The organism is Pseudomonas sp. LPH60, assembly GCF_030718165.1.
GTDB lineage: Bacteria > Pseudomonadota > Gammaproteobacteria > Pseudomonadales > Pseudomonadaceae > Aquipseudomonas > Aquipseudomonas danubii.
Window position 1 is genome coordinate 110,167 of record NZ_JAVAJH010000002.1, and the last position, 55,210, is coordinate 165,376.

Annotated in this window: 54 protein-coding genes, 1 other RNA gene, 1 pseudogene and 1 riboswitch (2 of these 57 running past the window's edge); of the genes and pseudogenes, 37 read left to right on the plus strand and 19 right to left on the minus strand. The window is 59.9% G+C overall.

Annotated features, from left to right (window positions below):
* Window positions 1-1,157: the 5' portion of a malate dehydrogenase (quinone) gene (gene mqo / locus Q8O96_RS06050; RefSeq protein WP_102860278.1), read on the minus strand. 355 nt of this gene lie to the left of the window's left edge; 1,157 of the gene's 1,512 nt are visible here — the first part of the coding sequence; the start codon lies at window positions 1,155-1,157; the stop codon falls past the left edge of the window.
* 736 nt (window positions 1,158-1,893) lie between these two features.
* Window positions 1,894-2,127, minus strand: a complete 234-nt coding sequence (locus Q8O96_RS06055) for a hypothetical protein (protein ID WP_102860279.1) — start codon at window positions 2,125-2,127, stop codon at window positions 1,894-1,896.
* A gap of 208 nt (window positions 2,128-2,335) precedes the next feature.
* Here Q8O96_RS06055 and Q8O96_RS06060 point away from each other — a divergent pair, with 208 nt between their 5' ends.
* Window positions 2,336-2,920, plus strand: coding sequence for a YajG family lipoprotein (locus Q8O96_RS06060; protein WP_102860280.1), 585 nt, complete (start codon window positions 2,336-2,338; stop codon window positions 2,918-2,920).
* Window positions 2,921-3,010: 90 nt separating this feature from the next.
* On the opposite strand, the gene Q8O96_RS06065 is transcribed toward Q8O96_RS06060, so the two are convergent.
* Window positions 3,011-3,217: a hypothetical protein gene (locus Q8O96_RS06065; protein WP_011063378.1), complete on the minus strand. Its 207-nt coding sequence runs from the start codon at window positions 3,215-3,217 to the stop codon at window positions 3,011-3,013.
* A gap of 189 nt (window positions 3,218-3,406) precedes the next feature.
* Here Q8O96_RS06065 and Q8O96_RS06070 point away from each other — a divergent pair, with 189 nt between their 5' ends.
* On the plus strand, window positions 3,407-3,688 hold the full coding sequence (locus tag Q8O96_RS06070) for a hypothetical protein (RefSeq protein ID WP_162884090.1): 282 nt from the start codon (window positions 3,407-3,409) through the stop codon (window positions 3,686-3,688).
* A gap of 66 nt (window positions 3,689-3,754) precedes the next feature.
* On the opposite strand, the gene Q8O96_RS06075 is transcribed toward Q8O96_RS06070, so the two are convergent.
* Window positions 3,755-4,921: a 1-acyl-sn-glycerol-3-phosphate acyltransferase gene (locus Q8O96_RS06075; RefSeq protein WP_102860282.1), complete on the minus strand. Its 1,167-nt coding sequence runs from the start codon at window positions 4,919-4,921 to the stop codon at window positions 3,755-3,757.
* A gap of 139 nt (window positions 4,922-5,060) precedes the next feature.
* Between Q8O96_RS06075 and Q8O96_RS06080 the strand changes: the two genes are divergently transcribed.
* From Q8O96_RS06080 to Q8O96_RS06090, 3 genes are read left to right on the plus strand one after another with little or no spacing between them, the layout of a single operon-like run.
* Window positions 5,061-5,243, plus strand: a complete 183-nt coding sequence (locus Q8O96_RS06080) for a CPXCG motif-containing cysteine-rich protein (protein WP_016967048.1) — start codon at window positions 5,061-5,063, stop codon at window positions 5,241-5,243.
* Between the two features lie 16 nt (window positions 5,244-5,259).
* Window positions 5,260-5,520: a putative signal transducing protein gene (locus Q8O96_RS06085; protein WP_102860283.1), complete on the plus strand. Its 261-nt coding sequence runs from the start codon at window positions 5,260-5,262 to the stop codon at window positions 5,518-5,520.
* 35 nt (window positions 5,521-5,555) lie between these two features.
* Window positions 5,556-6,176 carry an SOS response-associated peptidase gene (locus Q8O96_RS06090; RefSeq protein ID WP_102860284.1) on the plus strand — a complete coding sequence of 207 codons (621 nt, stop codon included), beginning with the start codon at window positions 5,556-5,558 and terminating at the stop codon, window positions 6,174-6,176.
* A gap of 101 nt (window positions 6,177-6,277) precedes the next feature.
* Here the strand turns inward: Q8O96_RS06090 and Q8O96_RS31185 are convergent, their stop codons facing one another.
* Window positions 6,278-7,120 (minus strand): methyl-accepting chemotaxis protein, encoded by an 843-nt coding sequence (locus tag Q8O96_RS31185; RefSeq protein WP_371826167.1) that lies wholly within the window; start codon window positions 7,118-7,120, stop codon window positions 6,278-6,280.
* Window positions 7,121-7,132: 12 nt separating this feature from the next.
* Window positions 7,133-8,419: pseudogene (locus Q8O96_RS31190) on the minus strand (HAMP domain-containing protein); the annotation flags it as partial.
* A 274-nt stretch (window positions 8,420-8,693) separates the two neighbouring features.
* Between Q8O96_RS31190 and Q8O96_RS06100 the strand changes: the two are divergent.
* A complete protein-coding gene (locus Q8O96_RS06100) occupies window positions 8,694-9,512 on the plus strand; it encodes a M48 family metallopeptidase (RefSeq protein ID WP_102860286.1) in 819 nt (272 codons plus the stop codon).
* Between the two features lie 84 nt (window positions 9,513-9,596).
* On the opposite strand, the gene Q8O96_RS06105 is transcribed toward Q8O96_RS06100, so the two are convergent.
* The 3 genes from Q8O96_RS06105 to Q8O96_RS06115 all read right to left on the minus strand — a co-directional run bounded on the left by Q8O96_RS06105 (window position 9,597) and on the right by Q8O96_RS06115 (window position 12,442).
* A complete protein-coding gene (locus Q8O96_RS06105) occupies window positions 9,597-10,181 on the minus strand; it encodes a TMEM165/GDT1 family protein (protein WP_102860988.1) in 585 nt (194 codons plus the stop codon).
* 92 nt (window positions 10,182-10,273) lie between these two features.
* Window positions 10,274-10,395: riboswitch (yybP-ykoY riboswitch) on the minus strand.
* Window positions 10,396-10,446: 51 nt separating this feature from the next.
* A complete protein-coding gene (locus tag Q8O96_RS06110; protein ID WP_305948553.1) occupies window positions 10,447-11,445 on the minus strand; it encodes a class I SAM-dependent methyltransferase in 999 nt (332 codons plus the stop codon).
* Window positions 11,446-11,476: 31 nt separating this feature from the next.
* Window positions 11,477-12,442: a 2-hydroxyacid dehydrogenase gene (locus Q8O96_RS06115; RefSeq protein WP_102860288.1), complete on the minus strand. Its 966-nt coding sequence runs from the start codon at window positions 12,440-12,442 to the stop codon at window positions 11,477-11,479.
* Between the two features lie 84 nt (window positions 12,443-12,526).
* Here Q8O96_RS06115 and Q8O96_RS06120 point away from each other — a divergent pair, with 84 nt between their 5' ends.
* The 5 genes from Q8O96_RS06120 to Q8O96_RS06140 all read left to right on the plus strand — a co-directional run bounded on the left by Q8O96_RS06120 (window position 12,527) and on the right by Q8O96_RS06140 (window position 21,676).
* Window positions 12,527-13,156, plus strand: coding sequence for a LysE family translocator (locus Q8O96_RS06120; RefSeq protein ID WP_102860289.1), 630 nt, complete (start codon window positions 12,527-12,529; stop codon window positions 13,154-13,156).
* Between the two features lie 171 nt (window positions 13,157-13,327).
* On the plus strand, window positions 13,328-15,010 hold the full coding sequence (locus Q8O96_RS06125) for a fatty acid--CoA ligase (RefSeq protein ID WP_305948554.1): 1,683 nt from the start codon (window positions 13,328-13,330) through the stop codon (window positions 15,008-15,010).
* A 337-nt stretch (window positions 15,011-15,347) separates the two neighbouring features.
* Window positions 15,348-17,240 (plus strand): DUF1302 domain-containing protein, encoded by a 1,893-nt coding sequence (locus tag Q8O96_RS06130; RefSeq protein WP_102860291.1) that lies wholly within the window; start codon window positions 15,348-15,350, stop codon window positions 17,238-17,240.
* 30 nt (window positions 17,241-17,270) lie between these two features.
* Window positions 17,271-18,635, plus strand: coding sequence for a DUF1329 domain-containing protein (locus tag Q8O96_RS06135; RefSeq protein WP_102860292.1), 1,365 nt, complete (start codon window positions 17,271-17,273; stop codon window positions 18,633-18,635).
* Window positions 18,636-18,943: 308 nt separating this feature from the next.
* Complete coding sequence (locus Q8O96_RS06140) at window positions 18,944-21,676, plus strand: LuxR C-terminal-related transcriptional regulator (protein WP_102860293.1); 2,733 nt, start codon at window positions 18,944-18,946, stop codon at window positions 21,674-21,676.
* 90 nt (window positions 21,677-21,766) lie between these two features.
* Here Q8O96_RS06140 and Q8O96_RS06145 read toward each other — a convergent pair whose 3' ends face one another.
* The 3 genes from Q8O96_RS06145 to Q8O96_RS06155 form a co-directional block, all read right to left on the minus strand.
* Complete coding sequence (locus Q8O96_RS06145; protein ID WP_102860294.1) at window positions 21,767-22,669, minus strand: LysR family transcriptional regulator; 903 nt, start codon at window positions 22,667-22,669, stop codon at window positions 21,767-21,769.
* A 224-nt stretch (window positions 22,670-22,893) separates the two neighbouring features.
* Window positions 22,894-24,225, minus strand: coding sequence for a HAMP domain-containing sensor histidine kinase (locus Q8O96_RS06150; RefSeq protein WP_102860295.1), 1,332 nt, complete (start codon window positions 24,223-24,225; stop codon window positions 22,894-22,896).
* Window positions 24,218-24,892 (minus strand): response regulator transcription factor, encoded by a 675-nt coding sequence (locus Q8O96_RS06155; protein ID WP_102860296.1) that lies wholly within the window; start codon window positions 24,890-24,892, stop codon window positions 24,218-24,220. Before Q8O96_RS06155 ends, Q8O96_RS06150 begins: the two co-directional genes overlap by 8 nt.
* Before the next feature lie 302 nt (window positions 24,893-25,194).
* On the opposite strand from Q8O96_RS06155, the gene Q8O96_RS06160 reads away from it, so the two are divergent.
* The 4 genes from Q8O96_RS06160 to Q8O96_RS06175 all read left to right on the plus strand — a co-directional run bounded on the left by Q8O96_RS06160 (window position 25,195) and on the right by Q8O96_RS06175 (window position 27,664).
* On the plus strand, window positions 25,195-25,449 hold the full coding sequence (locus Q8O96_RS06160; RefSeq protein WP_102860298.1) for a hypothetical protein: 255 nt from the start codon (window positions 25,195-25,197) through the stop codon (window positions 25,447-25,449).
* Window positions 25,450-25,614: 165 nt separating this feature from the next.
* Window positions 25,615-26,115 (plus strand): methylated-DNA--[protein]-cysteine S-methyltransferase, encoded by a 501-nt coding sequence (locus Q8O96_RS06165; RefSeq protein WP_102860299.1) that lies wholly within the window; start codon window positions 25,615-25,617, stop codon window positions 26,113-26,115.
* A 58-nt stretch (window positions 26,116-26,173) separates the two neighbouring features.
* Window positions 26,174-26,818 (plus strand): MBL fold metallo-hydrolase, encoded by a 645-nt coding sequence (locus tag Q8O96_RS06170; RefSeq protein ID WP_015636939.1) that lies wholly within the window; start codon window positions 26,174-26,176, stop codon window positions 26,816-26,818.
* Window positions 26,819-26,929: 111 nt separating this feature from the next.
* On the plus strand, window positions 26,930-27,664 hold the full coding sequence (locus Q8O96_RS06175) for an OmpA family protein (protein WP_102860300.1): 735 nt from the start codon (window positions 26,930-26,932) through the stop codon (window positions 27,662-27,664).
* Between the two features lie 76 nt (window positions 27,665-27,740).
* On the opposite strand, the gene Q8O96_RS06180 is transcribed toward Q8O96_RS06175, so the two are convergent.
* Complete coding sequence (locus Q8O96_RS06180) at window positions 27,741-28,175, minus strand: YhcB family protein (protein ID WP_102860301.1); 435 nt, start codon at window positions 28,173-28,175, stop codon at window positions 27,741-27,743.
* A 144-nt stretch (window positions 28,176-28,319) separates the two neighbouring features.
* Between Q8O96_RS06180 and Q8O96_RS06185 the strand changes: the two genes are divergently transcribed.
* From Q8O96_RS06185 to zapE, 3 genes are all read left to right on the plus strand, one after another.
* A complete protein-coding gene (locus tag Q8O96_RS06185; protein ID WP_102860302.1) occupies window positions 28,320-28,949 on the plus strand; it encodes an alpha/beta hydrolase in 630 nt (209 codons plus the stop codon).
* A 24-nt stretch (window positions 28,950-28,973) separates the two neighbouring features.
* Entirely contained in the window at window positions 28,974-30,329 is a 1,356-nt protein-coding gene (locus Q8O96_RS06190) for a tryptophan--tRNA ligase (protein ID WP_102860303.1), read from the plus strand.
* A gap of 88 nt (window positions 30,330-30,417) precedes the next feature.
* On the plus strand, window positions 30,418-31,512 hold the full coding sequence (gene zapE / locus Q8O96_RS06195) for a cell division protein ZapE (RefSeq protein ID WP_102860304.1): 1,095 nt from the start codon (window positions 30,418-30,420) through the stop codon (window positions 31,510-31,512).
* 42 nt (window positions 31,513-31,554) lie between these two features.
* Here the strand turns inward: zapE and Q8O96_RS06200 are convergent, their stop codons facing one another.
* Window positions 31,555-32,454, minus strand: coding sequence for a GlxA family transcriptional regulator (locus Q8O96_RS06200; protein WP_170001537.1), 900 nt, complete (start codon window positions 32,452-32,454; stop codon window positions 31,555-31,557).
* A gap of 244 nt (window positions 32,455-32,698) precedes the next feature.
* Between Q8O96_RS06200 and Q8O96_RS06205 the strand changes: the two genes are divergently transcribed.
* A complete protein-coding gene (locus tag Q8O96_RS06205; protein ID WP_305948555.1) occupies window positions 32,699-33,835 on the plus strand; it encodes an acyl-CoA dehydrogenase family protein in 1,137 nt (378 codons plus the stop codon).
* Between the two features lie 65 nt (window positions 33,836-33,900).
* Here the strand turns inward: Q8O96_RS06205 and Q8O96_RS06210 are convergent, their stop codons facing one another.
* Window positions 33,901-34,941 (minus strand): NADP(H)-dependent aldo-keto reductase, encoded by a 1,041-nt coding sequence (locus Q8O96_RS06210; protein ID WP_102860307.1) that lies wholly within the window; start codon window positions 34,939-34,941, stop codon window positions 33,901-33,903.
* 247 nt (window positions 34,942-35,188) lie between these two features.
* On the opposite strand from Q8O96_RS06210, the gene rplM reads away from it, so the two are divergent.
* The 7 genes from rplM to Q8O96_RS06245 all read left to right on the plus strand — a co-directional run bounded on the left by rplM (window position 35,189) and on the right by Q8O96_RS06245 (window position 40,061).
* The gene (gene rplM / locus Q8O96_RS06215; protein WP_007928449.1) at window positions 35,189-35,617 is read left to right on the plus strand and encodes a 50S ribosomal protein L13; all 429 of its coding nucleotides are present in this window, start codon (window positions 35,189-35,191) and stop codon (window positions 35,615-35,617) included.
* Between the two features lie 14 nt (window positions 35,618-35,631).
* Window positions 35,632-36,024, plus strand: a complete 393-nt coding sequence (rpsI, locus tag Q8O96_RS06220; RefSeq protein WP_003228056.1) for a 30S ribosomal protein S9 — start codon at window positions 35,632-35,634, stop codon at window positions 36,022-36,024.
* Window positions 36,025-36,277: 253 nt separating this feature from the next.
* Entirely contained in the window at window positions 36,278-36,871 is a 594-nt protein-coding gene (gene petA / locus Q8O96_RS06225; RefSeq protein WP_102860308.1) for a ubiquinol-cytochrome c reductase iron-sulfur subunit, read from the plus strand.
* A complete protein-coding gene (locus tag Q8O96_RS06230; RefSeq protein WP_102860309.1) occupies window positions 36,871-38,082 on the plus strand; it encodes a cytochrome bc complex cytochrome b subunit in 1,212 nt (403 codons plus the stop codon). The genes petA and Q8O96_RS06230 overlap by 1 nt, the downstream gene beginning before the upstream one ends.
* The gene (locus Q8O96_RS06235; RefSeq protein WP_115580890.1) at window positions 38,082-38,861 is read left to right on the plus strand and encodes a cytochrome c1; all 780 of its coding nucleotides are present in this window, start codon (window positions 38,082-38,084) and stop codon (window positions 38,859-38,861) included. Before Q8O96_RS06230 ends, Q8O96_RS06235 begins: the two co-directional genes overlap by 1 nt.
* 152 nt (window positions 38,862-39,013) lie before the next feature.
* Window positions 39,014-39,631, plus strand: a complete 618-nt coding sequence (locus Q8O96_RS06240; RefSeq protein ID WP_102860311.1) for a glutathione S-transferase N-terminal domain-containing protein — start codon at window positions 39,014-39,016, stop codon at window positions 39,629-39,631.
* 16 nt (window positions 39,632-39,647) lie between these two features.
* Window positions 39,648-40,061 carry a ClpXP protease specificity-enhancing factor gene (locus Q8O96_RS06245; RefSeq protein ID WP_102860312.1) on the plus strand — a complete coding sequence of 138 codons (414 nt, stop codon included), beginning with the start codon at window positions 39,648-39,650 and terminating at the stop codon, window positions 40,059-40,061.
* 53 nt (window positions 40,062-40,114) lie between these two features.
* Here the strand turns inward: Q8O96_RS06245 and Q8O96_RS06250 are convergent, their stop codons facing one another.
* From Q8O96_RS06250 to Q8O96_RS06265, 4 genes are all read right to left on the minus strand, one after another.
* On the minus strand, window positions 40,115-40,693 hold the full coding sequence (locus Q8O96_RS06250) for a BON domain-containing protein (protein WP_102860313.1): 579 nt from the start codon (window positions 40,691-40,693) through the stop codon (window positions 40,115-40,117).
* Window positions 40,690-41,283, minus strand: coding sequence for a phosphoheptose isomerase (locus Q8O96_RS06255; protein ID WP_305948556.1), 594 nt, complete (start codon window positions 41,281-41,283; stop codon window positions 40,690-40,692). The genes Q8O96_RS06250 and Q8O96_RS06255 overlap by 4 nt, the downstream gene beginning before the upstream one ends.
* A 104-nt stretch (window positions 41,284-41,387) precedes the next feature.
* Window positions 41,388-41,759: a YraN family protein gene (locus Q8O96_RS06260; RefSeq protein ID WP_115580888.1), complete on the minus strand. Its 372-nt coding sequence runs from the start codon at window positions 41,757-41,759 to the stop codon at window positions 41,388-41,390.
* Entirely contained in the window at window positions 41,759-43,570 is a 1,812-nt protein-coding gene (locus Q8O96_RS06265) for a penicillin-binding protein activator (RefSeq protein WP_115580887.1), read from the minus strand. The genes Q8O96_RS06260 and Q8O96_RS06265 overlap by 1 nt, the downstream gene beginning before the upstream one ends.
* A 237-nt stretch (window positions 43,571-43,807) precedes the next feature.
* Here Q8O96_RS06265 and rsmI point away from each other — a divergent pair, with 237 nt between their 5' ends.
* From rsmI to ftsW, 11 genes are all read left to right on the plus strand, one after another.
* A complete protein-coding gene (rsmI, locus tag Q8O96_RS06270) occupies window positions 43,808-44,662 on the plus strand; it encodes a 16S rRNA (cytidine(1402)-2'-O)-methyltransferase (RefSeq protein WP_180988441.1) in 855 nt (284 codons plus the stop codon).
* Between the two features lie 72 nt (window positions 44,663-44,734).
* An RNA gene (rnpB, locus tag Q8O96_RS06275) (RNase P RNA component class A) lies at window positions 44,735-45,088 on the plus strand.
* A 308-nt stretch (window positions 45,089-45,396) separates the two neighbouring features.
* The gene (mraZ, locus tag Q8O96_RS06280) at window positions 45,397-45,852 is read left to right on the plus strand and encodes a division/cell wall cluster transcriptional repressor MraZ (RefSeq protein ID WP_019693566.1); all 456 of its coding nucleotides are present in this window, start codon (window positions 45,397-45,399) and stop codon (window positions 45,850-45,852) included.
* On the plus strand, window positions 45,849-46,796 hold the full coding sequence (gene rsmH / locus Q8O96_RS06285; RefSeq protein WP_162884089.1) for a 16S rRNA (cytosine(1402)-N(4))-methyltransferase RsmH: 948 nt from the start codon (window positions 45,849-45,851) through the stop codon (window positions 46,794-46,796). Before mraZ ends, rsmH begins: the two co-directional genes overlap by 4 nt.
* On the plus strand, window positions 46,793-47,086 hold the full coding sequence (ftsL, locus tag Q8O96_RS06290) for a cell division protein FtsL (protein WP_102860317.1): 294 nt from the start codon (window positions 46,793-46,795) through the stop codon (window positions 47,084-47,086). Before rsmH ends, ftsL begins: the two co-directional genes overlap by 4 nt.
* Window positions 47,083-48,822 (plus strand): penicillin-binding protein 2, encoded by a 1,740-nt coding sequence (locus Q8O96_RS06295; RefSeq protein WP_102860318.1) that lies wholly within the window; start codon window positions 47,083-47,085, stop codon window positions 48,820-48,822. The genes ftsL and Q8O96_RS06295 overlap by 4 nt, the downstream gene beginning before the upstream one ends.
* On the plus strand, window positions 48,822-50,285 hold the full coding sequence (locus Q8O96_RS06300) for a UDP-N-acetylmuramoyl-L-alanyl-D-glutamate--2,6-diaminopimelate ligase (RefSeq protein WP_115580886.1): 1,464 nt from the start codon (window positions 48,822-48,824) through the stop codon (window positions 50,283-50,285). The genes Q8O96_RS06295 and Q8O96_RS06300 overlap by 1 nt, the downstream gene beginning before the upstream one ends.
* Window positions 50,278-51,645, plus strand: a complete 1,368-nt coding sequence (murF, locus tag Q8O96_RS06305; protein ID WP_305948557.1) for a UDP-N-acetylmuramoyl-tripeptide--D-alanyl-D-alanine ligase — start codon at window positions 50,278-50,280, stop codon at window positions 51,643-51,645. Before Q8O96_RS06300 ends, murF begins: the two co-directional genes overlap by 8 nt.
* A complete protein-coding gene (gene mraY / locus Q8O96_RS06310) occupies window positions 51,645-52,727 on the plus strand; it encodes a phospho-N-acetylmuramoyl-pentapeptide-transferase (protein WP_102860321.1) in 1,083 nt (360 codons plus the stop codon). The genes murF and mraY overlap by 1 nt, the downstream gene beginning before the upstream one ends.
* A gap of 5 nt (window positions 52,728-52,732) precedes the next feature.
* Window positions 52,733-54,079: a UDP-N-acetylmuramoyl-L-alanine--D-glutamate ligase gene (gene murD / locus Q8O96_RS06315; protein ID WP_305948558.1), complete on the plus strand. Its 1,347-nt coding sequence runs from the start codon at window positions 52,733-52,735 to the stop codon at window positions 54,077-54,079.
* Window positions 54,076-55,210, plus strand: partial view of a putative lipid II flippase FtsW gene (gene ftsW / locus Q8O96_RS06320; RefSeq protein WP_102860323.1) — the 5' portion only. Its footprint extends 83 nt past the window's final position; the window shows 1,135 of its 1,218 coding nt (coding positions 1-1,135); it begins with the start codon at window positions 54,076-54,078; its stop codon lies off the right edge, out of view. The genes murD and ftsW overlap by 4 nt, the downstream gene beginning before the upstream one ends.

Genomic DNA, 55,210 nt, shown 5'->3' on the forward strand with positions numbered 1-55,210 from the left:
TCCGCCTTGGCTTGTGGATAGAAGCGGCGCAGGGACTCCAGGCGCTGCTCCATGGACTGCATGACTTCGCTGACCAGGTATTTGGTCAGGTCCATGTTGTCCCGGGCTACGGCCAGCATTGGACCGATGTTGCCGGCGCGAACCGACATTGGCAGGTCGAGGAACGAGCCGTGCTTGAGGAACTTGGTGGTGAAGCCGGCATAAGGTCCGAACAGCAGGGATTTCTTGCCGTCGACCACGCGGGTGTCCAGGTGCGGCACCGACATCGGTGGCGAACCCACGGCGGCCTGGCTGTAGACCTTGGCCTGGTGCTGCTTGACCACTTCCGGGTTGTCGCAACGCAGCCATTGGCCGCTCACCGGGAAGCCGCCAAAGCCTTTGCTTTCTTCAATGCCGGAAGCCTGCAGCAGCGGCAGGGCCGCGCCACCGGCGCCGAGGAACACGAACTTGGCGTCGACTTCGCGGCTGTTGCCGCTGTTGACGTCCTTGATGCTCACGGTCCAGCCGTTGTCCTTGTTGCGCTTGAGACCGGTCACGCGCTTGCAGTACTTGACCTGGGCATCGGGTGCGCTGGTCAGGTGCTTGAGCAACTGGTTGGTCAGGGCGCCGAAGTTGACGTCGGTGCCGTTGATCACTCGGGTCGCGGCGATGGTTTCATCTGCCGGACGGCCCGGCATCATCAGCGGCATCCACTCGGCCATCTTGGCCTTGTCTTCGGTGTATTCCATGTCCGCGAAGGCATGGTGCTGGCTCAGCACTTCAAAACGCTTCTTGAGGAAGGACACACCCTTGTCGCCCTGCACGAAGCTCAGGTGCGGCACTGGGCTGATGAAGGACTTGGACGAGCCGAACGTGCCTTTCTTGGTCAGGTAGGACCAGAACTGTTTCGACACTTCGAACTGGGTATTGATGTGTACGGCTTTCTTGATGTCGATGCTGCCATCGGCGGCCTGTGGCGTGTAGTTCAGCTCACAGAGGCCAGCGTGGCCGGTACCGGCGTTGTTCCACGGGTTGGAACTCTCCGCGGCACCCGAATCCATCAGCTCGACGACTTCCAGCTTGATTGCGGGGTCGAGCTCCTTGAGCAGTACAGCGAGGGTGGCACTCATGATGCCGGCCCCAACCAATACGACGTCTACTGCTTCGTTATGCGCCATTAACGCGTCTCCAAAATCTGCAGCACCAAATTGACGGCATGGCTGCCAGGAGTGACGGGGCGGTTCACGTAATGCCCCAGGTTACCCATGGCCAGGATCGCCATGTCCGAATCTTCGCAATTCTTTGCAACTACTGCGGACGCTGCCAACCGGGCCTCAAGGTGCATATGAACGCATCTCGGGGCGCCTCAGGCAATTCGACTTATGGTCGATACATCCGCTCGTGCAACCAAATCCGTCAGCGGACAGGCTTCAAGCACCAGTTCTTGAGGAGTGCTCGGTCCTGTGTAATCGGGCTGTTGTAGAGGCCAATGGTGCCAGTTCAGACGCAAAACTATTCATTTGCTCGCCACACTCTTGTGAAGTTGTGAAAACCCGTTTTTTCACGCTCTTTTGAAGACGTGAACCTCAAAAAAGGGCTGCCTCGGCCTGGCACCTGGCCCGAGCGGTGTTGCCGGCATGCAAGGCACGCGGGCACAACGGGCAAAATTCAGTGGCCGAGCAATGGCAGCTCTGCAGATTCGCGAAAAGTGGAGGTTTGCAAGGTGGTACAGCAAGCACGCCAGCTTCACTCGATCTGTGTGGGCGGCTCTCTGTGGGCGGTGCGGGGTGCCAATGCAGTGGCGTTGGCGGTACTGCGAGGCCCGATCAGGAGACGTCCTTATAATCGGGGGGAGATTGTAACGAAGAAATGCGCAGAAATGATCCTGTTTCGTGACTTTTATTAGGCTGTTGGTCAGGTGGCCAGTATCGGTCGCACCAAGGAGCTGGCGCAGCGTGGGCTGATCCGGGCGCTGGCGGGTAATACCTGGTGCAACCAGTTCAGGCGAATCTCCTGGATTTCCACCCAACCGTCACCCACGGGAGCCGCCGGGCAGTGTTTGAAGGCGCGGCAACGGCCTTGGCCATCGAGCAGGGCAAAGCTGCGGAACTGCTGACGCGGGGCGAACAGGGAGCGAAGGAAGTTCATAACCGAACACCTGTGAGTGGGTCATTGACGATAAGAGTGCCCTTGAGCCGTTACATCATGATGTATTGCGAGTGAACGGCAGGTTACAGGAACCTGGTTGTACGGCACCTGTCTGAGACTTGACTAACTCTTGCCTGACGCTGGTTCGTCGCGGTTATGCACCGCTATACTGCGGCCCTGTTTGTGCCTGATTCCTGGAGAGATGAGCATGTTGCAACGCCTGTTGTTCGGTTTGATCACTGTGACCAGCCTGTCGCTGGTGGGTTGCGCCCACAGCCCGCAACAACTGAGCCCGGAGCCGAAGCTCACGACCCAGTTGGCCCCCGTCGGCCATGGCCAGCCGGTGGTGGTGAAAGTGGTTGATGGACGTCCATCGCCGACCCTGGGTACCCGTGGCGGTCTGTACCCGGAAACCAGCGCCATTACTGTGCAGAGCGCGCAGATCCTGCCGAAACTGCAGGCCCAGGCCGAAGCCGCGGTACGTCTGTTGGGCTTCACCCCGACCGCTGGCGGCAGCAATGCTCCGCAGTTGACCGTGACCCTGGCCGAGCTCAAGTACCAGTCGCCCAAAGAGGGCCTGTACGTGACCGAGGCCACCATTGGCGCCACTTTCCGTTCCGATGTGCAGAACGCCAACCGTCGCTACAGCGGTCGCTATGGCGCCTCCCTTGACCAGCGTTTCGGCATGGCGCCGAACCAGGACACCAATACCAAGCTGGTGAGCGACGTACTGAGCGATGCGCTGACCCGTCTGTTCAAGGACCCGACCGTCGGCCAGATCCTCGGCGAGTAAGGCGCCGCTGCGGCTTCATGCCCGCTACTGGCTCCGTCACTAAAAAGCCCGGCTGCCCATCAGGCAGCCGGGCTTTTTGCTGTTCGCGTGTCAGGCCGCCTCGACGTAGAAGTCCAGCATGCTGACGCCGGTCAGCAGATCGGTTTCCGGCAAGTCCGCATGCTGATGTCCGCCCAGGGCGCAATACACCAGCCAATGCCGGTCCTGAACGTTGAAGGCCAGGGCGCCCACTAGCGCTTGCTGTTCTTCACTGGGGGCTATCAGGTAAAGGCGATCCTGGTTTTCTGCGTGCAGCATGACAAGCTCCGTGGGGCATCGAGGGGCAACAGACTGGCTTGTTTAGATGACGAAAAGATGACGTTTCAAATTAATGGGTCGACACCTCGTTACTGGTCGGAAAGCCCCCGCGTTTATCCGGGGATTGAGTAGAATCCGCGCCGCGGGTGCACTCGACGACCCGAATACAGGTTTCATTCGAGGTTCATGATGTCGCTGCAACTGATCTGGTCGATGTTCAACGCCCACCCTGCCAAATTGATCAACCTGCTGGCCCTGCTGTTTGCTTGCCCGGGCAGTTGGCTGCTGCACGCCACTCGTTGCCGTGAACGGCGGGCCCTGGCCAACCTGGCCGTCCAGAGTGAAGACCGGGGGCTGGGTCAACCCATGCTGGACCCCGCTACTTTACGAATGAACCGATTCTTCTACCGCTTCGGTTTCGCTTGCCTGGGGCTGGCATTGCTGGTGTCCTGGATCAGTACGCGTTTCTGACCGATCCTTGAACCGCAGACATGACAACGGCGCCCGCGGGCGCCGTTGTGCGTTGCAGTGCCGCGATTACAGCGCCAGGCCTGCCTTGACCCGGTACTGATTGCGCACCGGATTGGCATATTGCAGCACCAGGTAAGGGCGGTGCTCCGGTGGGCAGGCGTCCAGCCGGCGCTGCCATTCTTCCTCGGCCTTGGCCAGTTCCTGTGGCGCGAAGACCTCGGCGGCGCTCGGTACCTGCAGTTGCGGGTCGGCATCGCTCCACTGGGCATACGCCAGGTAATGCACCGGGAACAGGCGGTAGCCGCCGAGAATCTGCCGGTCCATTTCCATGGCCAATTGCTTGGTGTCTTCGAACAGTTCGCTGATGGGGGCGGCGAAGTTCACGTGGACCCGGCCCTTATAGCCAGTGATGCCTTTGGCGATGCTCACGTCATCCTCCCCTGGCGCTTTGGTGTAGCTGCCGGTGGTGGCGCGGATGTACAGCTCCCGGGCCTTGGCCTGGTCGCAGGGGTCATATTCGTAGCTGATGGACACCGGGGTCAGGTTCAGCGATTGGATGACCTCGCCAAACGGCTCGTCCTTGCGGCTCATGTGGAACATCTTGAGGATCGCTGACTCGGTGCGGTCGTCGCCATCCTTGGCCCGGCCTTCGGCCTGGGCGATCCAGATCGACTGGACGTCGTTGCGGATCGAATGGTTGATATAGGCCGAGAGCAGTTGATAGGCCGCGAGTTTTTCCCGGCGCCCGCTGATGGAGCGATGGACGATGAAACTCTTGTTCAGGCGCATCAGGTCGCTGACGAACGGCTTCTGCAGCAGGTTGTCGCCAATGGCGATGCGCGGTGTCGGCAGTCCGGCGTGATACACCGCGTAATTGACGAAGGCCGGGTCCATGACGATGTCGCGATGGTTGGCCAGGAAGACATAGGCGGTGCCGGATTTGAACTGCTCGACGCCGGTATAGGTCACGCCGTCGGTGGCACGTTCAATGGTGTGGTCGACGTAGAACTCGACCTTGTCCTGCAGGGTCGCCACCGAAGTGACCCCGGCGAATTCGCGGCGCAGGCGATGGGCAATCAGGGGTTTGAGCAGCCAGCCGAACGTATTGGCAAAACGCGGGAAGCGGAAGTGGGTGAGGATATCTAGAAACGCCTTGTCGCTGAGCAGCCGGGCCAGCACCGCTGGTACTTCGCTGTCGTGGTAAGGTCGGATGGCATCGAATTCGCCCATCATGCTCTCTTGTTAGAAACGGCTAGGGTAAGAAAAGGTCTGTATCGAAAAAAGCCGGGCATGGTCTGAAAGTTCAGCTCAAACAAAAAAAGCCCTGCAAATAGACCGGCGATTATACGCATAAGTCACTCTGGAGACGGCGATGCTGGAAACCGACCATTATCAATGCCCTTACTGTGGCGAACAGGCAGAAGCTGTATTGGACCTGTCCGCCGGCGACCAGACCTATATCGAAGACTGCCCGGTGTGCTGCCGGCCCATTGTCTTCACGCTGCAAACCGATGGTCGGGAGTGGATGCTCGATGTCCACAGTGAAAATGACTGAGTGGGGCGTGGTTCTTATGCAGCGCATCTATGAGCCGGAAAATCTGATGGAAGGCGAGTTGCTCCAGTGCATGCTGGCGAGCGAGGGTATCGAGGCACACCTGCAAGGGCGCGATTTGTTGGGCGGGGCGGGGGAATTACCGCTGTTCGGACTGCTGGGGCTGACGGTGGAGAATGATCAGGCGCAGCAGGCGCTGGAACTGATCGCTGCGTACAATGCGGCCCAGCCATTGCCCTTTGAAGAGCCGGATAGTTTTACCGGGGTGCTGGTCTGTTAGGCTGAGCGCCGATTTGCCGAGAGTTGTATTGCCCCATGTGTGGACGTTATGCCCTGTTTCGTTGGAACCCCGCTTTTGCCGCCTTGCCGGGATTTCCCGAGGATCAGCGCGCGCAGTGGAATATATCGCCCAATGATTCGGTGCTGATCCAGCGGGTCGAAAACGGCCAGCGCATGCTGGCCCGGGCCCGTTGGGGGCTGACCCCGCCCTGGCTGACGGACCTGTCGCGTACCCCGGCTCATGCCCGGGCGGAAACCCTGGCGGAGCAGCCGATGTTTCGTCAGGCGTTCCGTGAACGCCGCTGTCTGTTACCGGCCAACGGCTTCTATGAATGGCGCGGCGGAAGTCGTAAACGGCCTTATTGGCTGACGCCGGGTGAGGGTTCGTCGATATTCTTTGCCGCGATCTGGGAGGCCTATCCGGTACAGGAACAGGTCTGGTTGAGTACTGCGGTGGTGACTCAGGCGGCTGCCAATCTGCGTCGTCCGTTGATCCTGGATGCCGCTGCCCAGGAAGTCTGGCTCGATCCCGAGACGCCGCTACCTGCCTTGCAAGCTTTGCTCGCTCAACCGCCCGCCGTGTTGCGCGAGCGGGTCCTGGCCAACCTGGTCAACGACCCCAAGCTCAACGGCCCCGAGTGCCTGACCCCCGCCTGATTGGCTGGCAATAGAAGCTGGCTTGCCGGCGCAAGGGCCTTGAGCCACCTTCGCCGAAAAGCCGGCTTCCAAGAGGGATGGAGCGGCGGCGTGCTGCCGGATTAAACCTTGAACTGATTGATCAGGCGCCGTTGCTGTTCGGCAAGCTTGGTCAGCCCGGCGCTGGCGGCGCTGGACTCATCGGCACCGCTTGCTACCTCGTTGGCCACCTGGCCGATGTTGATCACGTTGCGGTTGATGTCCTCGGCCACTGCGCTCTGCTCCTCGGCGGCGCTGGCGATCTGGGTGTTCATGTCGTTGATCACCGATACCGCCTGAGTGATGGTTTCCAGAGCCTGGGCTGCCTTGGCCGCATGCTCCACGCTTTGGTCGGTCTTGTGCTGGCTGTCTTCCATGACCCGCACCACTTCCCGGGTGCCCTGCTGCAGCTGCTGGATCATCGACTGGATTTCTTCCGTGGCCTGCTGGGTCTTCTGGGCCAGATTGCGCACTTCGTCGGCGACCACGGCAAAGCCGCGGCCCTGTTCGCCTGCTCGTGCTGCCTCGATCGCTGCGTTAAGGGCCAGAAGATTGGTCTGCTCGGCAATCCCACGGATGGCAATAAGAATCGCGTTGATGTTCTCGCTGTCCTTGGCCAGGGTCTGCACCACGCCCACTGCGCGGCCGATTTCCTCGGCCAGGGCGCCAATCGAGCTGGAGGTGTCGCGCACGATCTGCATGCCCTGGCTGGCGGCCTGATCGGCATGACTGGCCGCTTGCGCAGCCTGGGTCGCATTGCGGGCCACGTCCTGGGCGGTGGCGGTCATTTCATGCACTGCCGTGGCCACTTGGTCGATTTCCACCATCTGTTTATGTACGCCCTGGTTGGTGCGAATGGCGATATCGGCGGTATGTTCCGAGGAATCGCTGACGCTCTGTACCGAGGTCACCACTTGGCTGATCATTGCCTGCAGCTTGGCCAGGAAGGTGTTGAACCCTTTGGCGATGGAGCCCAGCTCGTCGGCCCGGTCGCTGGTCAGGCGCCGAGTCAGGTCACCTTCGCCCTGGGCGATATCATCGAGCATGGCCACCATCTGCCGCAGTGGACGTGCGATGCCGTGCCCCACCAACCAGATCACCAGCAGGCCGAGGCCAGCAATCACCAAGCCGACCATGGCCATGCCGAAGGTGTCGGCCTTGCGCTGTTCGGCCAGGTCGCCTTGCAGCTTGTCCAGATCGGCCATCACCGCCCCCAGGGGCAGTTGCAGCATCAGCGTCCAGTTGGCATCGGTCTGACCGATACCGAACGGCAGGTACAGGGCAATCTGGCCGTTGGCCTGGTCGACGTTGTAGGTCACTTCGCCGCGCTTGAGGTTGGACAGTCTGGCCACGGTGTCTTGGCGCAGCACGTCGCTGACTTTCTCGCCGAACTTGCTCGAATCCTTGGTGTAGGCCACCAGACGGCCGTTGCCGCCGATCAGGGCCATTTCCCCGGCACCGTTGTAGAGCTTCTGATTGGCAGCGACCAGCATGTCCTGAATGAAGTTCACCGACAGGTCAGCGCCGACGATGCCCTGGAATTTGCCGTTGAGCAGGATGGGCTGAATAAAGGAGGCGAGCATCACCACCTTGTCGCCGACCTTGTACGGAGCGGGGTCGATGACGCAGGACTTGAGGCTGTCCTGGGAGCACAGGTAGTACTCGCTGGTACGCACGCCGGTGGAGAGCAGGGTCCGGTCGTTGACGTCGGCCAGCTTGTCCAGGCCCAGGCTGCCGTCTTCGTTGCGGAACCACCAGGGCAGGAAGCGCCCGTTGGCGGCGTCCATGCCTACCACCGAGGTGCCGATGTAAGCCGCGTCGTTGTGGTCGATGGCACCCGGCTCCCAGGCGATGTAGGCGCCGAGGATCTTCGGATTCTGGGTGACGTTCTCCTTGATCAGGGCGATCAGCTGTTCACGGTTCAGGCTGAGTCCGGCATGGCCTTGGGAGTCCTGGGTGCCCATCAGGGCATTGACCCGCACCAGGCCGCCGGCAATCAGCAGTGGCGCTTCCAGTTCCCGTTGGATCTGGCTGACCTGAGTCTGCGCCAGGCCGCTCAGGCGCTGTTCGATGACTTGCTCGAATTGGGCCTGGGTCCGCTCTTGCACCATTTGCTGGGTCTTGGCCCCGGAGAACAGGGCGTACAGCACCAGGGCTACAACCACGCTGAGGACAATGGCACCGGCCAGGGTGGCGACGGAAAACTGGATCGACTTGAACTTCATAGAGGCTCCGGGCGCAGGAATTTAGGTCTGCCGTGCTGTATCGGCCGCAGCCTCGCCGGTCATTAGCCTGGAGAGGAGAAATGACTGTTTCAGATGGTTAAAGGTCGTTATTGGCGGGGGCGTGTTGCAGGCCGTTGGCGGCCTCGGGCGAAATGTGAAGATTTTTCGTCTGGATCTGGATGTATCTGAATTGCGACTGAATGCGTGTTTTGCATCTGGCGCGGACACAGTTCCGCCCTTAGGATACGCGCCATGTTTTCAGGGAGGTTTCATGATGAAGAAGTCGTTACTCGTATGTGCGTTGAGCGCTGCTGTGCTGCTGACCGGCTGTGAAACGGTCAATACCACCAGCGGTGGCGTGGTGGGTGTGGATCGCAAGCAGTCGATGTTCAGCATGCTATCCAGTGCTGAAGTCAACCAGTCCTACGCCCAGTCTTATCAACAGACTCTGGGTGAGGCCAGCAGCCAAGGCGTACTGGACAAGACCAGTGCCAATGCCAAGCGCCTGCAGGTCATTGCCAATCGCCTGATTGCCCAGGCACCGACCTTCCGTCCCGACTGCGCGCAGTGGAAATGGGAAGTCAACCTGATCAAGAGCGACGAGCTCAACGCCAACTGCGGTCCTGGCGGCAAGATCATTTTCTACTCCGGGCTGATCGAAAAGCTGAAACTGACCGACGATGAAATCGCTGCGGTCATGGGTCATGAAATTGCCCACGCCCTGCGCGAGCATGGTCGTGAAGCGATGTCCAAGCAGTACGCGGTCGGTGCAGGCAAGCAGATCGCTACCCTGTTCGGTGTCTCGCAGGAAACCGTAGCCCTGGGCGACAACGGGGTGAGCCTGCTGATGACTCTGCCCAACAGCCGCGAGAATGAAAACGAAGCGGACCTGATTGGTCTGGAGCTGGCTGCCCGCGCCGGTTACAACCCGAACGCGGCCATCAGCTTGTGGAACAAGATGGGCCAGGCTGCCGGTGGTTCTGCGCCGCCCGAGTTCATGAGTACTCACCCGGCTTCCACCAGCCGTATCGCCTCCTTGCAGGCGGCGATTCCAAAGGTGATGCCGTTGTATGAGCAGGCCAAGAAGTCCTGATCCATTGCTTCATTTGCGCTGAGGCTTTCGCCGGCAAGCCGGCTCCTGCAGGTTGTGTAGGAGTCGACTTGCCGGCGATTTCATTTACAGCCAGCCACTGATCTGCATGGCCTTGTACACCGCCACTACGGCGAGGATGAAGAAGGCCGTCGCCGCCAGGCGACGAATCAGGGTCAGGGGCAGCTTGTCCGCGGCGAAGTTACCCGCCAGAACCACCGGCACGTTGGCAATCAGCATGCCCAGGGTGGTGCCGATGATCACCAGCCACAGATCCGGATATTGCGCCGCCAGCATGACGGTAGCGACTTGGGTCTTGTCGCCGATTTCAGCCAGGAAGAACGCGATCAGGGTCGTGAGGAAAGGCCCGAACTTGCGTGCGGTAGTGGCTTCATCGTCATCCATCTTGTCTGGAACCAGGGTCCACAGGGCGGTGGCGGTGAAGCTGGCGGCGAGAATCCAGTGCAGGGTCGCGTCCGAGAAGAAGCTGCCGAACCAGGCACCTACCGCGCCGGCGGCCGCATGGTTGGCCAGGGTCGCGGCGACGATGCCGGCGATGATGGGCCAGGGTTTGCGAAAGCGCGCGGCAAGAATCAGGGCGAGCAGTTGCGTCTTGTCGCCGATTTCGGCCAAGGCAACGATTGCGGTGGGAACGAGGAGAGAATCCAGCATCATCAGGGTTTTCCTAAGGGGCGGGTCGACACGGCTATGACACGTACAGCCTTCCCGCCCCGGGTAAGGTGTGCGTGTCATAGGTCTTGTCAAACCCTGCGGTCCGTCTGTGCGGACTCTTGGGTCGCATGCGCCATGGTCTGAGGACCAAGTATGTTGACGCATGCCGGACGAGCGTGGCGCTCGTGGGAGACTACTCCCCTAGGACGGAGCGGATTCTGCCTAGGCAAACTCCATTCGGCAAGCCTTGTTTGCGAAAAGAAGGTCAGCCGCGTTTGGCCCGATAAATCCGAAATCCCTGGCCTTCGGCCTTGATTGCGCAGGGTCCGAGGTGCTCTTCGATCAGGGGTTGGTAGCGCAGGAAGCTGTTGGCCACTACCCGTAGTTCGCCGCCTTTTTGCAGATGTTTGGCCGCTTTTCGCAGCAGGTTTTCTGTGGCTTGGTAATCGGTGTGGACCCCGGTATGGAAGGGGGGGTTGGTCAGAATGCAGTTCAATTCCATGGGCGCGGCATCAATTCCGTCGCCGGTCAGCACCTCGGCTTCAAGACCGTTGGCGGCCAGGGTCAGGCGACTGCTGGCGGCGGCAAAGGCGTCCACATCCAGCAAGGTCACGCTGTTGTCCGGGTAGCGGCGCTTCACTGTGGCCCCCAGCACCCCGGCGCCACAGCCGAAGTCCAGCAGGTGGCCGGCGGGCAAGTGATCCAGATGCTCCAGCAACAGCGCGGTGCCGCGGTCCAGGCGCCCGTGGCTGAACACGCCCGGCAGGCTGACGACCGTCAATGGACCTTCGGCCAGGGGCAGTTCGTATTCCTGGGCCAGACTCTCCAGCGCCACCGGTTCGGGAGCGTTGGCGACCGTGACCTGCCACAGCTGGCAGTGGCGCGCGCTGTCGAGCTTGCGCGGTTTGCCGAAAGGGTTGAGTTGCTTGGCGGCGCTCTCCACGCCGCTGCGCTTCTCGCCCACCAGATACAGCTCGCGTCCGGCCAGGCGTGAGGCCAGGGCGTTGAGCAGGTAGTCGGTGAGGTCCTTGGACTTGGGCAGGAACAGCACGGCGCTGTCGAAGGGTTCTGCCGGTGCTTCTACGCCAAAGTGGCTGCGGCCTGGAAAGCGTGCCTCCAGGGCCGCGTGGTCACCGGCGTGCCAGCTCCAGCCACGGGCATTGGGCAGACGCCCGAGCAGGTCATCCGCGGTCAGGCCGGCCAGCAGCAGTGAGCCTTGAAACAATTGAGCCTGGCGTAACAGTACTTCACTGCGTGTGTCCATGATCCGCACCCGAAAAAAGTGGCGAAGTTTATCAACTCACGACACGCAGTGGGGCGCCACTGAAGAAGGCTTGGGCATTTTCCGTCAGTTGCCCGACGATTCGCTGGCGAGCTTCGCGGCTGCCCCAGGCATTGTGCGGCGTGACGATCAGGCGTGGGATATCACCGGCCAGCAGTGGATTGCCGTTCACCGGCGGCTCGACGCTCAGGACGTCGGTGGCCGCCCCACCCAGATGACCACTGCGCAGCGCATCGGCCAGGGCCTGTTCATCAATCAGGCCGCCGCGGGCGGTGTTGACCACCAGGGCGCCGGGCTTGAGCAGGGCCAGTTCCCGGGCACCGATGAAGTTTCGGGTGTGTTCGTTGAGTGGGCAGTGCAGGGTCAGGGCATCCACTTGTGGCAGCAGTTCCTCCAGCGGCAGGCGATCGGCTCGAGCCGGGCGTCCGGGGATCTGCCCCAATACCACGCGCATGCCAAAGGCTTCGGCCAGGCGTGCCACGGCGCTGCCCAGCTCGCCATTGCCCAGCAGACCCAGGGTCTTGCCCGCCAGTTCGATGATGGGGAAGTCCAGCAGGCAGAACTGCTTGGCCTGTTGCCAGCGGCCGGCGGCCACGGCTTGTTGGTAGTCGGCAACCCGAGTGGCGAGATTGAGCAGCAGCATCAGGGTGTGCTGGGCCACCGACGGAGTGCCATAACCCTGGCAGTTGCTGACGCTGATGCCTTGTTGGCGGGCAGCGGCCAGATCGACATTGTTGGTGCCGGTGGCGGCCACCAGGATCAGTTGCAGATCAGGGCAGGCCGCCAGGGTCTCGGCGCTCAGGGCCACCTTGTTGCTGATGGCGACCTGGGCACCCTGCAAGCGCTCGGTCACTTGCTCCGCGGGGGTGTGGGCATGCACTTGCAGGGGGCTGAAGCACTCATGCAGCGCACTCAGATCCAGGTCGCCCAGGTCCAGTGAGCTGTGATCGAGGAAGACGGCGCGGCGATTGTTGATCATGAACTGTACCTTTTGCACGAGGGATCTAAGGCGTAATCTGCCGAGCCTAACAGATGAAATAATTAGACATACACAGGAGCCTGCATGTACCTCACCGAGTTCTTGACCGTTGCCCTGATCCACTTGCTGGCGGTGGCCAGCCCCGGCCCGGACTTTGCCGTGGTGGTGCGCGAAAGCGTCACCCACGGCCGTCGCGCCGGTACCTGGACTGCCCTGGGAGTGGGCTGTGCGATCTTCCTGCACGTGGGTTACTCGCTGCTGGGGATCGGCCTGATCGTTTCCCAGTCCATCGTGCTGTTCAACGCCCTGAAGTGGTTGGCGGCGGCGTATCTGCTGTATATCGGCTACAAGGCCCTGCGTGCTCAGCCGGCCAAGCCGGCGGCGGACGACCTGCACAAGGAAGCCGGAGAGCGTACCGCGCGCGGTGCCTTTACTTCCGGTTTTGTCACCAATGGCTTGAACCCCAAGGCGACCCTGTTCTTCCTCTCGCTGTTCACCGTGGTGATCAACCCGCACACGCCCCTGGCGATCCAGGCCGGTTATGGCGTGTATCTGGCGGCGGCCACAGCAGTCTGGTTCTGCCTGGTAGCCATGCTCTTCAGCCAGCAACGGGTGCGTGCCGGCTTCGCCCGCATGGGCCACTGGTTCGACCGCACCATGGGCGCGGTGCTGATCGCCATCGGCGTGAAACTGGCCTTCACCGAGATGCATTGAACGCTCTCCCCGGACAGGGCACGCAGGATCTCCTGAACCGCGCGAATACTGGCCTGGAGCTAGTATTGGTGCGGCCCTGCAAATCATCCCTTTGGCTGATTTAGCCGGCGCACGGGAACTTTAGAGTGGTCATCCTCCAGTCACGACCGAGCCGTCAGAAAAGGGATTCTTATGTTGCAGACTCGTGTTATTCCCCCCGCCGAAGGCGCTTATCAATACCCGCTTCTGATCAAGCGGTTGCTGATGTCCGGCGCGCGCTACGAGAAAACCCGCGAAATCATCTATCGCGACCAGTTGCGCTACACCTATCCGACCCTGATCGAGCGGGTGGCGCGTCTGGCCAATGTGTTGACTGCGGCCGGGGTCAAGGCCGGAGATACCGTGGCGGTGATGGACTGGGACAGCCATCGCTACCTGGAGTGCATGTTCGCTATCCCGATGATCGGTGCGGTGATCCACACCATCAACGTGCGCCTGTCACCGGAGCAGATCCTCTACACCATGAACCACGCCGAGGACCGCTTCGTGCTGGTCAACAGCGAGTTCGTCGGTCTGTACCAGGCCATCGCCGGGCACTTGACCACGGTGGAGAAAACCCTGCTGCTCACCGACGCACCGCAGAAGACTGCCGAACTGCCGAATCTGGTGGGCGAGTATGAGACCTTGCTGGCCGCCGCCAGCCCCCAGTATCAGTTCGAGGACTTTGACGAGAATTCGGTGGCCACCACCTTTTACACCACCGGCACCACCGGCAATCCCAAGGGGGTGTATTTCACCCATCGGCAACTGGTGCTGCACACCATGGGCGTCTCCACCATCATGGGCTCCATCGACAGTGTGCGCCTGCTAGGCACCAACGATGTGTACATGCCCATTACGCCGATGTTCCATGTGCATGCCTGGGGGCTGCCTTATGTGGCCACCATGCTTGGGCTCAAGCAGGTCTATCCCGGGCGTTACGACCCGGAGTACCTGGTGGAGCTGTGGCGCCGGGAGAAGGTCACCTTCTCCCACTGTGTGCCGACCATCCTGCAGATGGTGCTCAATGCCAAGGCGGCCCAGAACACCGATTTCGGTGGCTGGAAGATCGTCATCGGCGGCAGTGCGCTGAACCGTGCGCTGTACGAGGCGGCCAAGGCCAAGGGGATTCAACTGACGGCCGCCTATGGCATGTCGGAGACTGGTCCGCTGGTGTCTTGTGCTCACCTCAACGATGAACTGATGGCGGGCAGCGAAGACGAGCGCACCACTTACCGGATCAAGGCCGGGGTGCCAGGGCCCTTGGTGGAGGCAGCGATCATCGATGCCGAGGGCAACTTCCTGCCGGCGGACGGTGAGTCCCTGGGCGAGCTGGTGCTGCGTGCGCCCTGGCTGACTGAAGGCTATTTCAACGAACCGCAGAAGGGAGCCGAGCTCTGGGACGGCGGCTGGTTGCACACCGGCGACGTGGCGACCCTGGACAGCATGGGGGTGATCGACATCCGTGACCGGATCAAGGACGTGATCAAGACCGGTGGCGAGTGGATCTCCTCCCTGGACCTGGAAGACCTCATCAGTCGCCATGCGGCGGTACGTGAAGTAGCAGTGGTGGGCATCGCCGATCCACAGTGGGGCGAGCGCCCGTTTGCCTTGCTGGTGATCCGCGAAGGCCATGAGATTGGTGCCCGTGAGCTCAAGGAACACCTCAAGCCGTTCGTGGAGCTGGGGCACCTGAGCAAGTGGGCGATTCCCAGTCAGATCGCCCTTGTTACTGAAATTCCCAAGACCAGCGTTGGCAAGCTCGACAAGAAGCGCATCCGCGTCGACATCAGCGAATGGCAAGCCAGTAACAGCACCTTCCTCTCCACGCTTTGAGCGTCCTCTGCCGTGCCCGTCCGGGCACGGCATGCCCATCCGACAAGCCTTTGCCTTGTGCTCACGAGATTTTCAGCCATCCTTACCGCGCCGTCTTTCAACGGTTGTGGCAAAGGACTGTTCCAATGCGGTGGTCGGCTGCAAATCACACTTTAGAGGGATCAAGCAGTAATCCCTGCTGGATATAGTCCGCCTACGGATTTTTCTGAACAACGGAGCACTGTGGGGTGCTCGCGCCATGCAACTTCGGAATCGGGCAAGTGTTCATCCAACCGGTATTCGAAGCGTTTTCAGAAGAGCGTACTGCCATAAAAATAATGCACATGGAGTAGCGTCGATGACATCAGCAAACCAGTTCTGGCGCCGGGCGAAACTGCCCCTGGCCGTCGGTCTCGCCTCCACGCTCGCCGGGCCTGCATTCGGCGTCAGCTTCAATATCGGTGAAATCGAAGGCAGCTTCGATTCGTCCCTGTCGGTGGGGGCCAGTTGGTCGACCGCCGGACGCAACAAGGACCTGATCGGGGTCAACAATGGCGGCAAGGGTCTGTCCCAGACCACCGATGACGGCCACTTGAACTTCAACAAGGGGCAGACCTTCTCGAAGATCTTCAAGGGCATTCATGACCTGGAATTGAAGTACGGCGATACCGGTGTGTTTGTGCGGGGCAAGTACTGGTATGACTTCAAGCTCAAAGACGAAGACATGGACTTCAAGAACATCAGTGACAACAACCGCAAGGAAGGCGCCAAGTCCTCCGGCGGTCAGATCCTCGATGCCTTTGTCTATCACAACTACTCCATCGCCGATGAACCGGGCTCGGTGCGTTTGGGCAAGCAGGTAGTGAGTTGGGGTGAAAGTACCTTCATTGGCGGCGGTATCAACTCGATCAACCCGATCGACGTGTCGGCGTTCCGCCGTCCCGGTGCCGAGGTCAAGGAAGGTCTGATCCCGGTCAACATGTTCTACATTTCCCAGAACCTGACCGAGAACCTGTCGGCCGAAGCTTTCTATCAATTGGAATGGGACCAGACCGTTACCGACAACTGCGGGACCTTCTTCTCGCAGCCGGACAACATTTCCGATGGCTGTGACGACAATCTGCGTCTGCTCGCCAAGCGTTCGACCATCACCGCCACGGCCCCGGGCCGGGCGGCCCTGGCGGCGATGCAGGCGCGTGGCGTCGATGTCAATGAAGAGGGTGCGCTGGTGCGTCGCAGTGGCGACCGCGATGCCCGTGACAGCGGCCAGTTCGGTGTGGCTTTCCGTTACAACTTCGAGCCGCTGGACACCGAATTCGGCGCCTACTTCATGAACTATCACAGCCGTGCGCCGATCTTCAGCGCCACCGGTGCACCTCAGTCGGCCTATACCATCGCCCCGGGCTTTGGCACGTTGGCGCCGGTGTGGATTGCCGGTAACTCGAAGTACTTTGTCGAGTATCCGGAAGACATCCGCCTGTACGGGCTGAGCTTCTCCACCACCTTGCCTACAGGGACCGCCTGGAGCGGCGAACTGAGTTATCGGCCGAATGCGCCGGTTCAGTTGAACAGCACCGATATCCTCTACTCCGCTGTCCGGCCTCTGGGAGGCAACTTCACCAATGCTTCCTTGCTCGATGGGATTCCTGGACAAGACCTTCATGGCTATCGCCGTAAAGAGATTACCCAGTTCCAGACCACCTTCACGCACTTCTTCGACCAGGTCATGGGTGCCAGCCGCCTGACCCTGGTAGGCGAACTCGGGATCACTCGTGTGGGTGGCCTGGAGAGCAAATCGGATGTGCGTTATGGCCGTGATCCCGTGTTCGGTCCTGGTGCCCTGCCTGCCACTCCCGGTGGACAGAACAGTTGCCGGGTGCTCAATGCCGCCACCATTGCCGGCGCAGGCCCAGGAGCCGATGCCAGTAACCTCACTTCCAACTGCAACAACGACGGCTTCACCACCGCCACCTCCTGGGGTTACCGCGGCCGGGCGATCTGGGAATACCCGGATGTATTCGCCGGTGTGAACCTCAAGCCGAACGTGGCCTGGTCCCATGACGTCAAGGGCTACTCGCCAGGTCCTGGCGCCAACTTCGAGGAAGGCCGCAAGGCCATCAGCCTGGGGCTGGATGCCGAGTACCAGAACACCTACACCGCGAGCCTGGCCTACACCAACTTCTTTGGTGGCGACTACAGCACCGTGGATGACCGGGACTTCCTCGCCTTGAGCGTTGGCGTGAACTTCTAAGCACACTGCATTTTCAGGAAGAACAACAATATGAACATCACCAAGAGTCTGTTGCACATCGGTGTGCTGGGACTGTCACTGCTGGCCACCGGGGTCATGGCCGCGGTCTCGGCCGATGAAGCGGCCAAGCTGGGCACCAGCCTGACGCCGATGGGCGCGGAGATGGCCGGTAACGCTGCCGGTACCATTCCCGCCTGGAAACCCCTGGCAACCAACGCCGGTACCGTGGACAGCAAGGGTTTCCTGTCCAACCCATACGGCAGCGAGCAGCCGCTGTTCACGATCACTGCGCAGAACGTCGAGCAGTACAAGGACAAGTTGGCCCCCGGGCAGTACGCGATGTTCAAGCGCTACCCGGAAACCTTCAAGATGCCGGTTTACCCGTCTCATCGCGGGGCCACGGTGCCTGCTGAGGTGTTCGCCGCCATCAAACGCAATGCCACCAGCACCAACCTGGTGTCCGGCGGCAACGGCCTGGAGAACTTCGAAACCGCGATTCCGTTCCCGATCCCGAAAAGCGGTGTGGAAGTCATCTGGAACCACATCACCCGCTATCGCGGTGGCAGCGTGACCCGTCTGGTGACCCAGGCCACGCCACAGGCCAACGGCTCCTACAGCCTGGTGTACTTCCAGGACCAGTTCGTGTTCCGCGACAAGATGAAGGACTACGACCCGAAAAACCCGGGCAACATCCTGTTCTACTTCAAGCAGAAGGTGACGGCCCCGGCGCGTCTGGCCGGTGGCGTGCTGCTGGTCCACGAGACCCTCGACCAAGTGAAGGAGCCGCGTTCGGCCTGGGTCTACAACGCTGGCCAGCGTCGTGTGCGCCGTGCCCCGCAAGTCTCCTATGACGGCCCGGGTACCGCCGCCGATGGCCTGCGGACGTCCGACAACCTGGACATGTACAACGGTGCGCCGGATCGCTACGACTGGAAACTGGAAGGCAAGAAGGAGATGTACATCGCCTCCGACAGCTACAAGCTCGACTCGCCGAGCCTGAAGTACGCCGACATCATCAAGGCCGGGCACATCAACCAGGACCTGGCTCGCTACGAGCTGCGTCGGGTCTGGCATGTGGTCGCCACCTTGAAGGAAGGTCAGCGGCACATCTATGCCAAACGTGACTTCTATATCGACGAAGACACCTGGCAGGCCGCGGTGATCGACCACTATGACGGTCGTGGTCAACTGTGGCGTGTGGCCGAAGCCCACGCCGAGAACTACTACGACAAGCAAGTGCCGTGGTATGCCCTGGAAACCCTCTACGACCTGCAGTCCGGCCGCTACCTGGCACTGGGCATGAAGAACGAAGAGAAGCAGGCGTATGACTTCGGCTTCACCGCGACCACCAGCGACTTCACTCCAGCCGCCTTGCGTCAGGACGGGGTTCGCTGATCCGCTGCAAATAGAGGCCGCATCCTCGGAAATTGCCCCGACTGGCTCGGGGCTTTTTTTTGCCTGGACGATTGTGGATTCGCAGATATGCACAACAATCTAGGCTGTTCCGGCAGGCTTTCTCCAGATGAATTAGTAGGTTGCCGGATAAACAACCGAAATAACGACTGATCAATCAGCTGTATCTGACCCATTTGGTCATAGTCTTTTTCACTCGAATGGTCGCAAAAATCTTCAACAGGTCGCTTTTTACCGCTAGTCTGCGGGCATCTGCTACGCCGACAACCCTACATCAATAAGAGTTGGCCATGACTGAGCTGTCCCCCCTTCAACGGTCTGCCAGCGCGGTGATTCCTGCGTTGGAAGGGCGTTTCTATCGACCCCCTCTGCCCGACGGATACGTGCAGCGGCCGCGTCTTTGCGAACGCTTGAGTGCCGGGTTGAAGGGCAGGCTGTTGCTGGTCAGTGCGCCGGCCGGGTTTGGTAAGAGCTCGTTGGCGGTGGAGTTTTGCCAGGGCTTGCCGGGCAACTGGCAGAGCCTATGGCTGGGGTTGAGCCGCCGGGACAGCGATCCCGGGCGTTTCCTCGAACGCTTGCTGGCCGGTTTGCAGCAGTACTTTCCCCAATTGGGCCGGCAGTCTCTCGGTCTGTTGAAAATGCGCCAGCGCCATCAGCCTTTCGCCTTTGAAGAGTGGCTGGATGGCTTGCTGGACGAACTGGCGCTTCACCTGTCTAGCAGCAGGCCGTTGTTGCTGGTCCTGGACGACTATCACCTGGCCCAGGGGCCGGTGCTTGATCGTTGCTTGCAGTTTTTCCTCAATCACCTGCCCGACGGCCTGCTGGTGCTGGTCACCAGCCGCCAGCGTCCGGATTGGCATCTGGCGCGGCTGCGGCTTTCACGACAGTTGCTGGAGCTGCATGAGCAGGATTTGCGCCTGACCCATGACGAGTCCCTGAGCTTGTTGGACCGCCACAGCAGTTCCTTGCGCGGCGAGGCTCTGGAAAGCCTGATCCAGCGCAGCGAGGGCTGGGTTGCCGGGCTGCGTTTCTGGCTGTTGGCAGCGTCCGAGGCTGGTGCGCTGGGCACCTTGCCTCAGGGACTGCATGGGGGCGAAGGGCTGATCCGCGACTACCTGCTGGAAGAGGTCATCGACTGCCTGCCCGCCGAGGTCCAGGCTTTCCTCTATGACACGGCGCCCCAGGAGCGCTTCTGCGCCGAGCTCTGCGACGCCCTGCGCGAAGCGCATGACAGTGCCGAGATCCTGGGTTTCCTGCAGGCTCACCAAGTGTTCCTGGTGCCATTGGACGAACACGGGCACTGGTATCGCTATCACCATCTGTTTTCCGATCTGCTGCGTACCCGACCCACGGCCAATACCCTGGTGCCGGCCGCCAGCCTGCATTTGCGTGCCTGTCGTTGGTTCAACGCTCAGGGGCTGCTGGATGAAGCCGTGGAGCAGGCGCTGCGTGCCGGACACCTGGATGTGGCGGCCAACCTGGTGCAGAACCTGTCGGAGGAGCAACTGCTGGCGGAGCAGAATGTCGGCATGCTGCTGCGCTGGAAGATGGACCTGCCCGACAGCCTGCTGATCAGCACACCGCGGCTGATCGTGCTCTACAGCTGGGCCCTGGGCCTGGCCTGCCAGTTGGACGCGGCAGAGGAACTGGCGGATCACCTGAGTCGTTTCCTGCCGGCGCCTTCGGCTACTGCGCAAAAGTCGATGCTGGCGCAATGGCTGGCCTTGAGCGGGATCATCGCTCGTGGGCGGGGCCAGCGGGAACGGACCCTGGCCTACTGCGGCGAGGCTCTGGAAAGCCTGCCGCACAAGCGTTACGGACAGCGCCTGATGTGTCTGTCGACCTTGTCCAACCTGGCGATCACCGACGCCGACCTGTGGCGCGCCCGCAGTCTCAATCGCGAATCCCTGGAGTTGGCGCAGCGGGTCGGCAATCCGTTGTTCGAGGCCCTGGCCCATTACGATCGGGCCCGGGTTCTGCAGGCGCGGGGCGAGGTGCTCAGAGCGCTGGAGGAGGTGCACCAAGGGCTGCGACGGCTGCAGGGACTGTCGGCTCAGCGGCTGTACGCGGTGCGGGCCCGGCTGACCCTGTATGAAGGTTATCTGTTGACGCTGCGTGCCCAGCCTGAGGCCGGCCTGGTGCGTTTACAGGCCGGGTTGCTGGAGGCGCGGGCCTGTCGCGACATAAGCGTGTTGATCGCCCATTGCGTGATCGCCAAGCAGGAAGGCCTGCGGAGCGAGTTTTCCCGGGCCTTTGCCGAGTTGGCCGAGGCCGAGCGCCTGATGCATATCTGGGACGTGCCGCCGATCTACTACTTGGCGATGATCACTCTGGTGAAGTGCGAGCTCTGGCTGGCCCAGGGCCGCATCGACCTGGCCGAGGCCTGGCTGGCGCGTCTGGGCCAGACCTACACTGGAGAACAGGCTGCGGCGCCGCCGGAGTTCCATCCGCAGTTGCCCTTGCACATCGAATTGCAGCAAGCCCAACTGGAAACCATCAAGGGCGACTCCGCCCGGGCCGAACAGCGCTTGAGTCGATTGGTGGAGCATGGCCAGCAAAGCGGTCGGCAGTTGTTGAGCGTTATGGCCCTGACCCAGAAAACCCTGCTGTTGCTGGCGTCCGGGCGCGGCGCAGAGGCACGACGGGACTTTGCCCAGGCCCTGGAAGCAGCGGTGGGGGGCGCAGTGCAACCTTTCGAGAGCTTGATCCGCAGTCACCCCTGCTGGATGCGCGAGCAATTGCAGCACTGTGTGTCGACCGCTTTGACTCAGGCTCTGTTGCAGCGTTTGCCTGCTGCTCCCCGTGAGCTTCCCGAGGCGGCTCATAGTGAGTCGTTGAGTTCCCGGGAGCTGTCGGTGCTGCAATTGATTGCTCAGGGGTGTTCCAATCAGGAAATCAGCGAGCGCTTGTTCATTTCGCTGCATACGGTGAAAACCCACGCCAGCCATATCAACAGCAAGCTGGGGGTTGAGCGACGTACACAGGCAGTGGCACGGGCCCAGGAGTTGGGGTTGCTGGGGTAGGCGCTACTCCGCCGGCCAGGGCTTTTGGCGGCCGCGTCGAGGTCGGCCGACCGGCTGCAGCTGCGCCGTGATACAGCGCCGGGCCCGGGGTTATCGGGCCAGGTGCTGTTTGCAGTAATCGGCGAACAGGCGCGCCGGCTTGGTCAACTGGCCACGCTTGAGCCAGGCCGCCACCAGGCCGGAGCCGGTCACGTCCTCGACAATATCCACGCACACCACCGGCTTGCCGTCGTAGGAGCACTGGGAGTGGGGGCGGGTTACCAGAATCGAAAAGCCGAAGCCCTGGCCCACCATGCCCCGCACCATCTCGATGGAGGGCGAGCTGAAGGCGATCTGTGGCGTCAATCCCAGTTCCTCGAACAGGCTGACGAAGTAGGTCCGGCTCGGTTGCACATCCAGCAGGATCATTGGTTCCAGGCTCAGGTCACGCAGTGAAACCTGGGCCTGCTGGGCGTAGCGGTGGTCGGCGGGAAGCAACGCATAGGGCCGTTGCGGTGGCATCAGTGGTTCGGTTTCGATGGTGCCGTCCAGTTCGTGCTCGTACAGGATCACCAAGTCGAACGCACCGCCGGTCAAGCCCTGTACCAGTTCCTGCTGTTCGCCATCGCGGATGCGGATTTCCACCCCGGGATACAGGGCACTGAAGCCGGCGATCAACTGCGGCAGGTACAGCGGTGCCACGGTTTCAAAGCAACCGATGTCGATCTGTCCGGCCACCACGTCGTTGTCCGCCAGGGCGTTCTGCTCGAACTCCTTGGCCATGCGCAGCAGTTCCTGAGCCTTGCGGTAGAAGCGTGCACCACTTGGGGTCAGGGACACCCCCAGGGCGTGGTGGCGGATCAGCAATTGCACGCCGAAGCTGTCCTCCAGGCCCTTGATGGCGGTGGAGATCGACGGCTGGGCGATATACAGCTTGCGTGACGCTTCAGCGACGCTGCCGCATTCGACGGTGGTGATGAAGTACTTGAGTTGACGCAGATTGTAGGCGGCCACAGCGAACCTCGTTCTGATTCGGCTCTAGAGTGCACTGCGAAAGATGCAGCCCGCTTCCTGCAAGCAAGTTATGCACCGACAAGCCTCCCGGGCTTGGTTTCTTGTCCGTCAACGATACTCACAAACGCTGTCGGAAAGGGCGGGGTCTAGGCAGTTTTTTCATCGCTTGTGAACAGGTATTTCCTGGCCTTGAACGATCTCGACCAGGACGATGCTTTTCAACTTTACGCCTCTGGAGCGCTCTGCGGTGCAGGCAGCTCCTCGGCGGGCGGGGCGGCATTGAAGTCCAGGGTGACCGTGAAGAGTTGCTGTTCCATCAGCACCTCAATGCGCCAGCCGAGCCGGGCGCTGAGTTGCCGCATCAGTTCCAGGCCCAGGCCATAGCCAAAGTCGTTGGATGGCTCCAACTGCTTGGCTTCCCGGATGCGGTTGACGATGCGCAGTTGTGGGTAGTCGAAATTGATCTCGACACTGCCCTCATCGGCGTATTGCAAGGCATTGCGCAGGAAGTTGCCCACCACGATGCGGCAGGCGGTCAGAGGCAAGCGGCAAGGGGTGCTGCTGATGTCCAGCAGCAGTTCGATATCCCGTGTACCGATCAGGTAGCGGTGTTCCTCGATCAGTTCAGTGACCAGGCCGCTCATGTCGATGGGTTCCTCGGGCAAGGGTTCTGGCAGTTCCCGGCTCATCCACAGCAAGGTTTCGGCGATGCGCTGCATGTTCAATACCGAGCGCTCGATACGTTGCAGGGGCGGCGGCAGGACGCCGCCGGATTGCAAGGTCAGCAGTTCGATATTGGCCTTGAGCACCGCCAATGGGGTGCGCAGCTCATGGCTGGTGTAGCGCAGCAGGCGGCCTTCTCGCAGGCTGGCGGCCTGCACCTGCTGCACGCTTTGGGCCAGGGCATCGGCGAGCACGTTGAACTCCTTGAAACCAAAATTAGGTCGCTGGCCGGACACCGCGTCCGCATCCTTGAGGGTCGAGGACCACTGGGCCAGGCGCTCCAGGGGCCTTACCAGCCACCAGACCAGCAGGACAATGATGATCAGCGCCGGGACGAACACCGCCAGGCTGATGAGGTTGACGCCGCGCAACTGGCGCTCGATGTAGGCGTCGGACAGTGGCGTCTCCACTTCGCCGCCTTCTTCCTTGTCGTGGTCGACGTCGAACATGTACAGGGTCTTGCCGTCGCTAAGGGGCTGGGCCAGGACCGCCCGCCCTTCATCCTCGTCATCGGAGTCCAGGTCGCCGAAGGCCTGCAGCGCGCCGAAGGACAGGCTGGGCGGAGTGTCCAGCAGCTGACGGATTTTCTCCGGCAGCGCCTCTTTGCCTATGACGCTGGTATAGAAGTAGTTGTGCGGCGGTGGGGTGTTTGGATCTTTCTTGTAATGCCTGGCGAAGTACTGGGCTTCCTCCTCCATCATGGCGCTGGCGGTATAGAGCAGGCCACGGATACTGTACTCGGGCAACAGCAGGCTGTAGATCAGCAACACCACGGCAATCAGCAGCAGGAAGCTGCCGCTGATCACCCATTTCAGACCCAGACCGTTACGCATGTGACCTCATCTGAATGCCAATACCAGGGAGGGTGTGGATCAACGGTTGGCCGAAGGACTTGTCCACGGTCTTGCGCAATCGGTGCATGTGCACCTTGAGGGTATTGCTGTCCGGTGGCTCGTCGCCCCAGATCATGGTCTCCAGGCGTTCCCGGGTTACCGGTTCCGGACTGGCACGCATCAGGCATTCCAGCAGGGTCCAGCAAATGGGTGACAGATGCAGTTCTTGCCCGGCGCGGCTGACCTTGCGGGTAGACAGCTCCATCACCAGGTCGGCCACTTGCAGGCGGCTTGCCTGGCCGCTGCGGCGCATGCTCAGGGCTCGGATACGGGCCACCAGTTCCGCCATTTCAAAGGGCTTGACCAGATAGTCGTCAGCCCCGGCGGCGAAGCTGGCGAGTTTGTCGGAAAGGGCATCCAGCGAGGTGAGCATCAGGATCGGCGTCTGGCTGCCTTGCTGGCGCAACTGTTGGCACAGCTGTTGGCCGTCCAGTCGCGGCAACATGATGTCCAGCAGGATGACGTCGTAGTGCTGGCTTAAAGCCAGGTTAAGGCCGGTCTGGCCATTGCTGGCGTGGTCGCAGACGATGCCGCTGATTTCCAAGTACTCGATGACGGTGTTGGCCAGGTCGAGGTTGTCCTCGACCAATAGCAGTTGAATATGCACGGAAACGTCCCCTTGGACCCTTGGCGCTTGATGGGCCGAAGGATAGCGGAGTCAGGCCGGTTTCTGCCGATGTTTACCCGGTGTTAACCCGGCCGTCTCTAAGCTCGGGCTCTTCTTAACTCCAGAGCGTGGCACAGCCATGAACCTGATTTCGGTAGTCAAAGGAATCTTGCTGGTCCTGATACTTCTCGTCCTGATGGCCTGCGTCCTGCCTTCCCAGGCACCTTTGGGGCGCCTGGGAGGGGGCGGCCCCCTGAGTTGGTTACTGATTGGCCACAGTGTTGAGCGGGCGGGATCCGGGCATGTCATCAGTGCATGCTGATAAGACCGGCGCCAGCTACACCGATCAGTTGGTGCTGTGCCTGGTGCTGATTCTCTGTGTATCGATCTCCCTGGGGATCTACATCATGCGCTTCAATGCGCAGATCGACCGGCAGCGCGAATTGTCCCCGGTGCACTTGCTCGAATGCGGCCAGGGGCGCGGGGCCTTCATTGTCGACCCTCATGGACAGCGCAGTAGCAGTGACAACTGTTTCCTGGTGGATGAGGACAACTAGTTTCGGGTCTGCTCGGCACTCAGAACGATTCGCCGTCGAATTCAAGCACAAGAAACGTGGTTCTTGCGCTTGAATCTCGTTTTACAGTGTCGGCGTACTGAGAAGACGGCCATGGACCACTGGGTTCCGGGTCCGATTCCACTGGCGGATTGAAGGAGACCTGAGATGTCCTGCGTATTCAAACTGATGCCGTCCCCCGTTGGCCAACTGACCCTGGTGGCCAGAGGGACCAAGCTGGCGGCGATTCTCTGGGAGCACGAACGGCAGAACCGGGTACGTCTCGGGCCGTTGCAGGAGTCGGTTGATCATCCCCTGCTGCTGGAAGCCGAGCGCCAGCTTCGGGAATACTTTGCAGGCAGCCGTGAGCGCTTCGAGCTTGAGCTGGATTTCGTCGGTACCGAGTTTCAGTGCAAGGTCTGGCAGGCCTTGCTGACCATCCCTTTCGGTGAGACCCGCAGCTACAGCCAGATCGCCCAGCAGATTGGCAGTCCCAAGGCGGTGCGGGCGGTGGGTGCAGCCAATGGCCGGAACCCGATCTCGATTGTGGCCCCCTGTCATCGAGTGATCGGTGCGTCGGGGAGCCTGACCGGCTTTGCCGGAGGGCTTGAAGCCAAGCAGTTCCTGCTGGCACTGGAGGGGGAGGAGACGCTGCAACTGGCGTTCTGAGTGAGTGTTGGCGGTGAGCTGTGCCAGAATGCGCCATCGATTTTTCTGGAACGCTTCCATGGACGCCGCCAAACCCAGCCTTATCCGCGAAACCTTCCCCGTCGGGCCTTTGCAGTGCAACTGCACCATCATTGGCGACCCGCTGACCAAGAAAGCCATAGTTGTCGATCCGGGAGGCAATCCCGATTTGATCATGGCTCGCCTCGATGCCCTGGGGTTGAAGGTGGTGAGCATCATTCATACCCATGCGCACCTGGATCATTTTCTCGCCTCCGGGCAGATGAAGGAAAAGACCGGCGCCACTTTGCATCTGCATAAGGACGACCAGTTCCTGTGGGACAACCTTGAGATGCAGTGCAGCATGTTCGGCGTGCCCTACACCCCGGTCCCGTCCCCGGACCGCTGGCTGGGCGACGATGAGGAACTGGCCTGCGGTTGCGGCGTTGCCCTGCATACTCCCGGGCACACTCCGGGTTCCATGAGTTTTTGGTTTTCCGAGGCTAAGCTTCTGATTGCCGGCGACACGCTGTTCAAGCGCGGGGTCGGGCGCACGGACTTGTGGGGCGGGGATCAGGCCACCCTGGTGCGTTCGATCAAGCAGCGTCTGTATACCCTTGATGAAGATGCCACAGTGGTTGCCGGGCACGGTCCAGACACTCGATTGGGCGATGAGATGCGCCAGAATCCGTTTGTGAGGGCCTGACTTTTAGCCAGGCTGCTGACGGAATTTTTGCCACTCTGTGTGTTCCAACGCTAGCTAAGGTCTGTTGCCAACGTCCGCTGCACCACAGAATGCAAAATGTAGGAGTTTTCCATGTTCACCTCGCGTCGTTTGATTGTTGTCGCTACTGCTGTGGCCTTGTTGTCCGGCTGCGCTTCGCCTAACCCCTATGACAATCAGGGGCAGGCCGACGGCGGCTCGTCGGGCATGAGCAAAACTGCCAAATACGGTGGCCTGGGTGCCCTGGCTGGTGCATTGGCCGGTGCTGCCATTGACCACAATAACCGTGGCAAGGGCGCGTTGATCGGTGCCGCGGTGGTGGGGGCATCCGCTGCCGGTTACGGTTACTACGCCGACCAGCAGGAGAAAAAACTGCGCGCCAGCATGGCCAATACCGGGGTTGAAGTGCAGCGTCAGGGTGATCAGATCAAGCTGATCATGCCGGGCAACATCACGTTTGCCACTGATTCGGCAAATATCGCCCCAAGCTTCTACCAACCGCTGAACAACCTGGCCAACTCCCTGCGCGAGTTCAACCAGAACCAGATCGAGATCGTCGGCTACACCGACAGCACTGGCAGCCGTCAGCACAACATGGATCTTTCCCAGCGTCGTGCCCAGAGCGTGGCGACCTACCTCACGTCCCAGGGGGTGAGCAGTGCCAACCTGTCCGCTCGCGGTGCTGGTCCGGACAATCCGATTGCCAGCAACGCCGACGTCAATGGCCGTGCGCAGAACCGTCGTGTAGAGGTCAACCTCAAGGCGATTCCGGGCCAGCAGTATCAGCAGCAAGGTCAGCAGTACCAGCAGCCCTACCAGCAGTACTGATCGACTCGACTGCAATCCCAGGTACAAAAAAGCCCGCCCGATGCAAATCGGGCGGGCTTTTTAATGACTGAAGCGGTTACTTCTTCAGGCCGTAGTGCTCGTCGAGCATACCCGGAGCGTTTGGCGTCTTCGGCGCGTAGTCCCGTGGTGGCTCCTGATCCCGCGGTGGAGTCAGGCGCTCCCGTGGAGTTTGTGCCGACTCGGAATGCAGTGCAGCCAGCAGGCGTTGCCGGGTCAGTTCGTCCAGGGCCAGGCGGTTGGCACCCTCGGCGAGATGGTCCTGCACTTCCTGATAGCTCTGGGTGAGCTTTTTCACCAGGGTGGCAGTGCTGTTGAAATGGGTGACCACTTCATTTTGATAATTGTCGAAACGTTCCTGAATATCGTCCAACTGACGCTGCGTGCGGTTAGGCGCGGCATTGGGCAGCAGGCGAGCAACCAGGAATCCAATGGCGACACCCGCGACCAGGGCAAGAGTCGGCAACAACCAAACTAAGAGCGAGTGTTCCACGAGTCCTTCCTCTATAAACGGCTTTGCTTTACGTTAACGGCTCGAACCTGCGCTGTATACCGCGATTCACTCGCAATAGATTGGCACAGACCATTTGCTAGACGAGTCGACCCCCTTCGAGGTCACGGAGTTCCTTCCTTGCTAATGCGTGAAACCCCTGTAGTGATTGCCGGCCCGGTGGGCCAATTGGAAGCCCTGTATCTGGAGGTGCCCGATCCTCGTGGCGTGGCACTGATCTGCCACCCCAACCCGGTGCAGGGCGGCACCATGCTCAACAAGGTGGTGTCCACCTTGCAGCGCACCGCGCGGGATGCCGGCCTGATCACCTTGCGCTTCAACTACCGGGGCGTTGGTGCCAGTGAAGGCAGTCACGACATGGGCAGTGGCGAAGTCGATGACGCCCAGGCTGCCGCCCAGTGGTTGCAGGCCAAACATCCTGAACTGCCATTGACCCTGCTGGGGTTCTCCTTCGGCGGTTTTGTCGCCGCCAGCCTTGGCGGGCGCCTGGAGGCCCAGGGCGTGCAGCTCAAGCACCTGTTCATGGTGGCGGCGGCGGTGACCCGTCTGCGGGATACCGACCAGTTGCCGGAAAACTGCCCGCTGACCCTGATCCAGCCGGAAACCGATGAAGTCATTGACCCTCAAGCGGTCTATGACTGGTCCGACGCGCTTGTTCGCCCCCATGAGCTGCTGAAAGTGGCAGAATGCGGGCACTTTTTTCATGGCAAGCTCACTGATCTCAAGGATCTGGTGCTGCCGCGACTTTCGAATTGATAGCAGTCTGATAAGCGATTACCCATGACTACTCGTACGCGTATCCTCACCGGCATCACCACCACCGGTACCCCGCACCTGGGCAACTACGCTGGCGCGATTCGCCCGGCGATCCTTGCCAGCCGTGACAGTAATGCCGATTCCTTCTACTTCCTGGCCGACTATCACGCGCTGATCAAGTGCGATGACCCGTTGCGCATTCAGCGTTCGCGCCAGGAAATCGCGGCGACCTGGCTGGCGGGCGGCCTGGATGTGGAACGTGTGACCTTCTATCGTCAGTCGGACATTCCGGAGATTCCGGAACTGACCTGGCTGCTGACCTGCGTAGCCGCCAAGGGCCTGCTCAATCGTGCCCATGCGTACAAAGCATCGGTGGACAAGAACCTCGAGGCCGGTGAAGACCCGGATGCCGGCATCACCATGGGGCTCTACAGCTACCCGGTGCTGATGGCCGCAGACATCCTGATGTTCAACGCGCACAAGGTGCCGGTGGGCCGTGATCAGATCCAGCACGTGGAAATGGCTCGGGACATCGGCCAGCGTTTCAACCATCTGTTTGGCCAGGGCAAGGAGTTCTTCACCATGCCCGAGGCACTGATCGAGGAGAGTGTCGCGACCCTGCCTGGCCTGGACGGTCGCAAGATGTCCAAGAGCTACGACAACACCATCCCTTTGTTCACCAGTGCCAAGGACATGAAGGACGCGATCTCGCGGATCGTCACTGACTCCAAGGCGCCGGGTGAGGCCAAGGACCCGGACAACTCCCATCTGTTCACTCTGTTCCAGGCGTTTTCTACCCCGGCACAGGCCGCCGAGTTCCGTACTGAGCTGTTGCAGGGGCTGGGCTGGGGCGAAGCCAAGAACCGCCTGTTCCAGTTGCTGGATGGTGAATTGGGCGAGGCTCGTGAGCGTTACCATCAGTTGATCGCCCGTCCCGGGGATCTTGAAGACATTTTGCGTGCCGGCGCCGCCAAAGCTCGGGCTGTGGCCACGCCGTTCCTTGCCGAGCTGCGTGAGGCCGTGGGCCTGCGCTCCTTTGCCAGTCAGGTGCAAGTTGCCGCCACGACCAAGAAAAAGGCCGCCAAGGCCGCGCGCTTCATCAGCTTCCGTGAAGACGATGGTAGTTTCCGTTTCCGCTTGCTGTCCGCCGATGGCGAGCAGTTGCTGCTGTCGCGTCACTTCGCCGATGGCAAGGCTGCTGGTGCGGTGACCAAACGACTGCAATCGGGGCAGGAGCTGGATCTGCGTAGCGAAGCCGGCAGTTTCAGCGTTTGGCTGGATGGCGCCTGCGTGGCTGACAGCCCAGCCTTCGCTGACGCTGCCGCGCGTGACGCAGCCATTGAAGCGCTGCGGATTGCGCTGACCCCAGCGCAGGACTAATCGGAATCTTCCCGACCAAGGGCTGATTGCCATTCCCCAGGGCCGTCGCTAAAGTGACGGCCCGTTTTTGTTGCCTTGCTAACGAATTATGACGCCCCTAGAACGATACCAAGCAGATCTGAAACGCCCGGACTTCTTTCATGACGCGGCACAGGAAACCGCTGTGCGTCATCTGCAGCGCCTGTATGAGGATCTGATTGCAGCCGAGCAAAACAAGCCGGGCTTGCTCGGCAAGCTCTTTGGCAAGAAGGATCAGGCGCCGGTCAAGGGGCTGTACTTCTGGGGCGGAGTAGGGCGTGGAAAGACTTATCTGGTAGACACCTTCTTCGAAGCCTTGCCGTTCAAGGAAAAGGTTCGTACGCACTTTCACCGCTTTATGAAGCGCGTACACGAAGAAATGAAAACCCTGGGTGGCGAAAAGAATCCGCTGACCATCATTGCCAAGCGTTTCTCACAAGAGGCGCGGGTGATCTGCTTCGATGAATTCTTCGTGTCTGATATTACCGATGCGATGATTCTCGGCACCCTGATGGAAGAGTTGTTCAAGAACGGTGTGACCCTGGTGGCGACGTCGAACATCGTTCCGGATGGCTTGTACAAGGACGGTCTGCAGCGTGCGCGCTTCTTGCCGGCCATTGCCCTGATCAAGCAGAACACCGAGATCGTCAACGTCGACAGCGGCGTCGACTACCGTCTGCGGCATCTGGAGCAGGCGGAGCTGTTTCACTATCCATTGGATGAAGCTGCCCATGAAAGTCTGCGCAAGAGCTTCCGTGCGCTGACGCCAGAGTGCACTCAGGCGGTGGAAAACGATGTATTGATCATCGAGAACCGAGAAATTCGTGCGCTGCGCACCTGTGATGATGTGGCCTGGTTCGACTTCCGTGAGCTGTGCGATGGTCCTCGTAGCCAGAACGACTACATCGAACTGGGCAAGATCTTTCATGCCGTGCTGCTCAGTGGCGTGGAGCAGATGAGTGTCACCACGGATGATATTGCTCGGCGTTTCATCAACATGGTCGACGAATTCTATGACCGCAACGTCAAGCTGATCATCTCCGCCGAGGTCGAGCTCAAGGATCTCTATACCGGAGGGCGCTTGACGTTCGAGTTCCAGCGCACTCTCAGCCGGTTGCTGGAGATGCAGTCCCACGAGTTTCTGTCGCGGGCGCACAAGCCATAATCTCGAGTCGATGAAAAAGGGCCTGCATTGCAGGCCCTTTTTTTATGCCGCCTGCTGCTGGAACTGCTGGCGGTACTGATTGGGTGAGAGTTCGGTGTGTTGGCGGAACAGGCGGGCGAAGAAGCTGGCGTCGTCGTAGCCGACTTCATAGCTGATGGTCTTGATGCTCTTGCGCGTTCCCGAAAGCAGGCCCTTGGCGGTTTCGATGCGTAGACGCTGCAGGTAGTGCAGGGGCTTGTCGCCGGTAGCCGTCTGAAAGCGGCGCATGAAATTGCGAATGCTCATGCCATGTTCGCGAGCCACGTCCTCGAAGCGGAACTTGTCGGCGAAGTGCTCTTCAAGCCAATGCTGGATCTGCAGGATGATTACATCCTGATGCAGTTTCTGGCCGCCGAAGCCGATGCGTCCGGGGGCGTAGCTGCGCTGCACTTCATAGAGGATGTCCCGAGCCACGGCCTGGGCCACGTTGGCTCCACAGAAGCGTTCGATCAGGTAAATGTACAGGTCGCAGGCCGAGGTGGTGCCGCCGGCGCAATAGAGATTGTCGGCGTCTGTCAGGTGCTTGTCCTGGTTGAGCTGGACCTTGGGAAAGCGCTCGCTGAAGGCGTTGAAGAAGCGCCAGTAAGTGGTGGCTTCCTTGCCGTCGAGCAGTCCGGCTTCAGCCAGCCAGAAAACCCCGGTGGCTTCACCGCAAAGCACTGCACCGCGGGCGTGCTGGGCGCGCAGCCAGGGCAGTATCTGTGGATAACGCTGGCACAGGGTGTCGAAGTCATCCCAGAAGGCCGGGAGAATGATCACATCGGTATCTTCCAGCGCACCGTCCACCGGCATGATCACATTGCTGAAGCTGCAGACTGGCTGGCCGTCGGGGCTGACCAGGCGAGTTTCGAATGCCGGAGTCAGGCCTTGGCCCAGTTGTTTGCCGTAGCGCAGGCTGGCCAGATGAAAAAAATCCTTGGCCTGCATGAGGGTGGAAGCGAAAACCCGGTCGATAGCCAGGATGCTGACGCGCCGCAAGGGCGTGGAGGTTTGGTTAGACATAATTCAATTGTTCTTATAGGGGAAAGTGGTCACCAGACGGCTGGATCGTCTTATTTTTTGTCGGATGTGTCCAGTGTCCCGTGCAGGTGCCTGGGCTTAGGCTCTGGCAGCCAACCCATGATCAATCAACATCACAGGTGCCTGCATGATCCCTAGAACCTTGTTCAGTTCCGAGCATGAACTCTTTCGTGACAGCGTGCGTACGTTCCTTGAAAAAGAGGCTGTGCCTTTCCATGGTGAGTGGGAAAAACAGGGCTTCATCGACCGTCAGTTGTGGAGCAAGGCCGGGGAGGCGGGGATGCTGTGTTCGCACATTCCCGAGGAGTACGGCGGTCTGGGGGCGGATTTTCTCTACAGTGCGGTGGTGATTGAGGAGATCGGCCGTCTGGGGCTGACCGGCATTGGTTTTTCTCTGCATTCAGACATTGTTGCGCCCTACATCCTGCACTACGGCAGTGAGGCGCTGAAGCGCAAATACCTGCCCCGTCTGGTGTCGGGGGATATGGTCACGGCCATTGCCATGACCGAGCCGGGTGCGGGCTCTGACTTGCAAGGGGTGAAGACCACGGCAGTGCTCGACGGCGACGAGTATGTGATCAATGGGTCCAAGACCTTTATTACCAACGGCTATCTGGCGGACCTGGTGATAGTCGTGGCCAAGACCGATCCCAAGGCTGGAGCTAAGGGCACCAGCCTGTTTCTGGTTGAGGCCGATACTCCCGGGTTCTACAAGGGCAAGCGCCTGGAAAAGGTTGGAATGAAGGCTCAGGACACCTCCGAGCTGTTCTTCCAGGATGTGCGAGTGCCCAAGGAAAATCTGCTGGGGCAAGCTGGGGCAGGCTTTGCCTACTTGATGCAGGAGTTGCCCCAGGAGCGCCTGACCGTGGCGATTGGTGGCCTGGCCAGTGCCGAGGCCGCGTTGCAGTGGACCCTGGAATACACCCGCGAACGCAAGGCCTTTGGCAAGGCAATTGCCGATTTCCAGAATAGCCGCTTCAAGCTGGCTGAAATGGCCACGGAAATTCAGATCGGCCGGGTCTTTGTCGATCGCTGCCTGGAGCTGCATTTGCAGGGCAAACTCGATGTGCCGACGGCGGCCATGGCCAAGTACTGGGGCACCGATCTGCAGTGCAAGGTACTCGATGAGTGCGTGCAACTGCACGGCGGCTACGGCTTCATGTGGGAGTACCCGGTGGCCCGGGCCTGGGCCGATGCGCGGGTGCAGCGCATTTATGCCGGGACCAACGAGATCATGAAGGAAATTATCGCCCGTTCACTGTAGGAACCGGCTTGCAGACAAATGGTGCGACGTGTCCATTCGTTGGCAAGCCAGCTCCTGTAGACCAGTTAAGGCGCAGGGTTGGGGTGATCCTTGTGGATTGCCTCGATCCCGGCGAGGACTTCTTCCGACAACTTCAAGGTGGCGCTGGCGATGTTGCTGTCCAGCTGTTCCAGTGTGGTGGCGCCGATGATGTTGCTGGTCACGAACGGCTGTTGAGTGACGAAGGCCAAGGCCATCTGTGCCGGGTCCAGACCATGCTCGCGGGCCAGCGCCACATAACGGCTGCAGGCCGCTTCCGACTGAGGGTTGAAGTAGCGGCTGAAGCGGCTGTAGAGGCTCAGTCGAGCCTTGGCTGGTCGGGCGCCTCCCTCGTACTTGCCGGACAGGTAGCCAAAGGCTAATGGAGAGTAAGCCAGCAGGCCGCATTGTTCGCGAATGGCGATTTCCGCCAGGCCCACCTCAAAGCTGCGGTTGAGCAGGTTGTAGGGGTTCTGGATCGAAACTGCGCGAGGCCAGCCACGACTTTCGGCCAGGGCGAGGAACTTCATGGTGCCCCAGGGCGTTTCGTTGGACAGGCCGATATGGCGGATCTTGCCGGCCTTGACCTGTTCGTCCAGCGCTTCGAGGGTTTCTTCCAGCGGTGTGAAGTCTTCGTCGGCCTGGTGCCTGTAACCCAGTTGACCGAAGAAGTTGGTGCTGCGCTCGGGCCAGTGCAATTGATAAAGGTCGATCCAGTCGGTCTGCAGGCGCTTGAGGCTGGCATCCACGGCTTCGACTATGTGTTTGCGGTTGTGCTTGAGTTGTTTGTCGCGGATGTAATCGATGGTGTTGCCTGGGCCGGCGATCTTGCTAGCCAGGATCCAGTCGGCGCGATCGCCGTGTTGCTTGAACCAGTTGCCTATGTAGCGTTCGGTGGTGGCATAGGTTTCGGCCTTGGGTGGCACCGGGTACATTTCGGCGGTGTCGATAAAGTTGATTCCGGCGTTCTTGGCTCGCTCGATTTGAGCGAAGGCTTCAGCCTCGGTGTTCTGCTCGCCCCAAGTCATGGTACCCAGGCAAATCGCACTCACATTCAGATCGGTTCGGCCCAGCTGGCGGTAGTCCATCGGGTACTCCCTTGGCAAAACAATCATAAAAGCAGGTTGAATTTTTTTTCGCAATCTGCATAATTCGGCAGCTCTTTCTGCAGTGGAAGTGATGCGCCGCCTGCCGAAGAATCTTGCCGTATATCAGACGCGCTGACCCGAGCCCCCGATAGCGTCTGTGTCCGGCTGCCTTTGACCTTGTCAAAGTACGCACTATTCAGTAAGATCCGCCGTCTATTTTGCTGGGCGGCCCCTGAGGCTATAAAGAATGAAAACTTTTACTGCTAAACCGGAAACAGTAAAGCGCGACTGGTTCGTCGTCGACGCTGCTGGTCAGACCCTGGGTCGTCTGGCCACCGAAATCGCGAGCCGTCTGCGTGGCAAGCACAAGCCTGAGTACACTCCTCACGTTGATACCGGCGACTACATCGTCGTAATCAATGCCGAGCAGGTACGTGTTACTGGCGCTAAAACCACTGACAAAATGTACTACTCCCACTCCGGTTTCCCGGGCGGCATCAAGTCGATCAACTTCGAAAAGCTGATCGCTAAAGCCCCTGAGCGCGTGATCGAGACCGCGGTAAAAGGCATGCTGCCTAAGAACCCGCTGGGTCGCGACATGTACCGTAAGCTGAAAGTCTATGCGGGCGCTGCTCACCCTCATACTGCTCAGCAGCCCCAAGAACTGAAGATTTAACGGAATAGTTCATTATGTCGGCGACTCAAAATTACGGCACTGGCCGTCGCAAGACTGCAACCGCACGCGTTTTCCTGCGTCCGGGCACTGGCAACATCTCGATCAACAACCGCTCCCTGGATAACTTCTTCGGTCGCGAAACTGCCCGCATGGTAGTTCGTCAGCCGCTGGAGCTGACCGAGACTGTTGAGAAGTTCGATATCTACGTTACCGTTATCGGCGGCGGTGTAAGTGGTCAAGCTGGCGCAATCCGCCACGGTATCACTCGCGCTCTGATGGATTACGACGAAACTCTGCGCAGCGCTCTGCGTAAAGCTGGCTTCGTAACCCGTGACGCACGTGAAGTTGAGCGTAAGAAAGTGGGTCTGCGTAAAGCGCGTAAGCGTCCGCAATACTCCAAGCGTTAATTCGCTACTGCGTTCAAAAGCGCCCAGTCTCCTCGCGGAGCTGGGCGTTTTTTATTGTCTGAAATTTGCGCTGTGACAACTTGCCACATCCGCGCAGGCCCTATACTACAAGGCTTCGGGCTGGGTCGGCTTGGTAATTACCTTGTCAGAATAGGGGCTTTTCATTACCATTCGGCAAAATTTTTATAAGTTCAGATTTTTACTTAGTAGATGCCTGATTTAACAGGCCACAAAGCTGATGGGAGAGGACTGAATGAGCAATGACGGCGTGAATGCAGGCCGGCGTCGCTTCCTAGTAGCAGCCACATCCGTGGTGGGTGCTGCTGGAGCGGTGGGGGCTGCGGTCCCGTTCGTGGGGTCATGGTTTCCCAGTGCCAAGGCGAAAGCCGCAGGTGCACCGGTGAAAGTGAATATCAGCAAGATCGAACCAGGTCAGCAGATGATTGCTGAGTGGCGTGGTCAACCGGTATTCATCGTCCGCCGTACAGAGGAAATCCTGGGGAATCTTAAAAAGATCGAGGGCCAGCTATCTGACCCTGACTCCAAGAACTCGGTACAACCAACCTACGTCGATCCGGAAGTGCGTTCGATCAAGCCAGAGATTTTGCTGCTGATCGGGATCTGTACTCACCTGGGTTGTTCTCCGACCTTCCGTCCTGAAGTGGCGCCCGCTGATTTGGGCAAGGACTGGGTAGGTGGCTATTTCTGCCCTTGCCACGGCTCCCACTACGACCTGGCTGGTCGCGTCTATAAAGCGCAGCCTGCGCCCCTGAACCTGCCAGTACCCCCGCATTCCTATGAGTCGGATGACATTATCGTCATTGGCGTCGACACGGAGAAAGCGTGATGAGCAAGTTCATGGATTGGGTTGATGCGCGCTTCCCCGCGACCAAGATGTGGGAAGACCATCTCAGCAAGTATTACGCTCCGAAGAACTTCAACTTCTTCTATTTCTTTGGCTCCCTGGCACTGCTGGTTCTGGTTAACCAGATCGTTACTGGTGTCTGGTTGACCATGAGCTACACCCCTTCGGCGGAAGAAGCCTTTGCTTCCGTTGAATACATCATGCGCGACGTCGAGTACGGCGCGATCCTGCGTTTGCTTCACTCCACCGGCGCTTCGGCGTTCTTCATTGTGGTCTATCTGCACATGTTCCGTGGCTTGCTCTACGGTTCCTACCAGAAGCCTCGTGAGCTGGTGTGGCTGTTCGGCATGCTGATCTACCTGGCGCTGATGGCCGAGGCCTTCATGGGCTACCTGCTGCCTTGGGGGCAGATGTCCTACTGGGGTGCCCAGGTGATCATCTCGCTGTTCGGTGCGATCCCCGTTATTGGTGACGACCTGACTCAGTGGATCCGTGGTGATTACCTGATTTCCGGGATTACCCTGAACCGCTTCTTCGCTCTGCACGTGGTAGCCCTGCCGATCGTGATTCTCGGTCTGGTGGTGCTGCACATTCTGGCGTTGCACGAGGTGGGTTCGAATAACCCGGATGGCGTAGACATCAAGAAGAACAAGGATGAGAACGGTATCCCGCTGGATGGCATTCCTTTCCACCCTTACTACACCGTGAAGGATATCGTCGGTGTAGTTGTGTTCCTGTTCATCTTCTGCTCGATCGTGTTTTTCTTCCCTGAGATGGGTGGTTACTTCCTCGAGAAGCCGAACTTCGAACCGGCCAACCCATTCAAGACACCTGAGCATATTGCTCCTGTTTGGTACTTCACTCCGTTCTACGCGATTCTGCGTGCGGTGCCGGACAAGCTCTTGGGTGTTATCGCCATGGGCGCTGCAATTGCGGTCCTGTTCGTGCTGCCTTGGCTCGACCGTAGTCCGGTCAAGTCCATGCGCTATAAAGGCTGGCTGAGCAAGATCTGGCTGCTGGTGTTCTGCGTCTCGTTCGTGATCCTGGGTGTGTTGGGTGTGTTGGCGCCGACTCCAGGCCGTACGCTGTTGTCGCAGGTGTGTACCTTCCTGTACTTCGCCTACTTCATTCTGATGCCGTTCTATACCAGGCTCGAGAAGACCAAACCGGTTCCGGAAAGGGTGACTGGCTGATGAAAAAGCTATTTGCTGTACTGATTCTTGCTGCTATGCCTGTGTTGTCTTTCGCGAATACCGCGGGTCCTGAGTTGGAGAAGGTTGATATCGACCTGTCCGACAAGGCTGCCCTGCAAGATGGTGCGCGTACTTTCGCCAACTACTGCATGGGTTGCCACAGCGCCAAGTTCCAGCGTTATGAGCGGGTCGCCGATGACCTGGGCATTCCTCACGACTTGATGTTGAGCAAGCTGGTTTTCACCGGTGCCAAGATCGGTGATCACATGAACATCGGCATGCAGCCGGCTGATGCCAAGACCTGGTTCGGCGCTGCGCCGCCAGACTTGACCCTGGTGGCTCGCGTTCGTGGTACCGATTGGCTTTATGGCTACCTCAAGTCCTTCTATGAAGATCCTGCTCGCCCTTGGGGCGTGAACAACAAGGTCTTCCCGAACGTTGGTATGCCTAACGTCCTGGTCGGTCTGCAAGGGCGTCAAGTTGTCGGTTGCAAGCAGGTGCAAATCGTTGAAGGCGGTAAGAAACAATACGATCCGCTGACTGGTACGCCCCTGACTCACGAGGCGTGCGACCAGCTGACAGTCAAAGAGGGTACCGGTACTCTCAATGAGGCTCAGTTCGACGAGAAGGTCAAGAATCTGGTGACCTTCCTGGCTTACTCGGCCAACCCTGTCAAACTGCAGCACCAGCGCATCGGTACTTACGTGCTCTTGTATCTGGCCTTCTTCTTCGTGTTCGCCTATCTGCTCAAGCGCGAATACTGGAAGGATGTGCATTAATAGCGTTTTAAGCATCAGTTGTTGAACATGCGCGCCTAGGGGCGTCTCTGAAACTGTAACAACCCTGTATCATTCGGGGGTTACCAGAGGCGCCCTGAGGGCGCGCTTGTTTTTTCTGCTTCCGATAATTTCAACAAGCGAGGAGGATCGCCATGGGCGTGACCAATCGGTTGGCCTGTTACTCCGACCCCGCCGACCACTATTCCCACCGGGTGCGCATTGTGCTTGCGGAGAAGGGTGTCAGCGCCGAGATCATCAGTGTGGAGGCGGGGCGTCAGCCGCCGAAACTGATCGAAGTGAACCCTTACGGGAGCTTGCCGACGCTGGTCGATCGGGACCTGGCGTTGTGGGAATCGACAGTGGTGATGGAATACCTGGATGAGCGTTACCCTCATCCTCCATTGCTGCCGGTTTACCCTGTTGCGCGTGCCAACAGTCGCTTGCTCATCCATCGGATCCAGCGTGATTGGTGCGGGCAGGTGGATCTGATTCTGGATTCGCGGACCAAGGAGGCGGTCCGGGTGCAGGCGCGTAAGGAGTTACGCGAAAGTCTGACAGGGGTTTCCCCGCTGTTCGCCGATAAGCCATTTTTCCTCAGTGAGGAACAAAGCCTGGTGGACTGCTGCCTACTGCCCATACTCTGGAGGTTGCCAATCCTGGGTATCGAACTGCCGCGGCAGGCCAAGCCGCTGCTTGATTATATGGACCGCCAATTTGCGCGTGAGGCTTTCCAGGCAAGTTTGTCTGGTGTCGAACGTGATATGCGCTGAGGCTTAAGGAGCCGCTATGAACTCCAGTCGACCTTATCTGGTCCGCGCGCTCTATGAGTGGATTGTGGACAACGATTGCACCCCGCACATGCTGGTCAACTCCGATTACCCGGCTGTACAGGTGCCTCAGGGTTTCGCCAGTGATGGGCAAATTGTTCTGAATATTTCTCCCAGTGCCGTGCGCCATCTGCATATGGATAACGATGCAGTAACTTTCGAGGGGCGCTTCGGCGGTGTGCCTCACAGCCTGCACGTACCGGTTGCTGCGATCCTTGGGATCTATGCGCGCGAGAATGGGCAGGGCATGGTTTTTGATCTGGAATCGCCTCTGGATGAGGAGGACGATATTGAGCCGGATGATGACCTGCCTCCACCGGGCAGTGAGCCGCCGCGACCTAGCGGCCGGCCGAGCCTGAAAGTGGTCAAGTAATAAAAAAGGCGATCCGGATGGATCGCCTTTTTTGTATCTGCTGCAGTGCTTTTTCAGTCGATGTATTCGAACAGCTTAACGATTTTCTGTACGCCGGAGACGCCCTGTACCAAATTGGTGGCTTGGGCGGCTTCCTGTTGGGTCAGCAAGCCCAGCAAGTAGACAATGCCGTTCTCGGTCACCACCTTGATCCGTGAAGCGGGAATGCTGGCGTCGGTGAGCATCTGTGTCTTGATCTTGGTGGTCAGCCAGCCATCGTTCTGCCGTGCCAGGAATCCTGATGGTGGCAGCACCTGCAGTTCGTTATGCACCTTCTTGACTCGCTGTACCTCGCTGGCGGCCTGTTCGGCTGTCGCCTTGAGGTCGGGGCGCGGTGTCTGGCCGGCCAACAGGACGATACCGTTGAAGCTGGTGACGACAATGTGCGAGTTGTTTTCCAGGTCCGGGTTGGCCTTGGCAACGTTGACGGCGACTTTGGTCTCTATCAGCGAATCGTCGATCTTGCTGCCGAAGGTGCGGGTGCCGCGATCGTCATCGATTGGTTTGTCGCGGGTGGCGGTAATCACCGAGCTGCAACCAGTGATGCCGAGGCACAAGGTCAAGGCCAGAAGGCCAAGGCGATTAAGGGTCATTCTTCACTCCCGAACAATTGGCTGTCGATCAAGTCGCAAAGGCAATGGATCGCCAGCAGGTGGACTTCTTGAATACGTGCAGTGACGGTGGCTGGTACGCGAATTTCCACGTCTTCAGGCAGTAGCAGTGAGGCCATGCCGCCGCCGTCGCGACCAGTCAATGCTACGACAATCATTTCACGATCATGTGCGGCCTGGATGGCTTGAATAATGTTCGCCGAGTTGCCGCTGGTGGAAATTGCCAGCAACACATCGCCAGGTTGGCCTAGAGCGCGAATCTGCTTGGAGAAGACTTCGTTGTAGCTGTAGTCGTTGGCAATCGACGTGATGGTCGAGCTGTCGGTGGTCAGGGCGATGGCGGGCAAGCTGGGGCGTTCACGCTCGAAGCGGTTGAGCAACTCGGAGGAGAAGTGCTGGGCGTCGCCGGCGGAGCCACCGTTGCCACAGGAGAGCATTTTGCCCTCATTGAGCAAGGCGTTGACCATGATCTGGCTGGCTTGCTCGATGTGCGGTGCAAGTACGTCCATCGCCTGTTGCTTGGTGTCGATGCTGGCCTGAAAAAGCTGGCGAATTCGGGATTGCATGTCCATCTGTGTGACCTTAAGTGGCGCGGCTTAGTGGCACGTGAATGTGCAGCCCGCAAAGCAAAGAGCAAAAAAGTTGAGTGAAAATGGGTGCGGCCTGAAGGCGTCTTTCAGCTATCAAAGGCATTGCGTAGCCAGTTCAAACGGGCTTCTGCACCCGGGGCGCCTTCAATGGCGACCACGTCGAAACGGCAGGGGTGGTTGGACCAGCATGATTCGCGTTGCAGGAAAATCTGCGCGGCAAGAATCAGTTTTTGACGCTTGCGTCCATCGATACTGCCCAGAGCTCCACCCCATTGCGTGTGTTGTCTGTAGCGGACTTCGACGAATACTACTGTATCGCCGTCAAGCATGACCAGATCAAGCTCGCCGCGTTTGCACAGCCAGTTCTGCGCCAATAGGCGCAGCCCGTGCTGTTGGAGATGCCGGAGTGCTTGGCTCTCGGCATCTCTTCCGCTTTGCTGGCGTGCTCCTTGAGTCATTAGCGCGGTGTGTCGGGCAGGCGGGTAACCTGGCCGTTGACGAACTTGGCCCAGGGCAGTTGACGCTCAATGCGCTGACCGGCGGCCATGCCCAGGCTTCCGGATTCGCCTTCGATACGGCTGTCGGGCAGAGCCTTGAGCTGACCCAGGCGTGGCGCCAGGCGATAGGCGTCGACACCCATTGCGTACAGGCGACCGAGGCTGCCTCCAGCTTGTGGCCATTGTGCAGTGACCTGGCGACGCAGAAGGCCGTTGGCATCCAGCAGCCAAGGCGTTTCGCAGAACATTACACCGTTCATGTCGTTGTATTGATTCTGATCGCCGCTGGCGCTGAACACGTTGGAAGTTGCGTACACCGGAACATCGCCAGCGTACTGGAAGTTCAGGGTCGGCTTGATCTGCTGTGCTTGCTGTGGAGTGGAGGCGAGAAAAATGAACTCGATATCCTGGCGGCGCGACGGTTGTGCGGCGACTTGAGTACCTACAGTGCTCTGCAGGCTCTTGGCGCGGCTCTCGCTTTGGCGCAGTCGGAAAAGGTCGGCAATTTGCTGAGCTAAGGCGACAGGCTGGTCAACGCGTTCGATGCCGATCACGCTGCCACCGTTGGCTTCCCAATCCTGGCGGAACGCCTTGAGCACGCGATCGCCCCACTCGCCCTTGGGGACCAGTACCGCGGCGCGATGCAGGCCATCGGCGCGGGCACGACGAGAGACTTCACGGGCTTCGTCCTCGGCAGCCAGGCCAAACTGGAACAGTTGCGCCGGGCCTTGTTCGCCTTCGCTGTAGTTCAGTGCGAGGGTGGTAATCGGCAGTTGCGAGCGTGTGGCCAGTTGCTTGACCAATGGTTTTTCTAGGGGGCCGACTACCAGTTGCACGCCTGCGGCCTGGGCTTTGCGGTAGAAGTCGTCCAGGGAGCTCAAGCGCGAGCTGTCGTAAAACTCAATGCTGGGCGGCTTTTGTCCTGCTTGCTGAGCCTGGTAGTGAGCGGCCATGAAGCCTTCACGCAGGGCCTTGGAAACCGAAGCCAAGGGACCATCTTGTGGCAGAAGCAGGGCGATTTTCGAAACGGGTTGGCTAGCCAGCTCTTTGAGCTGGGTCAGCGGTTGTGGCAGTTGAATGGCCGCAGGATGCTTTGGGTTCTGCGCGCGCCAGTTATCAATGGCCGACTGTTGCTGCTCCAGAGTGCCGGCGGTCTTGACTGCCAGGGCCAGGCTCAACCATCCGGCCAGGTCATCGTTGCCTGCAGGTTGCAGTTGGTCGGTGGGCAGGGCAGCAATCAGTGCCCAGATGGCCTCATGGTTTTTTGCCGCGGCATCATCTTTCAGCAGGGGGGCGATAAGAATTCGCTGCTTGGCGGCAGAGAGCGTTTGGCCGTCTGCTTCCAGGGCGCGAGCATAAACGGTGCCGGTGCGGATCTGCTGAGTTGCAGGTAGTTCGCTGAGATGCTGCAGGCTCTGATGGCTCAGCGCAGTCAGCGCGGCTTTCGGCTGATTGCGGATCATGGCCAGCTCTGCGGCCAGGGTGCTGGCGAAGATCTGCTGGGCAGGTTTGAGTTGATCCAGCGACACTTGCTGAAGGATTTGTCCGGCGCGTCCTGCGTTGCCCTGGCGATATGCCAGGTCTGCAGCGCTCAAGCGCAGCAGGGCTGCCTTGTCCGGGCTTTTGCTGGTGGCGGCCTGTTCGAGCAATTGCTCGATGCTGGCATCCGGTGTCCGTGGAAGTTCGCCAAGGCTGGAAGAGGGCGAGCTGGCGCAAGCCACCAAAAGGGTAGCCAGGCAGAGGGCAAGAAACAGCCGCAGGCAAGCGATCATGTAAGTGTTCCTGATACTCGATCAAATGAGCGTGGAATTGTACCCAAGCGCTGGCCGGGGCGCGATGTTGCTGGTGATAAACCGTCTATTTAGCTGGTGCAAATGTTGCCGTGGTGCCTAAAAGGCCCCAAAGGGCTGGGTTGTTGAGTGATCGTCAGGCGTATTGATAGGGCTTCAACGCGTTACAATGGTGCTTTTGTCGATCTAGAGGTGTGCCCTTTGACTGCTCCAGGTGCTTTGAATACCGCTGCTGGTTCGCTTTATGTGGTGGCGACGCCCATCGGCAACCTGGACGACATCAGTGCCCGGGCCCTTAAGTTGTTGCGCGAAGTGTCTTTGATCGCTGCCGAGGATACCCGGCACTCTCAGCGCCTCATGCAGCACTTTGGCATTTCCACGCCCTTGGCGGCTTGCCATGAGCATAACGAGCGTGATGAAGGCTCTCGTTTCATTACTCGTTTATTGGCGGGTGATGATGTCGCCTTGATTTCCGATGCCGGCACGCCGCTGATTTCCGACCCGGGTTATCACTTGGTACGGCAGGCTCGAGCTGCAGGCATCAATGTGGTTCCTGTGCCGGGGGCTTGTGCATTGATCGCGGCACTGTCGGCGGCAGGTTTGCCGTCGGATCGGTTTATCTTCGAGGGGTTTCTGCCGGCCAAGGCCGTTGGGCGGCGTGGGCGCCTGGAGTTGGTCAAGGAAGAGCCCCGCACGTTGATTTTTTATGAGGCGCCGCATCGCATTCTTGAGTGTCTGCAAGACATGGAAGCGGTATTCGGTGGTGAGCGGCCGGCACTGTTGGCTCGAGAACTGACCAAGACCTTTGAGACCCTCAAGGGGCTGCCTCTTTCCGAATTGCGCCAGTTCGTAGAGGCTGACAGCAACCAGCAGCGTGGTGAGTGCGTGGTGCTGGTGGCGGGATGGACTGCACCGGAAAGTGATGAAGCGATCAGTAGTGAGTCGATGCGCATTCTTGATCTGTTGCTTAAGGAGATGCCTCTCAAAAGGGCGGCGGCGCTGGCAGCCGAGATCACGGGTGAGCGCAAGAATGTCCTGTATCAGGTAGCACTGAATAAGCAGAAAGAACAATAAATTGCGTGGCAGGGTGGCCAAAGGCTTTTAGCGCTTGTTCTTGGGGCGCTCTGCCGTTAACCTGCGCGGCGGAGAGTCGATTGGACAGTCGCTGCCCTCTATGAAAATTAGAGGGGGGAGGAAAGTCCGGGCTCCATAGGGCGGAGTGCCAGGTAATGCCTGGGGGGCGTGAGCCTACGGAAAGTGCCACAGAAAATAACCGCCTAAGCACTTCGGTGCCGGTAAGGGTGAAAAGGTGCGGTAAGAGCGCACCGCACGTCTGGTAACAGTTCGTGGCTAGGTAAACCCCACTCGGAGCAAGACCAAATAGGGTTCCAAGGCGTGGCCCGCGCTGGAACCGGGTAGGTTGCTAAAGATGTCCAGTGATGGCCATCGTAGAGGAATGACTGTCCTCGACAGAACCCGGCTTACAGATCGACTCTCCACCTTTTCCCTCCCTGCTTGAATCAATAGCAGAAGCGTTTCTGTAATACCGAAAAAATCTTACTCTTAATAAATTACTTTAACTTCATGCTGCAGCTTATTGAGCTGTTTGAAGTTGATGCCCTGGAATGCCCTCCGAATTCTCGTTATCTCTCCTCTTAGTCTCCTAAATCTCCGTTCTATAAGGCTTTTCCGTCGCTGCGCGCCTTGACGGTGGTGTGGGCGCATTCCTATAGTGTGCGCAAGTGGCAGAAAGTGGCATGAAGTGGGTTTTTTGAGCGCAAAACGCTAAAATTTGGAGAAACGCTGACGTGTTTCGCGGAGCTAACGCTATCAGTCTCGATGCGAAGGGCCGTCTCGCCATGCCGAGCCGGTATCGTGACGAGCTCGTTTCGCGAAGTTCCGGGCAATTAATCGTCACTATCGACGCTGTTGATCCTTGTTTGTGTGTTTACCCCCTCGATGAGTGGGAGCTGATAGAAACCAAACTGCGCGCATTGCCTTCGCTTCGCGAAGAAAACCGTCGTTTGCAGCGTTTGCTGATTGGTAATGCCGTCGATCTTGAACTCGATGGCAGTGGTCGTTTTCTGGTGCCGCCGCGCCTGCGTGAATATGCCAAGTTGGATAAGCGCGCGATGCTGGTGGGCCAACTGAACAAGTTCCAATTGTGGGACGAGGATGCCTGGGATGCTGTTTCGGCGGCTGACCTGGCGGCTATTCAACAACCGGGCGCGATGCCTGATGAACTGCGTGATTTGATCCTGTGACTATTGATAGCGGCTTTAACCACATCACCGTGCTGCTTGACGAAGCCGTCGAGGCTCTCGCCGTGCGCCCTGATGGCTGCTATCTGGATGGCACCTTCGGCCGTGGCGGGCATAGCCGCTTGATTCTCAGCAAGCTCGGAACGGAGGGCCGGCTCCTCGGATTTGATAAGGACCCCCAAGCGATTGCCACCGGGCAAGCGCTAGCGGCCGAAGACGGCCGCTTTGTCGTTGTACAGCGCAGTTTTGCCGAGTTGGGTTCGGAGGTCGCGGAGCGCGGCCTGGCAGGCAAGGTCAGTGGTGTTCTGCTGGATCTTGGCGTGTCTTCGCCACAGCTGGACGATCCTGAGCGCGGCTTCAGCTTTCTCAATGATGGCCCTCTGGACATGCGCATGGACCCGACTCGTGGCATCAGCGCTGCGCAGTTCATCGCCACCGCGCCCGTCGAGGAAATTGCCCGTGTGTTCAAGGAGTACGGCGAAGAGCGCTTCTCCGGGCGCATGGCGCGGGCCGTGGTCGAGCGTCGTGAAATCCAGCCCTTCGAACGCACCGCCGATCTGGCCGAAGTGTTGAAAGTCGCCAATCCTGCCTGGGAGAAGGGCAAGAATCCTGCTACCCGGGCTTTCCAGGGATTGCGCATCCATGTGAATAACGAACTGGGCGATCTCGAGGCCGGCCTTGAAGCGGCGCTGGAGTCGCTGGAAGTGGGTGGTCGCCTGGTGGTGATCAGCTTCCACTCCCTGGAAGATCGCATCGTCAAATTGTTCATGCGACGCCTGGTGAAGGGCGAGTCCGATAATCTGCCGCGCAACCTGCCGGTACGTTTCGAAGCCTTTGTGCCGAAAATCAAGATTCATGGCAAAGCGCAGTTCGCCTCCGAGGCCGAGCTCAAAGCCAATCCCCGTTCCCGTAGTGCGGTCATGCGTGTTGCGGAGAAGCTTCGGTGAGCAAGCTCTTCGCCAAGCCTCTTCCAGGCGGAAGCTTTTTCATGCTTCTGCTATTCGTTGGCGTTTTGGTCTCCGCGATTGCGGTTACCTACAGCGCCCACTGGAATCGTCAGTTACTCAATACGCTGTATGGCGAGTTGAGCGTACGCGACAAGGCCCAGGCCGAATGGGGACGGTTGATTCTCGAGCAAAGCACCTGGACCGCTCATAGCCGGATCGAAGTGCTGGCCACCGAACAGCTGAAGATGCATATCCCTGGCGCGGCTGAAGTCCGCATGGTGGCGCCATGAAACTTGAAGGCGCTCTCTACCCCTGGCGTTTCCGTGTGGTGCTGGGTCTGCTGGCGATCATGGTGTCGGCGATTGGCTGGCGCATTATCGATCTGCAGGTGGTCGACCGTGACTTCCTTAAGGGGCAGGGCGATGCGCGCAGTGTCCGGCACATCCCTATTCCAGCTCATCGTGGCCTGATCACCGACCGCAATGGCGAGCCTCTGGCCGTGAGTACGCCAGTGACCACGCTTTGGGCCAATGCCAAGGAAATGCAGTTGGCCAAGGACCGCTGGCCAGCATTGGCCATGGCTCTTGGTCAGGACCCCAAGGCGTTGGCCGAGCGTCTTGAAGCTCAGGCCAATAAAGAATTCATCTATCTGGTCCGGGGCCTGACTCCGGAGCAGGGCCAGGCGGTGCTCGATCTGAAGGTGCCGGGCGTCTATGGCATTGAGGAGTTCCGGCGCTTCTATCCGGCCGGCGAAGTGACCGCGCACATGGTTGGTTTTACCGACATTGACGACCGTGGCCGCGAAGGGGTCGAGCTGGCCTATGACGAATGGCTCGCCGGTGTTCCCGGCAAGCGCCAGGTGATCAAGGACCGGCGCGGCAGATTGATCAAGGATGTCCAGGTCACCAAGAACGCCAAGGCCGGCAAGCCCTTGGCGTTGTCGATTGATCTGCGCCTGCAGTACCTGGCCAACCGTGAGCTGCGCAATGCCATTGTCGAAAACGGCGCCAAGGCCGGCAGCCTGGTGATCATGGACGTGAAGACCGGCGAGATCCTGGCCATGGTCAACCAGCCGACCTACAACCCGAACAACCGCCGCAACTTGCAGCCGGCGATGATGCGTAACCGCGCGATGATCGACGTGTTCGAGCCTGGCTCGACCATGAAGGCGATCTCCATGAGTGCCGCTCTGGAAACCGGGCGCTGGAAGCCCAGCGATACTGTCGAGGTCTATCCGGGCACCCTGCAATTGGGTAAATACACCATTCGTGACGTGTCGAAGACCGAAGGGCCGGTGCTCGATCTGACCGGCATCCTGATCAACTCCAGTAACGTCGGCATGAGCAAGATCGCCTTCGATATCGGTGGTGAAGCCATTTTTCGTCTGGCGCAGAAGATTGGCCTGGGTCAGGACACCGGCCTGGGCTTCCCTGGCGAGCGAGTCGGCAACCTGCCGAACTACCGTGAGTGGCGCAAGGCTGAAACCGCGACCCTGTCTTATGGCTACGGCCTCTCGGTGACCGCGATCCAGCTGGTCCACGCGTTTTCCGCGTTGGCCAACAATGGTCGGATCGCTCCACTGACGCTGATCAAATCCGACAAGACCCCGCAAACCGCCCAGGTGATTCCGGAAAACGTCGCCAAGACCATGCAGGGCATGCTGCAGCAGGTGATCGAGGCGCCCCGTGGCGTGTTCCGTGCCCAGGTTCCGGCCTATCACGTGGCTGGCAAGAGCGGTACCGCGCGCAAGACTTCGGTCGGCACCAAAGGCTATGCCGAGAATTCCTATCGTTCGCTGTTTGCCGGTTTCGGTCCGATGAGCGATCCGCGTTATGCCATCGTGGTGGTGATCGACGAGCCGAGCAAGGCCGGTTACTTCGGTGGTCTGGTATCGGCTCCGGTGTTCAGCAAAGTGATGTCCGGCACCCTGCGCCTGATGAACATCACTCCGGATAATCTGCCGGCCACGCAACAGGCCAATGCGGTGCCCGGTACCCCAGTACGAGCTAATGGAGGGCGCGGCTAATGTCTCTTAGCCTGAACAAGATTTTCGCCCACGCTGGTCGCGATCTGCTGATCCGCGAGTTGACGCTGGACAGCCGCAATGTACGTGCCGGTGATTTGTTCCTGGCGGTACCCGGCGCCAAGTTTGACGGTCGTGCGCATATTGCCGACGCCTTGCAGCGCGGTGCTGCTGCAGTGGCCTATGAGGTGGAAGGCGCAACCGTATTGCCGCTGACTGATGTGCCGCTGATTCCAGTCAAGGGCCTGGCGGCGCAGCTGTCGGATATTGCCGGACGCTTTTATGGTGATCCAAGCCGCCAACTGAATCTGCTGGGCGTGACCGGTACCAACGGCAAGACCAGTGTTACCCAGTTGGTCGCCCAAGCGCTGGATCTGTTGGGCCAGCGTTGTGGTTTGGTGGGCACGCTGGGCACTGGTTTCTATGGCGCGCTGGAAAGTGGCCTGCACACCACGCCTAACCCTATCGCTGTGCAGGCGAGCCTGGCTGACCTGAAAAACGCCGGCGCCAAGGCGGTGGCCATGGAGGTCTCGTCCCATGGCCTGGATCAGGGGCGCGTGGCGGCCCTGGCATTCGATGTTGCGGTGCTGACCAATCTGTCCCGTGACCATCTGGATTACCACGGAACCATGCAAGCCTATGGCGCAGCCAAGGCGAAGCTCTTCAACTGGACTGACCTGCGTTGCCGGGTGATCAATCTCGATGATGAGTTCGGCCGGCAGCTGGCAGCGGACAAGCACGAGTCACGGCTGATTACCTACAGTCTCGAGGATGCCTCTGCTTATCTGTATTGCCGTGAGGCGACCTTCGACGACGACGGCGTTCGCGCAACCCTGGTGACTCCGCAGGGCGAGCACCATCTGCGCAGCGCTCTGCTCGGGCGCTTCAACCTGAGCAATGTGCTGGCTGCGGTCGGTGCTTTGCTGGGCCTGGAGTATGCACTGGACGAAATTCTCGCCGTGCTGCCCAAGCTCGAAGGTCCTGCCGGACGCATGCAACGCCTGGGTGGTGGTACTCAGCCCCTGGTGGTCGTGGATTACGCCCACACTCCGGATGCCCTGGAAAAAGTATTGCTGGCCCTGCGCCCTCACGCCAAGGGGCGTCTGCTCTGTCTGTTCGGCTGCGGCGGTGACCGCGATCGTGGCAAGCGTCCGCTGATGGCCGAGGTGGTCGAGCGCCTGGCAGATGGTGTGCTGGTCACCGATGACAACCCACGCAGCGAAGACCCTGCGCAGATCTTCGACGACATCCGTGCTGGTTTCAGCGCGGTAGACAAGGTCGATTTTGTTGCCGGTCGTGGCCTCGCCATTGCTCGATTGATCGCCGCCGCATCGGCAGACGATGTGGTGGTTCTGGCGGGTAAGGGCCATGAGGATTATCAGGAGATCAATGGCCAGCGCCATGACTTCTCCGACCTTGCTGAAGCCGACAAGGCCTTGACCGCATGGGAGGTGGCACATGCTTAAAGCCTTGCTGCTCAGTGAAGTATTGGCCCCATTGGATGCCCGCTTGATCGCGGGCGACGTGCGTTTCAGTGGTGTCAGTATCGATAGTCGGGCGATTCAGGCAGGCCAGTTGTTCGTTGCCTTGACGGGCCCCCGTTTTGACGGCCATGACTACTTGAACGAAGTGGCAGGCAAAGGTGCCGTAGCCGCGTTGGTTGAACGTGAAGTTCCCGACAGCACCCTGCCTCAGTTGCTGGTCAAGGATACCCGTCTGGCCCTCGGCCAATTGGGCGCTCTGAATCGTGGCGCCTTTACCCAGCCGGTGGCTGCGGTGACGGGTTCCAGCGGCAAGACCACGGTCAAGGAGATGCTGGCCAGCATCCTGCGTACCCGTGGTCCAGTGCTGGCAACCCGGGGCAACCTGAACAATGATCTGGGCGCGCCGCTGACACTGCTGGAGCTGGCCCCCGAACATACCGCTGCGGTGATCGAGCTGGGTGCGTCACGCATCGGCGAAATCGCCTACACCGTAGCCATGACTCGCCCCCATGTGGCGATCATCAATAATGCAGGTACCGCTCACGTTGGTGAGTTCGGCGGCCCGGAGAAAATCGTCGAAGCCAAGGGCGAGATTCTCGAGGGGCTCGATAGCGCCGGGATCGCGGTGCTCAATCTGGACGACAAGGCCTTCCCAATCTGGAAGACCCGAGCCGCCGGTCGCCAGGTGCTGAGCTTTGCCCTGGACAACAGCGCAGCAGATTTCCATGCCTCGGATATCGGTCGTGATGCCCGTGGTTGCCCGTCCTTCACATTGCACAGCCCAAAGGGCGTGGATAGGGTGCAACTGAACCTGCTTGGCACCCATAACGTGGCCAACGCCCTGGCTGCTGCCGCCGCAGCCCATGCCATGGGCGTCTCGCTGTTCGGCATCGTCACTGGCCTGAACGCTGTGCAGCCGGTCAAGGGCCGCACCGTTGCCCAACTGGCCAAGAACGGCCTGCGGGTGATCGATGACACTTACAACGCAAACCCCACCTCAATGTGTGCCGCCGTTGATATACTCGCCGGCTTTTCCGGCCGCACCGTCCTGGTGCTCGGAGACATTGGCGAGTTGGGCGAGTGGGCGGAGCAGGGGCACCGCGAAGTAGGTGCATATGCCGCTGGCAAGGTTTCGGCCCTCTACGCCGTAGGCCCGATGATGGCTCATGCCGTTGCCGCCTTCGGCGAACACGCGCGCCACTTCGTCAGCCAGGCTGATCTGATTGCCGCCCTGGACGTCGAGCAAGACCCAAATACCACCATTTTGATCAAGGGATCGCGCAGCGCGGTGATGGAAAACATCGTCGCGGCTTTGTGCGGCTCGAGCACGGAGAAACATTGATGCTGCTGCTGCTAGCGGAGTACCTGCAACAGTTCTACAAAGGCTTCGCGGTCTTTCAGTACCTGACCCTGCGCGGGATTCTCGGGGTACTGACTGCGTTGTCTTTGGCGCTGTGCCTGGGTCCGTGGATGATCCGTACTCTGCAAAACCGGCAGATCGGCCAGGCCGTGCGTAATGACGGTCCGCAGTCCCACCTTTCCAAGTCCGGTACACCGACCATGGGGGGCGCGCTGATTCTTTCCGCCATCGGTATCAGCACCCTGCTCTGGGCCGACCTGCGCAACCACTATGTGTGGGTAGTGCTGGTGGTCACCCTGGCGTTTGGCGCCATCGGTTGGGTCGATGACTACCGCAAGGTGATCGAGAAGAACTCCCGTGGTCTGCCGAGTCGCTGGAAGTATTTCTGGCAGTCGGTGTTCGGCCTGGGCGCTGCGATCTTCCTTTATATGACCGCACAGAGTCCGGTGGAAACCACCCTGCTGATTCCGATGCTCAAGGACGTGAGTATTCCTCTGGGCATCGGTTTCGTGGTCCTGACCTACTTCGTCATCGTCGGTTCGAGTAACGCGGTCAACCTGACCGACGGCCTCGATGGCCTGGCGATCATGCCGACCGTGATGGTTGGCGGCGCGTTGGGGATCTTCTGCTACCTGTCGGGTAACGTGAAGTTCGCCGAATACCTGCTGATTCCTTACGTACCGGGAGCGGGCGAGCTGATCGTCTTCTGCGGTGCGCTGATCGGTGCCGGCCTGGGTTTCTTGTGGTTCAACACCTATCCGGCACAAGTCTTCATGGGCGACGTCGGCGCACTGGCGCTGGGCGCGGCCCTGGGCACCATTGCGGTGATCGTCCGTCAGGAAATCGTCCTGTTCATCATGGGCGGCGTGTTCGTGATGGAGACCCTGTCGGTGGTGATCCAGGTCGCTTCCTTCAAATTGACCGGTCGCCGTGTGTTCCGCATGGCACCGATCCACCACCACTTTGAACTCAAGGGCTGGCCCGAGCCTCGCGTGATTGTCCGCTTCTGGATCATCACCGTGATCCTCGTGTTGATCGGCCTTGCCACCCTGAAGCTGAGGTAGAACGAGTGTCTCTGATCGCTTCTGACCACTTCCGCATCGTTGTCGGCCTCGGCAAGAGCGGCATGTCCCTGGTTCGCTTCCTGGCGAACCGGGGCGTGGCTTTTGCGGTGGCCGATACGCGGGAGAACCCACCTGAGCTGGCCACGTTGCGTCGTGACTACCCGCAGGTGGAGGTGCGTTGTGGCGAGCTGGACGTCGAATTCCTGTGCCGTGCCGACGAGCTCTACGTGAGCCCCGGCCTGGCCCTGGCGACTCCGGCCCTGCAGGCCGCTGCTGCCCGTGGCGTGAAATTGTCCGGTGACATCGAGCTGTTCGCGCGTAACGCGAAGGCGCCGATTGTCGCCATCAGCGGTTCCAACGCGAAAAGCACCGTGACCACCCTGGTGGGCGAGATGGCCGCTGCGGCGGGCAAGCGGGTCGCCGTGGGCGGCAACCTGGGCACTCCGGCCCTGGATCTGCTCAGCGACGATGTCGAGCTGTACGTGATGGAACTGTCCAGCTTCCAGCTGGAAACCACCGACCAACTGGGCGCTGAAGTGGCCACTGTGCTCAACATCAGCGAAGACCACATGGACCGTTACAGCGGTCTGCCGGCCTATCACCTGGCCAAGCACCGGATCTTCCGGGGCGCGCGGCAAGTGGTGGTCAATCGCCAGGATGCGCTGTCCCGGCCGTTGTTGAGCGAGAACCTGCCGTGCTGGACCTTTGGCCTGGGCAAGCCCGATTTCAAGGGCTTTGGCCTGCGGGAAGAGAACGGCGAGAAGTACCTGGCCTTCGAGTTCCAGAACCTGATGCCGGTGCGCGAACTGAAGATCCGCGGTGCCCATAACCAGTCCAACGCCCTGGCGGCATTGGCCCTGGGGCATGCAGTCGGCTTGCCGTTCGACGCGATGCTCTCGGCCCTGCGCACCTTCGCCGGCCTCGAGCACCGTTGCCAATGGGTTCGCGACGTGGATGGCGTGGGCTATTACAACGATTCCAAAGCCACCAACGTCGGCGCCGCACTGGCTGCCATCGAAGGCCTGGGTGCGGACATCGCTGGCAAGATCGTGCTGATCGCCGGTGGCGACGGCAAGGGCGCCGAGTTCAAGGATCTGCGGGACCCGGTGGCGGCCAACTGCCGCGCGGTGATCTTGATGGGCCGTGACTCCGACAAGATCGGTGAGGCCATCGGCGATGCCGTGCCGCTGATTCGTGCCGATTCGCTGGCCGACGCTGTGGCTCAATGCCGCGCAGCCGCGCAGCCTGGCGACGTGGTGTTGTTATCTCCCGCCTGTGCCAGTTTCGACATGTTCAAGAATTACGAAGACCGGGGTCACCAGTTCGTCCGCGTCGTGGAGGAACTGGCATGAATCTGAGAAACATCATCAAGCCATATCCGTCACCGCTCATCACTGGGCGTGGCATCGATCTTGATTTCCCGATGCTCGCCGGCTGCCTGACGCTGCTCGGCCTGGGGCTGGTCATGATTGCATCGGCCTCTACCGAAGTGGCAGCGGCGCAGTCGGGCAGTGCCCTGTATTACATGATTCGCCACCTTATCTACATCGTGCTGGGCCTGGGGGCCTGCATTGTCACCATGATGATTCCCATCGCCACTTGGCAGCGCCTGGGCTGGATGATGTTGATTGGTGCCTTCGGCTTGCTGGTGATGGTGATCATTCCGGGGATTGGCCGTGAAGTGAACGGTTCGATGCGCTGGATCGGTTTCAGCTTCTTTAACGTTCAGCCCTCCGAGATTGCCAAGGTGTTCGTGGTGATTTACCTCGCCGGCTACCTGGTGCGGCGGCAGAAGGAAGTGCGTGAAAGCTGGATGGGCTTCTTCAAGCCGTTCATCGTTCTGCTGCCAATGGCGGGCCTGCTACTGATGGAGCCGGACTTCGGTGCCACCGTGGTGATGATGGGCGCCGCGGCGGCGATGCTGTTCCTCGGCGGTGTCGGGCTGTTCCGGTTTTCCCTGATGGTGCTCCTGGCGGTGGCGGCGGTGGTCTTGCTGATTCAGATGCAGCCCTATCGAATGGCCCGTCTGACCAACTTTGCCGACCCCTGGGCGGACCAGTTCGGTGCCGGTTACCAGCTGTCCCAGGCCTTGATCGCCTTCGGTCGTGGCGAGTGGCTGGGCGTGGGCCTGGGCAACAGTGTGCAGAAACAGTTCTATCTGCCGGAGGCTCACACCGACTTCGTGTTCTCGGTGCTGGCCGAAGAGCTGGGTGCCGTGGGCTCCTTGTGCACAGTGGCGCTGTTCGTATTCGTCTGTATACGCGGCATGTACATCGGCCTGTGGGCCGAGAAAGCCAAGCAGTATTTTGCCGCTTATGTGGCTTATGGCTTGTCGTTCCTGTGGATTGGTCAGTTCTTGATCAATATCGGGGTGAACGTCGGTCTGCTGCCAACCAAGGGGCTGACCCTGCCGTTCCTCAGTTATGGCGGTAGTTCGTTGGTGATCTGCTGCGCCTGCCTCGGATTGTTGCTGCGTATCGAAT

What these genes read in the sequence shown, in the direction of transcription:
- Q8O96_RS06055 (WP_102860279.1), bottom strand. Translation starts at nt 2,127, where the DNA reads ATGAACTTCCTTCGCTCCCTGTTCGCCCCGCGTCAGCAGTTCCGCAGC.
- Q8O96_RS06060 (WP_102860280.1), top strand. Translation starts at nt 2,336, where the DNA reads ATGTTGCAACGCCTGTTGTTCGGTTTGATCACTGTGACCAGCCTGTCG.
- Q8O96_RS06065 (WP_011063378.1), bottom strand. Translation starts at nt 3,217, where the DNA reads ATGCTGCACGCAGAAAACCAGGATCGCCTTTACCTGATAGCCCCCAGT.
- Q8O96_RS06070 (WP_162884090.1), top strand. Translation starts at nt 3,407, where the DNA reads ATGTCGCTGCAACTGATCTGGTCGATGTTCAACGCCCACCCTGCCAAA.
- Q8O96_RS06075 (WP_102860282.1), bottom strand. Translation starts at nt 4,921, where the DNA reads ATGATGGGCGAATTCGATGCCATCCGACCTTACCACGACAGCGAAGTA.
- Q8O96_RS06080 (WP_016967048.1), top strand. Translation starts at nt 5,061, where the DNA reads ATGCTGGAAACCGACCATTATCAATGCCCTTACTGTGGCGAACAGGCA.
- Q8O96_RS06085 (WP_102860283.1), top strand. Translation starts at nt 5,260, where the DNA reads ATGCAGCGCATCTATGAGCCGGAAAATCTGATGGAAGGCGAGTTGCTC.
- Q8O96_RS06090 (WP_102860284.1), top strand. Translation starts at nt 5,556, where the DNA reads ATGTGTGGACGTTATGCCCTGTTTCGTTGGAACCCCGCTTTTGCCGCC.
- Q8O96_RS31185 (WP_371826167.1), bottom strand. Translation starts at nt 7,120, where the DNA reads ATGATCAGCCAAGTGGTGACCTCGGTACAGAGCGTCAGCGATTCCTCG.
- Q8O96_RS06100 (WP_102860286.1), top strand. Translation starts at nt 8,694, where the DNA reads ATGAAGAAGTCGTTACTCGTATGTGCGTTGAGCGCTGCTGTGCTGCTG.
- Q8O96_RS06105 (WP_102860988.1), bottom strand. Translation starts at nt 10,181, where the DNA reads ATGCTGGATTCTCTCCTCGTTCCCACCGCAATCGTTGCCTTGGCCGAA.
- Q8O96_RS06110 (WP_305948553.1), bottom strand. Translation starts at nt 11,445, where the DNA reads ATGGACACACGCAGTGAAGTACTGTTACGCCAGGCTCAATTGTTTCAA.
- Q8O96_RS06115 (WP_102860288.1), bottom strand. Translation starts at nt 12,442, where the DNA reads ATGATCAACAATCGCCGCGCCGTCTTCCTCGATCACAGCTCACTGGAC.
- Q8O96_RS06120 (WP_102860289.1), top strand. Translation starts at nt 12,527, where the DNA reads ATGTACCTCACCGAGTTCTTGACCGTTGCCCTGATCCACTTGCTGGCG.
- Q8O96_RS06125 (WP_305948554.1), top strand. Translation starts at nt 13,328, where the DNA reads ATGTTGCAGACTCGTGTTATTCCCCCCGCCGAAGGCGCTTATCAATAC.
- Q8O96_RS06130 (WP_102860291.1), top strand. Translation starts at nt 15,348, where the DNA reads ATGACATCAGCAAACCAGTTCTGGCGCCGGGCGAAACTGCCCCTGGCC.
- Q8O96_RS06135 (WP_102860292.1), top strand. Translation starts at nt 17,271, where the DNA reads ATGAACATCACCAAGAGTCTGTTGCACATCGGTGTGCTGGGACTGTCA.
- Q8O96_RS06140 (WP_102860293.1), top strand. Translation starts at nt 18,944, where the DNA reads ATGACTGAGCTGTCCCCCCTTCAACGGTCTGCCAGCGCGGTGATTCCT.
- Q8O96_RS06150 (WP_102860295.1), bottom strand. Translation starts at nt 24,225, where the DNA reads ATGCGTAACGGTCTGGGTCTGAAATGGGTGATCAGCGGCAGCTTCCTG.
- Q8O96_RS06160 (WP_102860298.1), top strand. Translation starts at nt 25,195, where the DNA reads ATGTCATCAGTGCATGCTGATAAGACCGGCGCCAGCTACACCGATCAG.
- Q8O96_RS06165 (WP_102860299.1), top strand. Translation starts at nt 25,615, where the DNA reads ATGTCCTGCGTATTCAAACTGATGCCGTCCCCCGTTGGCCAACTGACC.
- Q8O96_RS06170 (WP_015636939.1), top strand. Translation starts at nt 26,174, where the DNA reads ATGGACGCCGCCAAACCCAGCCTTATCCGCGAAACCTTCCCCGTCGGG.
- Q8O96_RS06175 (WP_102860300.1), top strand. Translation starts at nt 26,930, where the DNA reads ATGTTCACCTCGCGTCGTTTGATTGTTGTCGCTACTGCTGTGGCCTTG.
- Q8O96_RS06185 (WP_102860302.1), top strand. Translation starts at nt 28,320, where the DNA reads ATGCGTGAAACCCCTGTAGTGATTGCCGGCCCGGTGGGCCAATTGGAA.
- Q8O96_RS06190 (WP_102860303.1), top strand. Translation starts at nt 28,974, where the DNA reads ATGACTACTCGTACGCGTATCCTCACCGGCATCACCACCACCGGTACC.
- zapE (WP_102860304.1), top strand. Translation starts at nt 30,418, where the DNA reads ATGACGCCCCTAGAACGATACCAAGCAGATCTGAAACGCCCGGACTTC.
- Q8O96_RS06205 (WP_305948555.1), top strand. Translation starts at nt 32,699, where the DNA reads ATGATCCCTAGAACCTTGTTCAGTTCCGAGCATGAACTCTTTCGTGAC.
- Q8O96_RS06210 (WP_102860307.1), bottom strand. Translation starts at nt 34,941, where the DNA reads ATGGACTACCGCCAGCTGGGCCGAACCGATCTGAATGTGAGTGCGATT.
- rplM (WP_007928449.1), top strand. Translation starts at nt 35,189, where the DNA reads ATGAAAACTTTTACTGCTAAACCGGAAACAGTAAAGCGCGACTGGTTC.
- rpsI (WP_003228056.1), top strand. Translation starts at nt 35,632, where the DNA reads ATGTCGGCGACTCAAAATTACGGCACTGGCCGTCGCAAGACTGCAACC.
- petA (WP_102860308.1), top strand. Translation starts at nt 36,278, where the DNA reads ATGAGCAATGACGGCGTGAATGCAGGCCGGCGTCGCTTCCTAGTAGCA.
- Q8O96_RS06230 (WP_102860309.1), top strand. Translation starts at nt 36,871, where the DNA reads ATGAGCAAGTTCATGGATTGGGTTGATGCGCGCTTCCCCGCGACCAAG.
- Q8O96_RS06235 (WP_115580890.1), top strand. Translation starts at nt 38,082, where the DNA reads ATGAAAAAGCTATTTGCTGTACTGATTCTTGCTGCTATGCCTGTGTTG.
- Q8O96_RS06240 (WP_102860311.1), top strand. Translation starts at nt 39,014, where the DNA reads ATGGGCGTGACCAATCGGTTGGCCTGTTACTCCGACCCCGCCGACCAC.
- Q8O96_RS06245 (WP_102860312.1), top strand. Translation starts at nt 39,648, where the DNA reads ATGAACTCCAGTCGACCTTATCTGGTCCGCGCGCTCTATGAGTGGATT.
- Q8O96_RS06250 (WP_102860313.1), bottom strand. Translation starts at nt 40,693, where the DNA reads ATGACCCTTAATCGCCTTGGCCTTCTGGCCTTGACCTTGTGCCTCGGC.
- Q8O96_RS06255 (WP_305948556.1), bottom strand. Translation starts at nt 41,283, where the DNA reads ATGGACATGCAATCCCGAATTCGCCAGCTTTTTCAGGCCAGCATCGAC.
- Q8O96_RS06260 (WP_115580888.1), bottom strand. Translation starts at nt 41,759, where the DNA reads ATGACTCAAGGAGCACGCCAGCAAAGCGGAAGAGATGCCGAGAGCCAA.
- Q8O96_RS06265 (WP_115580887.1), bottom strand. Translation starts at nt 43,570, where the DNA reads ATGATCGCTTGCCTGCGGCTGTTTCTTGCCCTCTGCCTGGCTACCCTT.
- Q8O96_RS06295 (WP_102860318.1), top strand. Translation starts at nt 47,083, where the DNA reads ATGAAACTTGAAGGCGCTCTCTACCCCTGGCGTTTCCGTGTGGTGCTG.
- Q8O96_RS06300 (WP_115580886.1), top strand. Translation starts at nt 48,822, where the DNA reads ATGTCTCTTAGCCTGAACAAGATTTTCGCCCACGCTGGTCGCGATCTG.
- murF (WP_305948557.1), top strand. Translation starts at nt 50,278, where the DNA reads ATGCTTAAAGCCTTGCTGCTCAGTGAAGTATTGGCCCCATTGGATGCC.
- mraY (WP_102860321.1), top strand. Translation starts at nt 51,645, where the DNA reads ATGCTGCTGCTGCTAGCGGAGTACCTGCAACAGTTCTACAAAGGCTTC.